This window comes from Streptosporangium sp. G12 (assembly GCF_052983175.1).
This window is the reverse complement of sequence record NZ_JBRIQO010000012.1, coordinates 225,614-274,572: the sequence shown is the minus strand read 5'-3', so window position 1 is coordinate 274,572 and position 48,959 is coordinate 225,614. Positions and strand designations below refer to the sequence as shown.

At 70.5% G+C, this 48,959-nt stretch carries 43 protein-coding genes and 2 pseudogenes; 24 read left to right on the top strand and 21 right to left on the bottom strand.

Going from position 1 to position 48,959, the window contains the following annotated elements:
• The coding region (locus ACVCAG_RS20305; protein WP_447190111.1) for an RNA-guided endonuclease InsQ/TnpB family protein at window positions 1-900 on the top strand (900 nt) is incomplete at its 5' end.
• A gap of 37 nt (window positions 901-937) precedes the next feature.
• On the opposite strand, the gene ACVCAG_RS20300 is transcribed toward ACVCAG_RS20305, so the two are convergent.
• The 3 genes from ACVCAG_RS20300 to ACVCAG_RS20290 form a co-directional block, all read right to left on the bottom strand.
• Window positions 938-3,976, bottom strand: a complete 3,039-nt coding sequence (locus ACVCAG_RS20300) for an SNF2-related protein (protein WP_440084864.1) — start codon at window positions 3,974-3,976, stop codon at window positions 938-940.
• Window positions 3,977-4,395: 419 nt separating this feature from the next.
• Window positions 4,396-5,205: an ABC transporter permease gene (locus ACVCAG_RS20295; protein WP_440084859.1), complete on the bottom strand. Its 810-nt coding sequence runs from the start codon at window positions 5,203-5,205 to the stop codon at window positions 4,396-4,398.
• The gene (locus ACVCAG_RS20290; RefSeq protein ID WP_440084858.1) at window positions 5,202-6,188 is read right to left on the bottom strand and encodes an ATP-binding cassette domain-containing protein; all 987 of its coding nucleotides are present in this window, start codon (window positions 6,186-6,188) and stop codon (window positions 5,202-5,204) included. The genes ACVCAG_RS20295 and ACVCAG_RS20290 overlap by 4 nt, the downstream gene beginning before the upstream one ends.
• Window positions 6,189-6,430: 242 nt before the next feature.
• Here ACVCAG_RS20290 and ACVCAG_RS20285 point away from each other — a divergent pair, with 242 nt between their 5' ends.
• Window positions 6,431-7,039 carry a PH domain-containing protein gene (locus ACVCAG_RS20285; protein ID WP_440084857.1) on the top strand — a complete coding sequence of 203 codons (609 nt, stop codon included), beginning with the start codon at window positions 6,431-6,433 and terminating at the stop codon, window positions 7,037-7,039.
• Window positions 7,036-8,964: a PH domain-containing protein gene (locus tag ACVCAG_RS20280; RefSeq protein ID WP_440084856.1), complete on the top strand. Its 1,929-nt coding sequence runs from the start codon at window positions 7,036-7,038 to the stop codon at window positions 8,962-8,964. Before ACVCAG_RS20285 ends, ACVCAG_RS20280 begins: the two co-directional genes overlap by 4 nt.
• A gap of 57 nt (window positions 8,965-9,021) precedes the next feature.
• Here ACVCAG_RS20280 and sepH read toward each other — a convergent pair whose 3' ends face one another.
• From sepH to ACVCAG_RS20265, 3 genes are all read right to left on the bottom strand, one after another.
• Window positions 9,022-10,968, bottom strand: a complete 1,947-nt coding sequence (gene sepH / locus ACVCAG_RS20275; RefSeq protein ID WP_440084855.1) for a septation protein SepH — start codon at window positions 10,966-10,968, stop codon at window positions 9,022-9,024.
• Window positions 10,969-11,565: 597 nt separating this feature from the next.
• Entirely contained in the window at window positions 11,566-12,879 is a 1,314-nt protein-coding gene (locus ACVCAG_RS20270; protein WP_440084854.1) for a D-arabinono-1,4-lactone oxidase, read from the bottom strand.
• A gap of 138 nt (window positions 12,880-13,017) precedes the next feature.
• On the bottom strand, window positions 13,018-14,208 hold the full coding sequence (locus ACVCAG_RS20265; RefSeq protein ID WP_447190110.1) for an MFS transporter: 1,191 nt from the start codon (window positions 14,206-14,208) through the stop codon (window positions 13,018-13,020).
• 126 nt (window positions 14,209-14,334) lie between these two features.
• On the opposite strand from ACVCAG_RS20265, the gene ACVCAG_RS20260 reads away from it, so the two are divergent.
• On the top strand, window positions 14,335-15,735 hold the full coding sequence (locus ACVCAG_RS20260; RefSeq protein ID WP_440084852.1) for a lytic murein transglycosylase: 1,401 nt from the start codon (window positions 14,335-14,337) through the stop codon (window positions 15,733-15,735).
• Window positions 15,736-15,860: 125 nt separating this feature from the next.
• Here ACVCAG_RS20260 and ACVCAG_RS20255 read toward each other — a convergent pair whose 3' ends face one another.
• On the bottom strand, window positions 15,861-16,838 hold the full coding sequence (locus tag ACVCAG_RS20255) for a ferrochelatase (RefSeq protein ID WP_440084851.1): 978 nt from the start codon (window positions 16,836-16,838) through the stop codon (window positions 15,861-15,863).
• Between the two features lie 93 nt (window positions 16,839-16,931).
• On the opposite strand from ACVCAG_RS20255, the gene ACVCAG_RS20250 reads away from it, so the two are divergent.
• Both ACVCAG_RS20250 and ACVCAG_RS20245 read left to right on the top strand, forming a co-directional pair.
• Window positions 16,932-18,953: a prolyl oligopeptidase family serine peptidase gene (locus ACVCAG_RS20250; protein ID WP_447190109.1), complete on the top strand. Its 2,022-nt coding sequence runs from the start codon at window positions 16,932-16,934 to the stop codon at window positions 18,951-18,953.
• A gap of 214 nt (window positions 18,954-19,167) precedes the next feature.
• On the top strand, window positions 19,168-19,902 hold the full coding sequence (locus ACVCAG_RS20245) for an inositol monophosphatase family protein (RefSeq protein ID WP_440084863.1): 735 nt from the start codon (window positions 19,168-19,170) through the stop codon (window positions 19,900-19,902).
• A gap of 144 nt (window positions 19,903-20,046) precedes the next feature.
• On the opposite strand, the gene ACVCAG_RS20240 is transcribed toward ACVCAG_RS20245, so the two are convergent.
• Complete coding sequence (locus ACVCAG_RS20240; RefSeq protein ID WP_362681299.1) at window positions 20,047-20,211, bottom strand: hypothetical protein; 165 nt, start codon at window positions 20,209-20,211, stop codon at window positions 20,047-20,049.
• Between the two features lie 222 nt (window positions 20,212-20,433).
• Here ACVCAG_RS20240 and ACVCAG_RS20235 point away from each other — a divergent pair, with 222 nt between their 5' ends.
• The 5 genes from ACVCAG_RS20235 to ACVCAG_RS20215 all read left to right on the top strand — a co-directional run bounded on the left by ACVCAG_RS20235 (window position 20,434) and on the right by ACVCAG_RS20215 (window position 25,607).
• Complete coding sequence (locus tag ACVCAG_RS20235) at window positions 20,434-21,087, top strand: response regulator (RefSeq protein WP_440084849.1); 654 nt, start codon at window positions 20,434-20,436, stop codon at window positions 21,085-21,087.
• An 80-nt stretch (window positions 21,088-21,167) separates the two neighbouring features.
• The gene (locus ACVCAG_RS20230) at window positions 21,168-22,493 is read left to right on the top strand and encodes an ATP-binding protein (protein WP_440084862.1); all 1,326 of its coding nucleotides are present in this window, start codon (window positions 21,168-21,170) and stop codon (window positions 22,491-22,493) included.
• 272 nt (window positions 22,494-22,765) lie between these two features.
• Window positions 22,766-23,065, top strand: coding sequence for a DUF4193 domain-containing protein (locus ACVCAG_RS20225; protein WP_030914836.1), 300 nt, complete (start codon window positions 22,766-22,768; stop codon window positions 23,063-23,065).
• An 81-nt stretch (window positions 23,066-23,146) separates the two neighbouring features.
• Entirely contained in the window at window positions 23,147-24,103 is a 957-nt protein-coding gene (locus ACVCAG_RS20220; RefSeq protein ID WP_440084848.1) for a hypothetical protein, read from the top strand.
• A 55-nt stretch (window positions 24,104-24,158) separates the two neighbouring features.
• Window positions 24,159-25,607, top strand: coding sequence for a trehalose-6-phosphate synthase (locus ACVCAG_RS20215; protein ID WP_440084847.1), 1,449 nt, complete (start codon window positions 24,159-24,161; stop codon window positions 25,605-25,607).
• A gap of 108 nt (window positions 25,608-25,715) precedes the next feature.
• Here ACVCAG_RS20215 and ACVCAG_RS20210 read toward each other — a convergent pair whose 3' ends face one another.
• The gene (locus tag ACVCAG_RS20210; protein WP_362681287.1) at window positions 25,716-26,012 is read right to left on the bottom strand and encodes a DUF4235 domain-containing protein; all 297 of its coding nucleotides are present in this window, start codon (window positions 26,010-26,012) and stop codon (window positions 25,716-25,718) included.
• An 82-nt stretch (window positions 26,013-26,094) separates the two neighbouring features.
• Between ACVCAG_RS20210 and valS the strand changes: the two genes are divergently transcribed.
• The 7 genes from valS to ACVCAG_RS20175 all read left to right on the top strand — a co-directional run bounded on the left by valS (window position 26,095) and on the right by ACVCAG_RS20175 (window position 33,268).
• Window positions 26,095-28,662 (top strand): valine--tRNA ligase, encoded by a 2,568-nt coding sequence (gene valS, locus ACVCAG_RS20205; protein ID WP_440084846.1) that lies wholly within the window; start codon window positions 26,095-26,097, stop codon window positions 28,660-28,662.
• A 398-nt stretch (window positions 28,663-29,060) separates the two neighbouring features.
• A complete protein-coding gene (locus ACVCAG_RS20200) occupies window positions 29,061-30,302 on the top strand; it encodes an AI-2E family transporter (RefSeq protein WP_440084845.1) in 1,242 nt (413 codons plus the stop codon).
• A gap of 11 nt (window positions 30,303-30,313) precedes the next feature.
• Window positions 30,314-30,868, top strand: coding sequence for a hotdog domain-containing protein (locus ACVCAG_RS20195; RefSeq protein ID WP_440064331.1), 555 nt, complete (start codon window positions 30,314-30,316; stop codon window positions 30,866-30,868).
• Window positions 30,865-31,308 (top strand): dUTP diphosphatase, encoded by a 444-nt coding sequence (gene dut / locus ACVCAG_RS20190; RefSeq protein ID WP_440084844.1) that lies wholly within the window; start codon window positions 30,865-30,867, stop codon window positions 31,306-31,308. The genes ACVCAG_RS20195 and dut overlap by 4 nt, the downstream gene beginning before the upstream one ends.
• Window positions 31,309-31,446: 138 nt before the next feature.
• Window positions 31,447-32,130 carry a DUF3710 domain-containing protein gene (locus ACVCAG_RS20185; protein WP_440084843.1) on the top strand — a complete coding sequence of 228 codons (684 nt, stop codon included), beginning with the start codon at window positions 31,447-31,449 and terminating at the stop codon, window positions 32,128-32,130.
• A 49-nt stretch (window positions 32,131-32,179) separates the two neighbouring features.
• Complete coding sequence (locus ACVCAG_RS20180; protein ID WP_344744598.1) at window positions 32,180-32,572, top strand: OB-fold nucleic acid binding domain-containing protein; 393 nt, start codon at window positions 32,180-32,182, stop codon at window positions 32,570-32,572.
• Window positions 32,573-32,605: 33 nt separating this feature from the next.
• Window positions 32,606-33,268 (top strand): DUF3159 domain-containing protein, encoded by a 663-nt coding sequence (locus ACVCAG_RS20175; protein ID WP_440084861.1) that lies wholly within the window; start codon window positions 32,606-32,608, stop codon window positions 33,266-33,268.
• 132 nt (window positions 33,269-33,400) lie between these two features.
• On the opposite strand, the gene ACVCAG_RS20170 is transcribed toward ACVCAG_RS20175, so the two are convergent.
• Both ACVCAG_RS20170 and ACVCAG_RS20165 read right to left on the bottom strand, forming a co-directional pair.
• Window positions 33,401-34,072, bottom strand: coding sequence for a potassium channel family protein (locus ACVCAG_RS20170; RefSeq protein WP_329084000.1), 672 nt, complete (start codon window positions 34,070-34,072; stop codon window positions 33,401-33,403).
• On the bottom strand, window positions 34,072-34,737 hold the full coding sequence (locus ACVCAG_RS20165; RefSeq protein ID WP_440084842.1) for an NAD-binding protein: 666 nt from the start codon (window positions 34,735-34,737) through the stop codon (window positions 34,072-34,074). The genes ACVCAG_RS20170 and ACVCAG_RS20165 overlap by 1 nt, the downstream gene beginning before the upstream one ends.
• A 116-nt stretch (window positions 34,738-34,853) precedes the next feature.
• On the opposite strand from ACVCAG_RS20165, the gene ACVCAG_RS20160 reads away from it, so the two are divergent.
• Window positions 34,854-36,896, top strand: a complete 2,043-nt coding sequence (locus ACVCAG_RS20160; protein WP_440084841.1) for an amino acid permease — start codon at window positions 34,854-34,856, stop codon at window positions 36,894-36,896.
• A gap of 67 nt (window positions 36,897-36,963) precedes the next feature.
• A complete protein-coding gene (locus ACVCAG_RS20155) occupies window positions 36,964-38,211 on the top strand; it encodes a TRAM domain-containing protein (RefSeq protein ID WP_440084840.1) in 1,248 nt (415 codons plus the stop codon).
• A gap of 146 nt (window positions 38,212-38,357) precedes the next feature.
• Here ACVCAG_RS20155 and ACVCAG_RS20150 read toward each other — a convergent pair whose 3' ends face one another.
• The 4 genes and pseudogenes from ACVCAG_RS20150 to ACVCAG_RS20135 all read right to left on the bottom strand — a co-directional run bounded on the left by ACVCAG_RS20150 (window position 38,358) and on the right by ACVCAG_RS20135 (window position 40,284).
• Complete coding sequence (locus ACVCAG_RS20150) at window positions 38,358-38,480, bottom strand: hypothetical protein (RefSeq protein WP_440084839.1); 123 nt, start codon at window positions 38,478-38,480, stop codon at window positions 38,358-38,360.
• 532 nt (window positions 38,481-39,012) lie between these two features.
• Window positions 39,013-39,294 (bottom strand): annotated as a pseudogene (locus ACVCAG_RS20145) (transposase); the annotation flags it as partial.
• A 99-nt stretch (window positions 39,295-39,393) separates the two neighbouring features.
• Window positions 39,394-39,630, bottom strand: coding sequence for a DNA-directed RNA polymerase subunit alpha C-terminal domain-containing protein (locus tag ACVCAG_RS20140; protein ID WP_440084838.1), 237 nt, complete (start codon window positions 39,628-39,630; stop codon window positions 39,394-39,396).
• Between the two features lie 99 nt (window positions 39,631-39,729).
• Window positions 39,730-40,284: a hypothetical protein gene (locus ACVCAG_RS20135; protein ID WP_440084837.1), complete on the bottom strand. Its 555-nt coding sequence runs from the start codon at window positions 40,282-40,284 to the stop codon at window positions 39,730-39,732.
• A gap of 350 nt (window positions 40,285-40,634) precedes the next feature.
• Here ACVCAG_RS20135 and ACVCAG_RS20130 point away from each other — a divergent pair, with 350 nt between their 5' ends.
• The 3 genes and pseudogenes from ACVCAG_RS20130 to ACVCAG_RS20120 all read left to right on the top strand — a co-directional run.
• Entirely contained in the window at window positions 40,635-40,880 is a 246-nt protein-coding gene (locus ACVCAG_RS20130) for a hypothetical protein (RefSeq protein ID WP_440084836.1), read from the top strand.
• A 91-nt stretch (window positions 40,881-40,971) separates the two neighbouring features.
• Window positions 40,972-41,328, top strand: a complete 357-nt coding sequence (locus tag ACVCAG_RS20125; RefSeq protein WP_440084835.1) for a PRC-barrel domain-containing protein — start codon at window positions 40,972-40,974, stop codon at window positions 41,326-41,328.
• A 1,474-nt stretch (window positions 41,329-42,802) separates the two neighbouring features.
• Window positions 42,803-43,009: pseudogene (locus ACVCAG_RS20120) on the top strand (transposase); the annotation flags it as partial.
• An 11-nt stretch (window positions 43,010-43,020) separates the two neighbouring features.
• On the opposite strand, the gene ACVCAG_RS20115 reads toward ACVCAG_RS20120, so the two are convergent.
• The 6 genes from ACVCAG_RS20115 to ACVCAG_RS20090 form a co-directional block, all read right to left on the bottom strand.
• Entirely contained in the window at window positions 43,021-43,257 is a 237-nt protein-coding gene (locus tag ACVCAG_RS20115; protein WP_440084865.1) for a hypothetical protein, read from the bottom strand.
• A 433-nt stretch (window positions 43,258-43,690) separates the two neighbouring features.
• Complete coding sequence (locus tag ACVCAG_RS20110) at window positions 43,691-44,215, bottom strand: hypothetical protein (RefSeq protein ID WP_440084834.1); 525 nt, start codon at window positions 44,213-44,215, stop codon at window positions 43,691-43,693.
• A 115-nt stretch (window positions 44,216-44,330) separates the two neighbouring features.
• Window positions 44,331-44,822, bottom strand: a complete 492-nt coding sequence (locus ACVCAG_RS20105; RefSeq protein ID WP_440084833.1) for a hypothetical protein — start codon at window positions 44,820-44,822, stop codon at window positions 44,331-44,333.
• Window positions 44,823-44,903: 81 nt separating this feature from the next.
• The gene (locus ACVCAG_RS20100) at window positions 44,904-45,701 is read right to left on the bottom strand and encodes a TIGR03943 family putative permease subunit (RefSeq protein WP_440084832.1); all 798 of its coding nucleotides are present in this window, start codon (window positions 45,699-45,701) and stop codon (window positions 44,904-44,906) included.
• A gap of 97 nt (window positions 45,702-45,798) precedes the next feature.
• A complete protein-coding gene (locus ACVCAG_RS20095) occupies window positions 45,799-46,830 on the bottom strand; it encodes a permease (RefSeq protein ID WP_440084831.1) in 1,032 nt (343 codons plus the stop codon).
• Between the two features lie 439 nt (window positions 46,831-47,269).
• Window positions 47,270-48,544 carry an MFS transporter gene (locus ACVCAG_RS20090; RefSeq protein WP_440084830.1) on the bottom strand — a complete coding sequence of 425 codons (1,275 nt, stop codon included), beginning with the start codon at window positions 48,542-48,544 and terminating at the stop codon, window positions 47,270-47,272.
• Between the two features lie 116 nt (window positions 48,545-48,660).
• On the opposite strand from ACVCAG_RS20090, the gene ACVCAG_RS20085 reads away from it, so the two are divergent.
• Window positions 48,661-48,822, top strand: coding sequence for a hypothetical protein (locus ACVCAG_RS20085; protein WP_440084829.1), 162 nt, complete (start codon window positions 48,661-48,663; stop codon window positions 48,820-48,822).
• The last annotated feature ends 137 nt before the right edge of the window (window positions 48,823-48,959 follow it).

Here is a 48,959-nt window from a genome sequence, read left to right as displayed (position 1 = left end):
GCCGCACTGGAGCACCGCCGCACCGCCTACCGCAGGGCGGGCGTGAGCATCACCTACGGCGTCCAGTCGGCCGACCTGAAGCACATCCGCGCCGCCGACGCCGACGGTCAGGGCCGGTGGTCGTTCTCCTCCCAGCAGGTCACCCTGCGCCGCCTGGACACGGCGTTCGCCGCGTTCTTCGCCCGCGTCAAAGCAGGCCGCACGCCGGGCTTTCCCCGCTTCAAGGGCAAAGGGTGGTTCGACACGGTGCAGTGGCCCAAGGACGGCGACGGCTGCCGGTGGGACTCCCAGCCCGAACACCCCACCGCGACGTTCGTCCGCCTCCAGGGCATCGGGCACGTTCGTGTCCACCAGCACCGCCCCGTGCGCGGCACGGTGAAGACGATCAGCGTGAAACGTGAAGGTTCGCGCTGGTATGTGATCCTCGCCTGCGACGACGTACCCGCCCAGACCCTGCCCGCCACGGGCGCCACCGTCGGGATCGACATGGGAGTGGCGTCGCTGGTCACCACCTCCGACGGCGACCACCTCGACAACCCGCGCCACCTCTCCGCGTCCGCAGACCGCCTCGCCGCCGCTCAGCGGGGCTCTGCGCGGCGCCGTAAAGCCGTGGCGCGGGTCGCGGCCCTGCACGGCAAGATCCTGGACGCGGGTTGGGGGGTGTTCCTGCGAATCCTCGCGGACAAGGCTGAAAGCGCCGGTCGAGAGCTGATCGCAGTGAACCCCCGAAACACCTCCCGCACGTGCGCCGCCTGCGGCCACGTCGCGAAGGAGAACCGCGGCACCCAAGCCGGGTTCCACTGTCAGCGGTGCGCTCATACGGCGCACGCCGACGTGAATGCGGCGATCAACATCTTGAGGGCAGGGCTTGCCCTTCGCGACGTCGCGCAAGCGGCCTAGCGAGAAGCCGCTCCCTTCAGGGAGCGGAGGAGTCACGTCAGCTCACCGCCCCGGGACCGAGCCGGAACAGCTCGCGCAGCTGGTCGGTGGACAGGTCGGTGATCCAGTCCTCGCCGGTGCCGACCACGCTCTGGGCGAGGGCCTTCTTGCGTTCGATCATCTCGTCGATCCGCTCCTCCAGCGTGTCAAGGCAGATGAACTTTCTGACCTGGACGTTTCTGGTCTGGCCGATCCGGAAGGCCCGGTCGGTCGCCTGGTCTTCGACGGCGGGGTTCCACCAGCGGTCCACGTGGACGACGTGGGTGGCGGCGGTCAGGTTCAGGCCGGTGCCGGCCGCCTTGAGCGACAGCAGGAACAGCATCGGCTCGTCGTCGTTCTGGAAGCGCTCCACCAGCGCGTCGCGTTTGCCCTTGGGCAGCCCGCCGTGCAGCCACAGCACCGGCCGGTCCAGGTGGGCGGCCAGATAGGGCTGCAGCAGGGCGCCGAACGCGGCGTACTGGGTGAAGACCAGGGCCTTGTCGCCCTCCTCGACGATCTCCTCGGCCAGCTCCTCCAGCCGGGCCAGCTTGCCCGACCGGCCCGCCAGCCGTGAGCCGTCCTTCAGCAGCTGGGCCGGGTGGTTGCAGACCTGTTTGAGCTTCGTCATGGTCGCCAGCACGTTGCCACGCCGCTCGATGCCGGTGGAGGCGTCGATCTTTCCCAGCATCTCCCCGGTCACGGCCCTGTACAGCTCCGCCTGCTCCGGGGTGAGCGTGCACCAGACCTTCATCTCCTGCTTGTCCGGCAGGTCGGAGATGATCGAGCGGTCGGTCTTGAGCCGCCGCAGCACGAACGGGCCGGTGGCCCGCTTCAGCGCCGCGGTGGCGTCGGGGTCGCGCCGGGTCTCGATCGGCTCCTGGTAGCGGGTCCTGAACCGTCTGGCCGGGCCGAGCAGTCCGGGGTTGCAGAACTCCATGATCGACCAGAGCTCCGCCAGGTGGTTCTCCACCGGCGTGCCCGTCAGCGCCAGCCGGGTGCGGGCGGGAATGGACCGCACCGCCCTGGACTGCTGCGCCGAGCTGTTCTTGATCGCCTGCGCCTCGTCGCAGACCACCCGCTCCCACCCGAGTCCCGCGAGCGCCCCCAGGTCCCGCAGCGCGGTGCCGTACGTGGTGACGACCAGGTCGGCCTCCCGCACGGCGGCGGCCAGCTCCTCGTCGCGCCTGCGCGTGCCGCCGTGGTGGACGTGGACGCGGAGCGACGGGGCGAACCTGGACGCCTCCTTCTGCCAGTTGCCGATCAGCGACATCGGGCAGACCAGCAGCGTCGGGGCGGGCGTACCGGTCTCGCGCTCGGCCAGCAGGAGCGAGAGGGTCGAGATGGTCTTCCCGAGGCCCATGTCGTCGGCCAGGATGCCCCCCAGGCCGAGCCCGGACAGGAAGCTCAGCCAGGACAGGCCGCGCTCCTGGTAGGGGCGGAGGGATCCGCGCAGCGCCCGGGGCGTGGCGACCGGGGTGAGACGGCGGTCGGCCTCGCCGGAGAGAAGGTCGCCCAGCAGGCCGTCCGCGTCGACCGCGATCAGCCGCAGCCTCTCGTCGCCGCCCTCCACGACCTCGCGGATCACCTCGCTGACGGTCCTCTCTCCGCCGCCGCGCTGCTCGATCACCTTCAGGGCGGCCTTGACCTGCTGGTCGTCCAGCTCGACCCACCGGTCCTTGACCCGCACCAGGGGGATGCGGAGCCCGGCCAGCCCGGCCAGCTCCTCCGCGCCGATCGTGTGGTCGCCGACGGCGACGTCCAGCCGGAAGCTCACCCTCCCGCCGAGGCCGGACCCCCCGCCCCCGCCCCCGCCGTCGCCGGTGAGCGTTCGGGTGGTCAGCTTCAGGCCCAGCCCCTGCCGTCCGGCCCAGGCCGGCAGCCGTACGCCGTATCCCGCCGCTCTGAGCATGGGCGCGCCGTTGCGGAGGAACGAGAACGCCCACGCCGTCTCGACCGTCAGGGCGACCGGGTCGGGGGCGCGCAACGCGACGTAGAGGTCGGGATGAAGGCGTACGGCCCGGCCGAGGTCGGCGCGGATCAGCTCCTCGGGCCGCTCGGGCAGCCACGGCGCCCGCTCGCCGGCCCGGATCCGCTCGGCCGACAGATACCGGGCGGGCCCGCGGTCCGCACGCCCCCGGCCGGTCCCGCCCTCCTCGCCGCTCCCGCCGCCTTCGCGTTCCCGGTCTCCCGGGTGCTTCCCGCCGCTTTCGCCTTCCCGGTCTCCCGGGTGCTCCTCGCCGTTTTCGCATCCCCCGCCGGGGGCGGTGTCCAGGTCATCCGCCGGGGCGAGGCCGAACTCGACCCTCCAGGAGTCGCCGTCGTCGGCGGGTTCGATGAGCCGGAAGCAGACCCTGACCGGCCCGTCCAGCTCGTGTGCCGACGTGAGCCAGCCGGTCAGGGCCTCGCCGAGCTCCGTGACCTCGTCCTGTCGCGCACCGGGAAGCGAGGCGTCCTCGCCGGTCAGCGCGTACAGCCAGCGGTCGGGCAGGGCGGTCTTGAGGCCGGGACGGTTGCCGAGGATCAGGCGGTCGGGCAGCGACAGCCGCGCCGCGCCGTCGACCAGGCCGTCCAGCACCTCGCCCAGCACCTCCCTGGCCGGTCTCTCGCGCACCGCCGCCCTGCACACCGGCGGCATCGCGCCGGCGAGACCGGGCAGCGCGGCCAGGTCGGCGCCGGTCAGCACCGGGCGCCAGCGGGCCGCGTGGACGTCGCCCTCGAAGGCGAGCTGGGGCAGGATCCGGCCGCGCCGGACCAGGCCGCGAGCGTGCTCGGCGACCACCGCGAGGTAGCGCAGCGAGAGGGCGGGCTCCCAGGCGAGATCCTCGGCGCCGCCCGCGCTCCCGGCGGTGAGACCGGCGGGGACGCTGCCGAGGTCCGACAGCGAGCCGAGCAGGCCGAGCGCGCCGGTCGGCCGGAACAGCAGGGCGGGGACCCGCCAGGCGGAGATCCTCGGACTCCGGGCCCGGCTCGCCAGGCCGGACTCGGGAGAGGGCAGCGGGCCCGAGGCCGAACCGGGAAGCAGGACGACCAGCTCCCCCTCGACGGCCGTGGTGTTCATCAGGGTCACAGCGCTCCCGGCGCTCCCGGCGCTCGTGACGCCCGGGATACGCGCGACGGCGGGGACGGCCGTGGCTCCAGAGGTGCCCGTGACGGCCCCCTGGAGGCCCGTCCCGCCCCCGCGGCCCCCGCCCGCGCCCCGGGGGAGGGCCCCACCTGAAACTTCGCTTAGGGGCTCATTCGCGGCTTCTTTTGATAAATCCCCCGAAACGCCACCAAGGGCGGCGGCCAGCGCGGTCGTGGACGCCGCGAAGGGGTGCGGGCGCAGGGCGGCACGGGAGACGGAGGTGGGGGTCTGGGCGGTGTCCTCCGCCCAGACCCCCACGAACCCGTTCACCCACACGCCATGGACCACGAGCACGTGACCACCCCTGGTTCTTCGTCAGCGGGCGTCACCCCCGAGCCCGGCCTGCCGACAGACTAGACGTGGCTGCGGAATGCGCGGATCGCCAGCGGGGCGAAGACCACGGCGAAACCCGCGGCCCAGAGCAGCGAGAAGAAGGTGGCCTGGCCGACGTCGCCGCCGATGAGCAGGCCGCGGATGGCGTCCGCCAGATGCGTGACGGGGTTGATGTCCGACCAGGTCTTCAGCCAGGACGGGAAGGTGGCGGAGGGCACCAGCGCGCTGCTGGTGAAGGTGAGCGGCATCATCGTGGAGAAGGAGATCATCTGCACCTTCTCCGGGCTGGAGGCCTTCAGGCCGATCAGCACCGACATCCAGGACATCGCCAGGGCGACCACGACCAGCAGTGCCAGCGCACCCAGCAGGCCGAAGACGCTGGTGGTCACCCGGAAGCCCAGCACCATGCCGAAACCGATCAGCAGGGCGAACGCCCACACCTGCTTGACGGTGTCGGCGATGATGCGCCCCGACAGGGGCGCGGTGCGGGCGATGGGCAGGCTGCGCAGCCGGTCGAAGACGCCCTTGGTGATGTCGGTGTTGAGGCCGATCGCGGTGGACAGCGTGTAGAACAGGGCGTTCTGCACGAGCAGGCCGGGCAGGGCGAACTGCAGGTAGTCGCCGGTGGATCCGGAGATGGCGCCACCGAAGACGTAGGTGAACAGCAGCAGGAACATGATGGGCTGGATGCTCAGATCCAGCAGCTCCCACGGGTTGTGCTTGATCTGGACGAGGCTGCGCCAGGCCAGTGTCATGGTCTGCTGCAGCGTGGCCAGGGGAGTGACGCGCTTGGCGGCCACCTGCGGGATGGTCGTCGTCAGCGTGGTCATGCGAAGATCTCTTCTTTCTGAGGGGTGCCCTCGTCCTTGGGGTCGCTCTCGTCGTCCGGCAGGCGGCCGGTGAGGGACAGGAAGACCTCGTCCAGGCTGGACTTGCGCAGCGCGAGCTCCGAGGCGATGACGCCCTGGTCGTCGAGGAGGCGCACGATCGCGGGGACGACGGCGGGGTCGTGGACGGGGGCGGTGGCCCTGCCCCCGTCGAGGTCGGGCGCCTCGCCCAGCACGTCGGCCATGATCTTGCCCACCAGGTCGAGGTGCTCGGCCTGCAGGGGGCGCACCTCCAGGACCTGGGCGCCGGTGGTCGCCTTGAGCTGGTCGGAGGTGCCGGAGGCGATGACCTTGCCGTGGTCGAAGACGACGATGTCGTCGGCGAGCTGGTCGGCCTCCTCCAGATACTGGGTGGTGAGCAGCACCGTGACGCCGTCGGCCATCAGTCCGCGCACCACGCTCCACAGGTCGGTGCGGCTGCGCGGGTCGAGCCCGGTGGTGGGCTCGTCGAGGAAGAGCACCTGGGGGCGGCCGACCAGGCTGGCGGCCAGGTCGAGGCGGCGGCGCATGCCGCCGGAGTAGGTCTTGGTGGCACGCCCGCCGGCGTCGGACAGGTCGAAGCGCTTCAGCAGCTCGCTCGCGCGTGCCCGGGAGTCGGCACGGGTCATGCCCAGCAGGCGGCCGATCATCATCAGATTCTCGACGCCGGTGAGCATCTCGTCGACGGCGGCGTACTGGCCCGTCAGGCCGATCAGCGAGCGCACCTGGTGTGCCTGGCGCGTCACGTCGTAGCCGCCGACGCTGGCGGTTCCGGCGTCGGGACGCAGCAAGGTCGCCAGGATGCGCACCGCGGTGGTCTTGCCCGCCCCGTTGGGGCCCAGCACGCCCAGCAGCCGCCCCTGTGGCACGACAAGATCCACCCCGTCCAGCGCGCGGGTCTCCCCGTAGCGCTTCACCAGGCCCTCGGCCTGGATCGCATAGGTCATCGCTCGCACCTCTCAGTAATCATCGGACCTCCAGCATGCACTGCGGCACCGACACTTTTTGAGCCTCAGCTGGGGCGGAGACGGGGAAACCTTGGTTGATCGCCGAAATGCGGCCGGCGGGGGGCGTCCTGCCGAGGCGCCCGTTTCCGGCCCGCCGCGCCGCTCTCCCCGAGGCCCGGAGGAGTTCCTTCCGTGACGCCGCCGGAACGCCCCGCCGGGACAAGAGCGTTTAGGCTGACAGCGTGAGCGACCGAGCCGATGAGCACAGTGCCGCCTCCGAGGAGGCCCAGGCGGCCGGTCTGCCGGGTGAGCGCCGCGCCGGCGCTCCCGGGCGCACCGGCGTCTCCCTGCGCGCCCCCGCCAACCCGGTCTCCCGCAAGGCCATCCTGCTGTGGCTGCTGGAGGGGCTGTTCTGGTCCGTTCTCCTGGCCGGGGGCTCCTTCTTCCTGGCCGGATGGATCGACGAGGACCCGTGGTCCTGGCTGCCCGGGTGGGTGCTCGACAACATCCGGTGGCTGCCGTGGCTGGTGGTGGTGCTCCTGGTCCCCGGCACGCTCATCGAGCCGTTCTGGCGGTACGCCGTGCACCGGTGGGAGCTCAGCGGAGACGTCGTCTACGCCCGTTCCGGGTGGCTCAGCAGGGAATGGGTGTTCGTCCCCGTCAGCAGGATCCAGACGGTCGACAAGGCGCAGGGCTGGTTCGAGCGCCTGCTGGGCCTGGCCACGGTCGAGATCCGCACCGCCTCCCACGCGGGCTCGTCCACCATCAAGGGTCTTGAGTACGAGGTCGCCGCCGGACTGGCCGAGAGCCTCGCCCGCCGCGCGGAAGAGCTCAGGGACGACGCGACATGACCGAATCCTCCGACTCCGGCCGCCCGCCGGCCGGATCCGACCCGCAGGCCGGGCCGGACGCTCCCGCGGCGGCCGCGTGGGCCGCCCCCGACGGCGGCGCCCCGGGTTCCCCCGGTGGCGGGCCGGGCCACCCGCCCGTCCAGGGTGGCGACGGGCCGGGCCTCCCCCATGTGCCCGGCGGTGACGACGGGCCGGGCCTCCCGCGCGTGCCCGGCGGTGACGTGGCCGGTGCGGGAGCCGTGCCGGAAGGGGTCCCGGTCCCGCCGGGCGCGGAGGGTACGGGAGGCGTGCCGGCGGAGAGGACGCCGACGGAGAGGCCCCTGCGGCTCAGCCCGAAGGTGCTGCTGACCGATCCGATCAGGATGCTGCCCTCGCTCCTCCTGCCGCTGGCCGGTGTCCTGTTCCTCGGCGGTTTCTCCCTCGGGTCGTTCGGGTGGGCGGCGATGGCCGTCGTCGGCTCCGTCGTGTTCGCGGCCGTGCGCTGGGCCACCTTCACCTACCAGATCGTCGGCGACAGGCTGGAGCTCACCCGGTCACTGATCAGCAGATCGGTGCGGACGATCCCGCTGGAGCGGATCCGCGGCGTCGACGTCAGCGCCCCGCCGCTGCACCGCCTGCTCGGCATCGCCGTCCTGCGGATCGACACCGGCGCGGGCGGAGACGAGAAGCAGGAGGGCGAGCTCGACGGGGTCACCGTCGAGGAGGGGGAGCGGCTCAAGGCCGTGCTGCTCTGGCACGCGCGCGCCCGGACGGCGAGACGTGTCCAGGCGCGCGGGGCGGCTTCGGCGGCCGGGGCCGCCTACGGTCCCACCGAGCTCACCGCCGGCGTGCCCGGGACGTCCGACGTGCCCGCCGGGTCGCGGAAGGGAGCCGCCGGATCCTCCGCTCGCCACGAGGTGGGCGACACGACCCCCGACCGGGTGTTCTTCGTGATGCCGCGGAAGTGGCTCGCGTACGGCCCCCTCTCCGGCGCCTACCTGCTGACCCCGTTCGCGCTGGTGGCCGGTGCCGTGGGCCTGGCGTTCCAGTGGGGCAGCGAGTTCAGGATCGACAGGCGGGTCGTGGTGAGTCTGGGGGAGTGGATCTGGCAGCACCCGCCCCTGCTCGTCGTGGCCGCGGTGCTGCTGGTCCTGGCCATGCCGGTGATCGCTGTGATCATGTACGCGGTGTTCAACTGGGACTTCACCCTCCGCGCGAGCGAGGGATACCTGATCGCCGGGCGCGGTCTGGTCACGCGCAGGAGCGTGTCGCTGGAGCGGCGCAGGGTGCGGGGGTTCGAGTTCGTCGAGGGACCGGCCGAGCGCCGGGCGGGGCTCGGCCGCGCGTGGGCGATCGTGACCGGTCTCGGCGACTCGGAGACCCGGGGCCAGCTGATGCCCGTGGCCCCGAGGGACGTCGTGCTCGACGTGGTGGGCGAGGCGGTCGGCCCGATCGCCACCGGGCTGCGGCCGCACCCGCCGGCGGCGCGCAGGCGCAGGCTGTTCCGGGCGATCTTCCCGTGGGCGGTGATCGCCGCCTGCACGGTGCCGGCCGCCCTGCTGTGGTCGGGGCTCTGGTGGGCGCTCGCGGCGCCCGCCCTGCTCCTCGCGCTGCTGGGCGTACCGCTCGGCCTCGACCGGTACCGGTCCCTCGGTCACACGTACGACGGGAGCCGCCTGTCGGTCCGGTCGGGGTCGCTGCGGCGCTCCCAGGCGGTGGTGGAGGAGCGGGCCGTGGTCGGCTGGACCCTGAGCCAGACCTGGTTCCAGCGCCGCGCCGGCCTGCTGACCGTGACCGCGGGCGTGGGGGCGGGCACCGGCGGCTACGCGGCCCTCGACGTCGGCGAGGCCGAGGGGCCCGCCTTCGCCGCCGAGGTGACTCCCGCCTGGCTCACCCCGTTCCTCATCCCGGACGCAGCCGCTCCGGACGCCGCCGCGGGCGGCTGACATACGACGAGGCGGGGACGACCGGTGGCCCGGTCACCCCCGCCTCGCGCGGTGCGGTCAGTCCTGGCGGCGAGCGCCGAACATGATCTCGTCCCAGGTGGGCACGGACGCGCGCCGTCCCCGGGACTTCTTGGCAGGCCGCGCCGGAGCCGGTGCCGGCTTCGGCGGCTCCGCGGGCTTCTCCGCCGCGGGCTTGTCGACCTTGGTCTCCTGCATTGCCCCCGTGTCCCCCTGTGTCTCTTGCCTGCCCGGCTCGGCCTTGGCCCGCTCGTCCACGCTGACGCGCGCCGCCGGTACAGCTATCGAACCCTCCTGGGCCGATCCGGTCTCCGGCGCGGGTTCGGAGGCGGGGGTCTCCTTCGCCGCGACGGTCTTCTCCGCTTTCGCGGAAGCCTGCTCGACGGTCTTTCCGGCAGCGGGGGATCGCTGGTCGGCGGGGCCGGACGGGACGGCGGCCGGAGCGGGTTCGGCCGGCTCGGGCGTGGCCGCCGCGGGGGGCGGCGAGGGCTTCGCGACCTCGGCGACCTCGGGAGTCTTCACGACCTCCGGGGTCTTCGCCACCTCCGGTGCCCGCACGACCTCCGGCGCCTTCGCCGCCGCGGGCTCGGCCACGGTCTCCGGCCCGGCGACCGCTTCCCCGGGAGGAGCGGCCGGTCCGTGCTCGGGAGACGGCTCCCGCGGGATGACCTGCTCCCCCGCGACTTCCCCCGCGGCGGCGGATCCGTGCGCGGCGGGCGCCGGTTCCGGCGCGGTCACCGCGGGAGGTTCGGCCGCCGTCGCGGCGGGCTGCGGCGCTGGGACGGGCCGCGGCGCGACGGGCGCCGGAGGCTCCGGCTCCGGGGCGGTGAGCGGCTCGTACGCGGCCGGTGTGACCGGCTCGTACGCGGCCGGCTCGTACGTGACGGGCTCGTGGGCCGCCGGTGTGACCGGCTCGTACGGGGGCGGGTACGGGGCGAGGGGCTCGGGCAGCACCGGCTCGGGGGGCCTGACCCGCGTGACGGGATCGGCACCCTGGGCCGCGGGGGAGGCGGGCTCGGGGGCCCTTTCCTGCTGGTGTCCGGCCGGGTCGGGAGCGCGCAGCGGCGGCACCGACACCCTCGGCGCCTCGTATCCGGCGGGAAGCGGGGGCATGGGCGGCTGCTGGTAGGCGGCCGGGGACGCCGAGGGCGCCGAGGGCGTCGAGGGCGTCGAGGGCGTCGAGGGCACGGCCGGCGCGGAAGGCGTCGAGGACGCGGGGGGCACCGAGGGCGCCGAGGGCTCGACCTGGGCGTAGGCGGGCCGGGGCTGGACCGGGGCCTCGTGCCGCAGGACCGAGGGGAAGGCCACCGGTGGCTGGTTCAGCGGCTCGGGTGCCAGCGGCGGCACCGGCGCGAGCTTGGCCACGCGCGGAACGAACGGCGTGACCGTGGTGTCCTCGAACGGCTCGACGTCCTCGCCGCTGGACAGCCGCAGCGCCTCGTCGTCGTGGGGCGTGATGTGGCGCCGGCGCGGGTCGAAGAGCCACTCGGCGTTGCGCGTGTGACCGTTCCACACGAAACCGAGCTTGATGCGCCACATGTTGTCGTCCCGCTTGGCGGAGTCCCACTCGATCTCGTCGGCGGGGACGCCACGGCGGGTCAGCCGCTCGGCGACCAGGTCGCCGAGGGTGGGACCGGGAGCGGAGTCGCCGGGCAGGCGTACGGCGCAGCGCTGCGCCTGCTGTGCCATGTACTCACGTTCCTGGAGCACGGGGCCCTCGAACCACCGCACGCGCTCGACCGGGATTCCCGCCGTGTTGGCGATCTCCTCCGCGGTCTCGCCGGCACGGATCCGGGCCTGGATCTCCTTGGGGCGCAACGGACTCTCCACTTCGATCTCGTACTGGCCGAGACGGGAGAAGTTGCCGCGGACGGCAGCACGGAGCCGGTCGTCGACGGGCAGCGTGAACCGGGTTCCCCGGCCGGCTGTCGCCAGCACGAGATAGGTCCCGTCCTCACTCACCGCGACGAGTCGGAGCTCCTGCATGCGAGTCCCTTCGTCGTCGTGCTCAATCTTCCCCCGGACCCTTGAGTCTCTCGCGTGTGCCGGTTGCCTGCCAGCACCGTACCCGGCATGTCCGAACATCGCCTTCCTGGATGGGGCTCGCAGCGATGTGACGCCGGTCACATTTGCTCCATTCATCTAATTACAGGGCACCGGTCTGGAGCAGCAACTTCGGGGTCCTGAAGGGATTCTCACGGATAACACCGGGAACCGCTGCGGACTTCCACCAAGAGCCGGGAGATGGCGGTGAGGCCGGTCCGCCGGTCCAGGGCGGGTATGCCGCGATTGCGGCGATGTGCGGGGGCCGGTCGTCGCGGTCCGTGACGACGGGACGCGGCGGCGGCTGACATGGACGGCGGGAGAAGGTCATCTCCAGTGGACTCCCTCGGGGTCGAGTGGCACGGGCGTCTGCGAATCTGCCCCTCGTGCGCGCCAGGGAACGACGGGACACGCGGACGCGTCGCTCTTCGAGCGAGCCTTTGCGTCACCCTTTACCGAAAGCTGGCGAGAAGCGGCCGATTCGGGGGAACGGGGCGCGGCCCGGGGATCGTGGGACGGGGAGGCGGAGGACGCCGTCCCTCAGCCCAGGACGGTGTCGAGGTGGTCGTTGGCGAAGGCGCGGCCCGGGTCAAGAACATCCCGTACCGCTAGGAAGTCAGCGAAACGGGGATAGACCTGTGCCAGGTAGGCCGCGTCGCGGGTGTGCAGCTTGCCCCAGTGCGGCCGGCCGCCGAGCCTCGTCATGATCTCCTCGACGCCCTCGAAGTAGGCCGGGTTCGGTGTCGGCCGGTAGACGTGGCAGGCGAGATAGGCCGAGTCCCTGCCGTAGGCGGTGGACAGCCAGGCGTCCGAGGCCGGGGTGACCCGCACCTCGATCGGGAAGCTGATCTTCCAGTCCCGCCGTCCCAGCAGGTCGCGGACCTCACGGAGGGCCTGGGAGAGGTGCTCGCGCGGGATGGCGTACTCCATCTCCAAAAAGCGCACCTCCCGCACGCTCGTGAAGACCCGGTGCGAGGCGTCGGTGTGGGCCGAGGCCGACAGCGTCGTGGCCGAGAGCGCGTTGAGCCGGGGGATGGCGCCCGGATAGCGTCCGCCGACCCCGCACAGCGCGCCGAACAGGGTGTTCTCCATGAAGTGGTTGTCGAGCCAGTACCTCAGCGCGGCCGGGGGCCGGGCCGGGCCGGGGCTGCGGTTGTTGCGCTTGGTCAGGCAGGTGTCGGTGTGCGGCAACCAGAAGAAGTCGAGGTGCTCGTTGCCGGCGACGAGCGCGTCGAGGGAGCCGAGGATCGCGGTCAGCGTCATCGGCTCCCGGACGCTGCGCAGCAGGAAGGCGGGTTCCACCCGGAAGGTCACCGCGGTCACCACGCCGAGCGCGCCCAGGCTCACCCTGGCGGCGTCGAACAGGTCCCGCTCGGCCACCCCGCGGATCTTCCCGTCGCCGTCGTCGCGGACCGTGACGATCTCCCCGTCGGCGAGCACCATCTCCAGCGCCAGCACCTGGTCGGCCATCCCGCCGACGTCCCTGCCGGTGCCGTGGGTGCCGGTCTGGATGGCCCCGGCCACGGTCTGGGCGTCGATGTCGCCCATGTTGGCCAGGGCCAGGCCCATCCGGTGCAGCTCCCGGTTGAGCGCGCCGACCGTCGTCCCGGCCTCGGCCGTCACCCAGCCGTCGCCGCTCTCGCGGATCCCGGTCAGCGCGCCGGGACGCAGCAGGAGGCCGTCGGTGAGCGCCACCGGGGTGAACGAGTGGCCGGTGCCGGTCATGCGTACCCGGCGGCCCGCCGCGGCGGCGTCCCGCACGGCCCGCGCGACCTCCTCGGCGGAGGCGGGCGCGCGGACCTCCGCGGGGGTGGCGGACTGGTTCCGGGCCCAGTTGCGGAAGGTCTCGCCCATGGTCACTCCTGCCCCTCGGGCGACACCCGGCCGTCCGGGGACGCCGACGCCCCGCTCGGGGGTCCCGCCCGGGATCAGGTGGGTCGCCGCCGGTTCACGTTCGTGTGGTTCGCCAGCGAATATGAACGATACTCACGATCACTGCTGGGCGACAGGGGTTCGCAGCCAGGCGGAGCCGCCGACGCCGATCGTCACGGCCAGCAGGGCGCAGGCGAAGGAGAACCCGTAGGCGTTGGAGGCGCCGAACGCGTCGGTGAGCCTGCCCCCCACCCCCGCGCCGATCGCCACGCCGAACCCGACCGAGGTCGAGATCCACGCCATGCCCTCGGTGAGCAGGCGGGCCGGGACCAGCCGCTCGGTCAGGCTGTAGCTGGTGATGACGGTCGGGGAGATGGCCAGCCCCGCCAGGAACAGCGCGCCCGCCATGACCCTGATGTCGCCGATGAGCATGATCGGGGTCAGGCCCACCGCGAACATCGCGAGAGAGCGGACGAACCTGCTGCTCAGCGGGATGTTCCACTGCCGCGCGCCGTACCAGAGGCCGGAGACCAGGCTCCCGCCGGCGAACGAGGCGAGCAGCAGCCCGGCCGCGGCCTTGGAGCCCTGCTCCTCGGCGAACGCGACCGTGATCAGGTCGACCGATCCGAACACCGCTCCCATCGCCAGGAAGACGCACGACATCAGGGCGACGCCGGGAATGGTGATCGGGGTGCCCGAGCCGGTCTCCCTGGGGCGGACGGGCGGCTCCGTACCGCGCTGCAGGGCGAAGGCGATGGTGCCCACGATCGTGCAGGTCAGAGCCACGATCAGGCCCGCGTACGGGTTGATCACGGTGGCCAGGGCGGTGACCAGCGCCGGGCCCGCGACGAAGATGACCTCGTCGGCCACCGACTCGAAGGAGAACGCCGTGTGCAGCCTCGCCGACCCGGCCAGCAGGTGCGACCAGCGGGCCCTCACGAGCGAGCCGAGCGAGAGCGCGGTCGCGCCGACCACGACGCCGGTGGCGAAGAGCGTCCAGCGGGGGGCGCCGTACTCGGCGCAGAGCATCAGGCCGGTCAGCGTGGCGCCGTGCGCCAGCGTGAGCGGGATGACTATTCTGGCCTGGCCGAACCTGTCCACCAGGCGTCCCGACAGCGGGGCCGCGACGGCGAAGGAGACGCTGACGGTGGCCGCGACCGCCCCGGCCGTCGCGTAGGAGCCGGTGAGTTCTTTGACGAGCACCATGATGCCGATGCCGAGCATCGACATCGGCATCCGCCCGAAGAACCCCGCGACGACGAAACCCTTGACGCCGGGCGTGCTGAAGAGCCCCCGATACGGCCCGACCACGGATGATCCCCTTGCTGTTCTGCGCGCGTGGAAACAGGCCGACGATTTCGCACAGAGCCACCGATCGACAAGTGATTTTCCGGGCAACGGCTCACGACACGGTCCGTTGGAGCTAACGTGAGCGCGGTGTCACGTCTTCCCGGGTTGCGGTTGTTCGTCCCACTAGTAGTGGTCCTGACCGCCCTCCTCGCCCTCGGCGGCGTCGCGCTCGCGGTGATCAACGCCGGTCGCCCCTCCGCTCCCGCGGCCTCCGCGGCCTCCGGCGGGAGCGCCGTCGTGGAGTCCCGCATCCGGGACCTGTCGGCGATCGCGCCGGTGGCCGGCCCTCCCACGGTCCCGGCGGGCTCGGCGAACCCGAATCCGAACCCCGACCTGAATCCGGACGCTCCGGCCGGAGAGGACCCGGACCCGCGGAACCCGGACCCGGAGAACCCGGACCCGCGGGATTCGGGCTCGCGAGACCCCGCCTCCCCGGGACCGACCCCCGGGCCGGAAGCCGGGCAGACCCCCGTCCCCGAACCGGGGACGACGGGAGCCCCCGGACTCGCCTCCACCCCGCCCAGGCTGCTGGTCATCTCCCCCTCGACGCTGACCGAGCAGACCAAGGAGGACATCTCCCGGCTCAAGTACGTCCAGAAGATCGACTCCTTCGACGGCGGGGCGGTCAAGGTCTCCGGGGTCGGCCTCAACCTCATCGCGGTCGATCCGGCCCGCTTCCGCGCGTGGGCCCCCAGGGCCGTCGCCGAACAGCAGGGGATCTGGAACGCCCTCACCAGGGGGGAGTTCGTCGCCGACAGCGCGGCGGCACGCCGCCTCGGACTGGTCCTCGGCTCGGAGTACCAGGTGGACGGCGGCCCCCGGCTGCGGGCCGCGGCCTCCGCCGGGTTCGGCCTGCCCGGCGTGGACGGCGTCGTGGGGGAGGAGACCGGCCGCAGGCTGGGCCTGCTGCCGGGCGTGGCGCTGCTCGTGCACAGCTCGGAGAAGGCCGCGGGCGTCCTCAGGACACGGGTGGGCAGGCTGCTGGGCCCGGGTTCCCAGGTGGTCGCCGTCGGCGGCGCCCGTACGGTGAAACCCACCCTGAAGCCCACCACCGGCGCGACGACCGGGAGGGCGGGCGCCGGCCGGGTGCGGCGGGTCGCGGTCGGCAGGCCGGGCAGCTACCTGGAGCTCTACCGCAAGGCGGCCGGAGTCTGCCCGGGGCTCTCCTGGACGGTCCTGGCCGCGATCGGCCAGGTGGAGAGCTCACACGGGCGCAACAACGGCCCCTCCTCGGCGGGCGCGCAGGGACCGATGCAGTTCATGCCCGCCACCTGGAAGGCCTACGGGGTGGACGGCGACGGCGACGGCATCGCCGACATCTGGAACCCCTACGACGCGGTCCCCGGCGCGGCCAACTACCTGTGCGCCAACGGGGCGGGCCGGGGTGGCAAGAAGCTGGAGAAGGCCATCTGGTTCTACAACCACTCCTGGTCGTACGTCGCCAAGGTCATGGGCATCTCCCGCGGCTACGCCGCCGCCTACCCCTGAGGCGCCCGCGCCCGTCTCCGGGGCACCCGCGACCGGCCGGCCGCGCCCATGACCGCTCGCGGCCCCGTGACCGCCCAGAACCCCGCCACCGGGTTGAAAGCGCGTGACCACCTGTGGTCGCGCGGTCACCCTCGGCGGCGCGGCGGGGCCGGGCAGCAGGTGGCCGCGCACGCGACGGGCTCGGGCTCGGCGAGCAACTCCCCGACCATGGAGACGAACCGCGGGTGGGTGCCGGCCGTGGACGCCCTGACCAGCGGCAGGCCGATCTTCCTCGCCGTCTCCGCGGCCTCCACGTCGAGGTCGTAGACGACCTCCATGTGGTCGGAGACGAAGCCGATCGGCACCAGCACCACCGCCGGGGCGTCGACCTCCAGCAGGTGGTCGCAGACGTCGGGTTCCAGCCACGGGATGTGCGGGGCGCCGCTCCGGCTCTGCCAGACCAGGTCCCACGCCCTGCCGTCGCCGCCGTCGCCGCCGCTCACCTCGGCGGTGACCAGCGTCGCCGCCCGGCGCAGCTGCGCCTCGTACGCCCCGCCGCCGGGTCCGGCCGTCGCGGCCATCGAGGTCGGGATGCTGTGCGCGGTGAAGACCAGCCGCGCGGAGTCCCGGAGCCCGGCGGGCAGCCGGTCCAGGGCCTCGCGGGTGCGGTCGGCCATCGCCGCGACGAACCCGGGGTGGTCGAAGTAGTGCCGGAGCTTGACGACCTCCGGGGCACCCTCGACCGCGGCCCTGGCGAGCGCGATGTCGTCGATGTACTGGCGGCAGGCCGAGTACGAGCTGTAGGCGGCGGTGACGAAGGCCGCGGCCCTGCGCACGCCGTCGGACGCCATCCGGCGGAGCGTGTCCTCCAGGTAGGGATGCCAGTTGCGGTTGCCCCAGTAGACCGGAAGGCCGATGGTCGGCTCCACGGCCGCGATCAGGTCGCGGCACTGCTGGTTGATCGGGCTGGCCCCGCCGAAGCGCTGGTAGTGCGCCTCAACCTCCAGCAGCCGCTCACGCGGGATCCCCCTGCCCCGGACCACGTTCTCCAGGAACGGCATCACGTCGTCCGGCTTCTCCGGTCCCCCGAACGAGACGACGAGAAGCGCGTCGTAATTCCCCATGGCATTCATCAAACCGCATGCCGGGGTGTCCTCTTGCCTGGTCACCTCGAGTAGTTCGTTATCAACAAGGTTTGTGGATGCATGTTCGGATGCATGTTCGGAGACGATCGCCGAGGTAGGTTCGAAACCGTGACCCCATTTAACGACATCCGCGATTATGTCGGCGTGCCGCGGGTGGCATCCCTGCGGCTATCCCTCGATGGAACGCGCTTGGTCAGCGTGGTGCAGGCGCTCAATCCCGACGGAAAATCCTACGGGACCTCCCTGTGGGAGATCCCTCTCGACGGCCGCCGGCCGTACCGGCTGACCAGATCCGTCAAGGGCGAGGCGGGGGCCGCGTTCACGCAGGACGGCGACCTGCTCTTCGGCTCGCGCCGGCCCGACCCGACCGTCAAGGAGGCCGACGAGGAGGTCCCCGCGCTCTGGCTGCTGCCCGCGGCGGGAGGCGAGGCCCGGCAGGTCGCCTCCAGGCCGGGGGGCGTCACCGGATTCGTGACCGGCGGGAGGACCGTGGTCTTCGGCTCCGACGTGCTCCCCGGCGACGAGGCGGGCGAGGCCGAGCGGCGCAAGACCCGCAAGGACGCGGGGATCAGCGCGATCCTGCACGAGAGCTACCCGGTGCGCTACTGGGATCACGACCTCGGCCCCGGAGAGCCCCGGCTGTTCGCGGGCACCCTGGGCGACGGCGAGCGGCTGACCGAGGTCAGGGACCTCACCCCGCAGCCGGGCAAGGCGCTGTCCGGCCACAGCGCGTGCGACGTGACACCGGACGGCTCCACGGTCGTGACGACCTGGGGCGTGTCGATGCCGCGGGGCGAACTCCGCTTCGAACTGGTCGCCATCGACACGAACGACGGCGGCGCCCGGCGGATCCTGGCCGCCGCGGACGAGCACGACTTCGACGGGCCGGTCAAGATCTCCCCCGACGGGCGCCTGGTCGCGTGCGTCAGGAACAACCACGCCGACATCGACCGGATCCCCGAGAGCACCCTGTGGATCGTCGACCTGGCCACCGGAGAGGGCCACCCGGCGGGCGGCGCGCTCTGGCCGTCCGACATCGCCTGGGCGCCCGACTCCCGCTCGCTGTTCGTGGCCGCCGACGACCACGGCCGCCGCCCGATCTTCCGGGTCCCGGCCGACGGGTCCGCGCCGGAACGGCTCACCTCCGACGACGCCGCCTACTCCTCGCTCAACGTCGCGCCCGACGGTGCCGTCTACGCGCTGCGCAGCGCCGTGGACGCTCCCGCGGCCCCGGTCAGAGTGGCCCCGGACGGCGCGGTCGGGAAGCTCGCCTCCCCCGCCCCCGAGCCGGAACTGCCCGGCACGCTCACCGAGGTCACCGTGACCGCCGACGACGGCGCGGAGATCAGGGCCTGGCTGGTGCTGCCGGAGGGCGCCTCGGCGGAGAACCCCGCCCCGCTCCTGCTGTGGATCCACGGCGGCCCGCTGTCCAGCTGGAACGACTGGTCCTGGCGCTGGAACCCGTGGATCATGGCCCAGCACGGTTACGCCGTGCTGCTGCCGGATCCGTGCCTGTCCACCGGTTACGGGCCGGACATGATCCGGCGCGGCTGGGCCGACTGGGGCCCGCGCACCCACGCCGACCTGATGGCGATCACCGACGCCGCCCTGGAGCTGCCCCAGGTCGATCCCGCCAGGACCGCCGCCATGGGCGGCTCGTTCGGCGGATACATGGCCAACTGGGTCGCCGGGCACACCGGCAGGTTCAAGGCGATCGTCACCCACGCCTCGCTCTGGAACCTCGACCAGTTCGCCGGCACCACCGACGCGTCCATGTACTGGCAGCGCGAGTTCGGCTCCCCGGGAACCAGCCTGTACGCGAAGCTCTCCCCGCACCTGTCGCTGGAGAACATCTCCACCCCGATGCTGGTCGTCCACGGGGACAAGGACTACCGGGTGCCCATCGGGGAGGCGCTGCGCCTGTGGTGGGACCTGCAGCGCTCGGAGGTGGAGTCGAAGTTCCTGTACTTCCCCGACGAGAACCACTGGGTGCTCAAGCCGGGCAACGCGGTCGTCTGGTACGAGACCGTTCTGGCCTTCCTCGCCCAGCACGTCCTCGGGCGCGAGTGGAAGCGCCCGGAGTCGCTGTCGTGAGCCCGGCGCGGCGAGCGGGGGTCGCCGTGCGGCGGGAGCGGCCACCGAGGACCCGGGGACGGGCGGGACGGGCGGGGAATGCCGTACCCCCGGCTGGGCATATGGGGGCGGCGGGTGCCATCGTGGACCCGTTGGAACGAGTGAGGAGCGGATCGTGGACAGCGCCGTGACCTTCGGCCGGCTGGCGGAGGAGATCGCCAGGGAGGCCGGCGAGATGCTGCTGGCCAAGCGGCCGCCCCGTCCCGAGGTGCTGGCCACCAAGTCCAGCCCGACCGACGTGGTGACCGCCCTCGACCGGGCCTCGGAGGAGCTCATCCGAGACAGGATCAAGGCGGTCAGGCCCGACGACGCGATCCTCGGCGAGGAGGGCGGTCCCACCGGCGAGGGCAGGGTCCGCTGGGTCGTCGACCCGATCGACGGGACGGTCAACTTCCTGTACGGGGTACCGGAGTGGGCGGTCAGCATCGCGGTCGAGGTGGACGGCGAGGTGATCGCGGGAGTGGTCAACGTCGTGCCCCGCGGCGAGGTGTTCACCGCCGTCAGGGGCGGGGGCGCGTGGCTGGCGGGGGAGCGGCTGAGCTGCAACACCGGCGTACCGCTGGAGCGGGCACTGATCGCCACCGGGTTCGGCTACGAGAGCGGGCGGCGCGAGGTGCAGGCGGAGGTGCTCCGCCACGTGCTGCCCAGGGTGCGCGACATCCGCAGGGGCGGCTCGGCCGCCTCCGACCTGTGCGCGGTGGCGGCGGGGCGGGTGGACGGCTACTACGAGCGCGGCCCCCAGTACTGGGACTACGGGGCCGGCGGTCTCATCGCCGCCGAGGCGGGGGCCAGGGTCGGCGGGCTGGAGGGCAGGCCGGCCGGCCCCGGTTTCACCCTGTGCGCGGCACCCGGCCTGTTCGAGGAACTGCACGACCTGTTGCTCCCGCTCGACCCGGAACGCGACGCCTGACCCCTGGGAGGGAGCGCCGGCGGTCCCCGGCTCCGGCCCGTGAGGGCTCCCGGCTCCCGGTCGACGGGGCTCCCGGTCGATGGGGGCGAGGGGAGAAGGGCACGAAAAAGCCCCCCGGCCGGTGGGCCGGGGGGCTCCTTCCCATCAGCGCTGGATGGGGACGCCGTTGTCTGTGGCCAGACGGTGGAGATCCTCGATCTCGGCGGTGAAGGTGTCGGCGAGGTAGTCGTCGCCGGAGGTCCTGGCCTCCTGCAGATTCCTGCGTGCCTGGTCGAGGCGGTGTTCGATTGTGGTGGTGAACTCGCCCATCTCACCTTCTTTCTCACGGGCTCATGGGGACGGAAGGTACCGCGATAGAGACTGGAACCGGCTGTACCCAGGGTGAACCACGAGCTAAACCTGTGTGTTTCCGACATCACACGGAGTGCCCGCTCCTGTGAGGGCCTTACCGTGTGCTTACAGGTGGTGAGGGGAGAATGGGGAGCCGGGCCGGCGGTTGCTCAGGGAATGTGACGGGAGGTGCCATAAGCCGTGCGAGTGCTTGTGGTGGAGGATGAGCGGGTGCTCGCCGACGCGATCGCGACCGGGCTCCGGCGCGAGGCGATGGCCGTGGACGTGGCCTACGACGGCGCCGGGGCGCTGGAGCGGACGGGGTACATCGACTACGACGTCATCGTCCTGGACAGGGACCTGCCCAAGGTCCACGGCGATGAGGTCTGCCGCCGCCTCGTGGCCTCCCGCACCGCGTCCAGGATCCTCATGCTGACCGCCTCCGGCGACGTCGACGACAAGGTCGAGGGGCTGGGGCTGGGTGCCGACGACTACCTGGCCAAGCCCTTCGTGTTCATCGAGCTGGTCGCGCGGGTGCGGGCGCTGGGCCGCCGTTCCGCCCCGGCGCTGCCGCCGGTGCTGGAGCGGTCGGGGGTCCGCCTGGACCCGGGCAAGCGGCTGGTGACCAGGGACGACACGGAGATCGCGCTCACCAAGAAGGAGTTCGCGGTCCTGGAGGAGCTGATGCGCGCCGAGGGCGCGGTCGTCAGCCAGGAGGACCTGCTGGACAAGGCGTGGGACGAGAACATCGACCCGTTCACCAACGTGGTGCGCGTCACCATGATGACGCTGAGGAAGAAACTGGGCGAGCCTCAGGTGATCGAGACGGTGCCCGGGGTCGGGTACAAGTTGTGAGCACTCCGGCAGACGGGGGAGACGAACGCCCGACGTTCGTCCCGGTGGGCGAGAACCGCGAGACGGTGCCGACCCACCCGATGATCAGCCCCCACTCCGAGCGGGGCGCCTGGAAGAGCGAGCGGCTGGAGTCCGGGCCCGCCGAGAGGGAGGGGAGAGCGGCCGAGCGGCCCCCGCCGCCGACCGGCGCGCCCATGTGGGACGGGCCGCCCCCGGTGGACGCCGCCCCGGCCGCGCGGACCCCGCTGGACCGGCTGCGGGCGATCGTGGACCGGCTCAGCATCAGGTGGCGGCTGACCCTCACCTACGCCGTGCTGTTCTTCACGGCCGGTGCCCTGCTGATGGCCGTGATCTACCTGATGGTGGGCTGGGCGCTCTACGGGGCGTGGCCGCCCTTCCCGTACGACGAGCTGAGGCAGGTCGTGGGGCCGGACATAGCGGCCAACTTCAAGCAGGAGTGGTACTGGCAGCAGCACGTCGCGATCACCGGGGCGCAGCGGGAGATGCTGGCCCGCTCGCTGCTCGCCCTGCTGGGAGTCGGCATCCTGGCCGTCATCATCGGCTACATCGTCGCCGACCGGGCGCTCAAGCCCATCCAGCAGATGACCGCCACGGCCCGCAAGCTGTCGGGCTCCACGCTCGCCCACGAGCGGATCGACCTCAAGGGGCCCGACGACGAGCTGAAGGAACTGGCCGACACCTTCGACGCGATGCTGACCAGGCTCAATGTGGCTTTCGACACACAACGAAGATTCGTGGCCAACGCCTCGCACGAGCTCCGTACCCCCCTGACGATCAACCGGACGGTCCTGGAGATCGCCCTGGGTGATCCGGAGGCGTCGGGTGACCTGAAGGCGCTGGGCCGCACGCTCCTGGAGGTCAACGCCCGCAACGAGCGCCTGATCGAGGGCCTGTTGCTGCTGGCCCGCAGCGAGCGCGAGCTGAGCGTGCGCAAGCCGGTGGACATGAAGGACGTGGCCGAGACCGTCGTCGACCAGCTCGCCACGCGGGCCGAGGAGGCCGGGGTCACCGTGGTTCCCGAGCTCCGCAACGCCGAGACCGTCGGCGATCCGGTGCTGCTCGAGCGGTGTGTGGCCAACCTGGTGGAGAACGCGATAAAGCACAATCTTTCCGATTCCGGACGTCTGTGGGTCAGGACGGGAATGGTGGAGGGTGCCTTGGTTGTTCAGGTGGCCAACACGGGGCCGCATGTGCCCGCGTACGAGGTGAACAGCCTTTTCGAGCCGTTCCGGCGGCTCAACGCCGACCGGGTCGACTCGGACAAGGGGGCGGGGCTCGGGCTGTCCATCGTCCGCGCGGTCGTGCGCGCCCACGGGGGCAACGTGACCGCCATACCCAGGGACGGAGGAGGTCTGGTGGTCACCGTGCGACTTCAGTCACGTTGATCCGGCGGGGGGCGTCTCGTTCACGCCGTACATGTGGTTGGATGTGCCGTCGAACACGGTGGTGCATGCCGCCGATGCTGTGGTTTACGCCATATTTGGCTAACCGTGGCCATTGGCAGTACGTCCCTCACGTGTAGGGAGGTTCAGTGACCATTCCGGCGGGGTACCGAAGCAGGAATCTCTCTGGCGGATCGGGCACAAGTCGTGCCTCTCGAACGTTACACACGCGCGAGTGAGCGCAGACAGATAGATGAGGGGGATGGAGCAGACCGATGGCTACCGATTACGACAGCCCACGCAAGACCGACGACGACCTCAGCGAGGACAGTCTTCAGGAACTGCAGGCCCGCCGTACCGACAAGTCCTCGGGCAGCATCGACATCGACGAGACGGATCTCGCCGAGTCGCTCGAACTGCCGGGCGCGGACCTGTCAAATGAGGAGCTCTCGCTCCGGGTGATTCCTCGTCAGGCCGACGAGTTCACCTGCGCGCGCTGCTTCCTGGTGCACCACCGCAGTCAACTCGCCGTTGAGAAGAACGGCCAGCAGATCTGCCGGGAATGCGCGGCTTGAGATGATTCCGATGGCCTGTCCGAGGTGTGCTCTTCCAGGTATGGGTAGGGCCTCAGGACAGCCTTGAGGAGGTTCCGAGACATGACGTCAGAGAACAGGCGGACCGGTGCCGCGCCGGACGACTCCACGGCCGGGGAGTCGGACGGCGCGCCTGATCACAAAGTGGCCGCGGACGGTGGTTCCGATCACGAGGGGGCCGCGGCCGGCGGGTCCGTCCGGAAAGTGCCCGTGGACGACGGTCCCGATCACAGGGGGGCCGCGGACGGCGAATCCGAGCGGGAGGCGGCCGCGGGCGGCCGGTCCGACCAGGAGGTGGCCGAGCTCGTCGGCAGGCTCGCCGAGCCGGGCGACATGGACGGGGCCGAGCGGCGGCGGCTGCTCGGCCGTCTCACGAAATCACTGGCGCGAGGGGCGAAGAGGGCCAAGGAGTCGGGAGAGGGCCGGGGCCGCTGGCTGACCGACGTGTTCATGGCCGTGGCGCCCCGCATCCCCATCCGCGACCTGCACACCCTTTCCGAGCATCATCACGGTCTCACCTCCGAGGCGCTCGCCGACGACCTGGTACGCACCGCGACCAAGGCGACCATGGCGGTCGGGGCCATCGGCGGGGCCGTCGCCGCCGCCGAGTTCGCCGCTCCTCCCCTCCTGCTCTCCGCCCCCGCCCAGCTCGTGGCCGAGACCCTCGTCGTGGCCGCGATCGAGGTGAAGCTCATCGCCGAACTCCACGAGGTGTACGGGATCCAGGTGCCGGGCACCGGCTCCCAGCGGGCCATGGCCTTCGCGATGGCCTGGTCCAAGCAGCGCGGTGTCGACCCCATGGCACCCGGGACGATGACCGTCGCCCTGGGCACCGCGGCCAAGACCGCCCTGCGCAACAGGCTGATGCGCACCCTCGGGCGGCACCTCACCACCTTCGGCCCGTTCCTCACGGGCGCCGTGGCCGGAGGGTTCCTCAACCGCGCCGCCACGAAGAAGCTCGGTGAGGTCGTACGGGCCGATCTGAGGGTCCATCGTGCCCTCCCGCCTGGGAAGTCATAGAAACCTCTCAAACGGGTAGTTAATTCAGTAAGCCCCCGACTACCTGGAGGAATCTGTGCTGGGCCGCAGCGCATTTGTGATCGTCGCCAACCGTCTCCCCGTCGACCGAGTCGGTGAGGACATGTGGCGGCGCAGTCCCGGCGGCCTCGTCACCGCGATCGCCCCCGTCCTGCAGCGCAGGGAGGGGGCCTGGGTCGGCTGGCACGGCGCCCCCGACGAGAACCTCGAACCCTTCGAACACGACGGCATGCAGCTCGTCCCCGTCCCGCTGTCCGAATCCGAGGTCGAGCTCTACTACGAGGGCTTCTCCAACGCCACCCTCTGGCCGCTGTACCACGACGTGGTCGCCGCCCCCGTCTACTCGCGGGTCACCTGGGAGGCCTACCGCACCGTCAACGAGCGCTTCGCCGAGGCCGCGGCCGCGGAGGCCGCGGAGAACGCCGTCGTGTGGATCCAGGACTACCAGCTCCAGCTGGTCCCGGCCATGCTGCGCAAGCTCCGCCCCGATCTGCGCATCGGCTTCTTCCTGCACATTCCCTTCCCGCCGGTCGAACTGTTCTCCCAGCTGCCGTGGCGGCGCGAGATCGTCGAGGGCCTGCTCGGCGCGGACATGGTGGGGTTCCAGCGCCCCGGTGGCGCTTCCAACTTCATCCGGCTCTGCCGCCGCCTGCTCGGTCTCCAGCACCACAAGCACGAGATCTACGTGGAGGACCGGGTGGTGCGTGCCGGGGCGTTCCCCATCTCCGTGGACTTCGGCGAGCTCGACTCCCTGGTCAGGGAGCCGCACATCATCGCCAGGGCCAGGGAGATCCGCGCGGAGCTGGGCGACCCCGAGTGCCTGCTGCTCGGCGTCGACAGGCTCGACTACACCAAGGGCATCGGCCAGCGCCTGAAGGCGTTCGGCGAGCTGCTCTCCGAGGGGGCGATCAAGCCGGGTGAGGCGGCGTTCGTACAGATCGCCACCCCGAGCAGGGAACGCGTCGAGGAGTACATGCGGCTGCGCGACTCGATCGAGCTCCAGGTCGGCCGGATCAACGGCGAGCAGGGGGAGCTCGGGCAGCAGCCCGTGCAGTACATGCACCAGTCGTACGGCCGGGACGAGCTCGCCGCGCTCTACCTCGCGGCGGACGTGATGGTGGTGACGCCGCTGCGCGACGGGATGAACCTGGTCGCCAAGGAGTACATCGCCTGCCGCAACGACCTGCGCGGCGCCTTGGTGCTCAGCGAGTTCGCCGGGGCGGCCGACGAGCTGCGCCAGGCGTTCATGGTCAACCCCTACGACGTCGACGGCCTCAAGCGGGCGATGCTGACCGCGATGCGGGCCACCCCGCACGACCTGTCACGCCGGATGCGGTCACTGCGCCGGAGGGTCTCCACCTACGACGTGGATCGCTGGGCGCAGGAGTTCCTCACCTCGCTGGAGTCCTCGGGGTCCACGGCGTCCACGGGTTCCCAGCTGTCCCCGGAGGCCCTGGAGTCATCGGAGACCCCGGAACCCTCCTGACCTCTCGCCGGGAACACCGGGAACACCGGGAGACACCGGGAGACACCGGGTGACACCGGGTGACGCGGCGTCGCCGCGGGGGGCACGGCCCCCGCGGTGTGGTCGCCGTCAGGTGGTGACGTCCCTGGCCGCGTCCTTCACGGCCTTCCACGCGTCGTAGCGCTTCCTGGCGGTGCGGGCGACCACGATCTGCGTCACCTGCATGCCGACCCCCATCACCACGGCGTAGCCGATCGCCTCGCCGAGGCTGATCTCCAGGGACTCGTTGTCGACGGGCGGCTTCCTGCCGGTGGCCTTCTCCCAGGCGAACCCGATGGCCTTCTTCGCCCCCCACGCGGTGGCGAGGCCCAGGAGGCCGCCGATGGCCCTCCACGCCATGTCCTGCTTCTCGGTCTTGTCGGCCATGTGGTCCTCCCGTTTGCGGTTCGCCCCAAGAACACTAGTCTCCCCGAGCGCCGCATCGCGTGAAGCCATACCATAGGGAGGCATGACACAACAGCGACCGCGCTCTGCGCCCATGCCCGAGAAACCGACTCTCGATGGCCTGGAAACCGTATGGGCGGGCCGCTGGGAGACCGAGGGAACCTACCGTTTCGACAGGTCGCGCACGCGCGGGGAGATCTACTCGATCGACACCCCGCCGCCGACCGTCTCCGGCTCCCTCCACGTCGGCCACGTCTTCTCCTACACCCACACCGACACCATCGCCCGCTTCCAGCGCATGCGCGGGCGCGAGGTCTTCTACCCCATGGGCTGGGACGACAACGGCCTGCCCACCGAGCGCCGGGTGCAGAACCACTTCGGCGTGCGCTGCGACCCCTCCATCGCCTACGACCCCTCGTTCGAGCCCCCGGCCAGACCCGACCCCAAGCGGCAGATCCCGATCTCGCGCGGAAACTTCATCGAGCTGTGCGAGCGGCTCACCGTCGAGGACGAGAAGGTGTTCGAGGAGCTCTGGCGCCGCCTGGGCCTGTCGGTCGACTGGTCGCTGACGTACGCCACCATCGGCGACGCCGCCCGCACCGCCTCCCAGCGCGCCTTCCTGCGCAACCTGGCCAGGGGGGAGGCGTACGTGGCCCAGGCGCCCACGCTGTGGGACGTCACCTTCCGCACCGCCGTCGCCCAGGCCGAGCTGGAGGACCGCGAGTGGCCCGGAGCCTTCCACCGGCTGGGCTTCGGCCTGTCGGAGGAGCAGCGGGCCAGGGGGTTCGGCGACCGGGTCTGGATCGAGACGACCCGCCCCGAGCTGCTGCCCGCCTGCGTCGCGCTCGTCGCCCACCCGGACGACGAACGCTACCGGCCCCTGTTCGGCACCACGGTCAGGACGCCGCTGTTCGGCGTCGAGGTGCCGGTCCTCGCCCACCACCTGGCCGAGCCGGACAAGGGCACGGGCATCGCGATGATCTGCACCTTCGGCGACGTCACCGACGTCGTCTGGTGGCGCGAGCTCGACCTGCCCACCCGCGCCGTCATCGGCTGGGACGGCAGGCTGCTGCCGGACGCGCCCGAGGGTGTGCCGCGGGAGCCGTACGCGGAGCTGGCGGGCAGGACCGTGCACGGCGCCCGCGAGCGGATCGTGGAGCTGCTGCGCGCGTCGGGCGACATGGAGGGCGAGCCGCGCGCCGTGAGGCGCGCGGTGAAGTTCTACGAGAAGGGCGACCGGCCCCTGGAGATCGTCACCACCCGCCAGTGGTACATCCGCAACGGCGGGCGCGACCTCGCCCTGCGCGACGCGCTCCTGACGCGCGGCGCGGAGCTGTCCTGGCACCCGCCGCACATGCGGGTCCGCTACGACAGCTGGGTGCAGGGGCTGGCGGGCGACTGGCTGATCTCCCGGCAGCGGTTCTTCGGGGTGCCCATCCCGGTGTGGTACCCCCTGGACGACGAGGGCGAGCCCGACCGTTCCGCGCCGATCGCGCCGCCCGAGTCCGCGCTGCCGATCGACCCGTCCACCGACGTCCCGCCCGGCTACACCGAGGACCAGCGTGGCAAGGCGGGCGGTTTCATCGCGGACCCGGACGTCATGGACACCTGGGCCACCTCCTCGCTGACGCCGCAGATCGCCGGAGGCTGGGAGCGCGACCGGGACCTGTTCGAGCGGGTCTTCCCGATGGACCTGCGCCCGCAGGCCCACGAGATCATCCGGACCTGGCTGTTCTCCACCGTGGTCCGCGCCCACCTGGAGCAGGGCACCCTGCCCTGGAGCCACGTCGCGATCTCCGGGTGGATCCTCGACCCCGACCGCAAGAAGATGTCCAAGTCCCGGGGCAACGTGGTCACCCCGCTCGGCCTGCTGGAGCAGTACGGCTCCGACGCGGTCCGCTACTGGGCGGCCGGCGGCCGTCCGGGCACCGACACGGCGTTCGACACCGGTCAGATCAAGGTCGGCCGCCGGCTGGCCATCAAGATCCTGAACGCCTCCAGGTTCGTCCTGGGCCTGGGCGAGGGAGGCGGGGAGGTCACCGAGCCGATCGACCTGTCGATGCTGGCCCGGCTGTCGGAGGTGGTCCACGAGGCCACCGAGGCCTTCGAGGGCTACGACTACACCCGCGCGCTGGAGCGCACCGAGCGGTTCTTCTGGGAGTTCTGCGACGACTACCTGGAGCTGGTCAAGGCCAGGGCCTACGACGACGCCCCCGGCGAGGGCGGCGCGAGGGACGCGAGCGCGGCGGCGCGTTCGGCGCACGCGGCGTTGCGCGAGGCGCTCGACGTCATGCTCCGGCTGTTCGCCCCGTTCCTGCCCTTCGTCACCGAGGAGGTGTGGTCCTGGTGGCGTGAGGGCTCGGTGCACCGGGCCGCCTGGCCCCAGGCGCGCGGGAGGGCAGGCGATCCCGAGCTGCTGCCCGCGGTGGCCGCCGTCCTCGGCCGGGTCCGCAAGGCCAAGTCCGACGCCCGCCTCTCCATGCGCGCGGAGGTCGCCCGGCTGACCGTCACCGGCGCGCGGGTCGACCTCGTGCGCCGGGCGCAGGACGACCTGTGCGGCGCGGGCGTCATCGACGAGTTCGTGCTCCAGGAGGGCGAGGGGGACCTGCTGGTGGAGGTCACCCTCACCTGACCGGCGGGCGCGCACGTGAATCTGTCCTCCCCGTCGGGGAATCCTGCCGTACGGTCGAGGCAGGACAGGTGAGAGGAGGACAGGCATGCCGCCAGGATGTGGCAACTGCAGCTGCTACCTCGAAGACAGGGTGATCTCCCGCCCGCCGGATGAGCGCTGACCTCGGCCGGGTGAGCGCCCGCCCTTGACCGGGCGGGCGCTCACCCCGGTCGTCCGGGCGGCCGCCTTCGCCGGTGGGCGCGTTCCCGACGGGCGTCGCGCGGCCGGCCGCCGGGCAACAGCGGCGCAGGCCCGCGTATAGCCGCAGGTCCGGGCCGGCTGGAATCCCCCGGGCCCATCCGTGGGCGCGCTTCGAAACCCTCGCGCATTTCCCTTCCCGGCGTGACAGTCTGGAATACGTGATCTCCGATCGGGAACGCCTGACCAGCCTGGTGCCTCGCACGTTGCTGCGCATCGCGATGTGGAGCCTCTGCCTGATCATCATCGGCTGGGCGGTCTTCTACTTCGCGCAGTTCATCGCGACGTTGCGCATCGTGGTGCTGCCGGTGGCCATCGCGCTCCTGCTGACCGCGCTGCTGTTCCCGCTCACCAGGCGGTTCGGCGCGATGGGCATGCGGCCCATCTACGCGACCTGGCTCACGATGATCATCGCGCTCACCGTGCTCGGCGGCACCGGCTGGATCATCGGGGTGCGCGCCAACGACGAGTTCCCCGGCCTCGTCGACCAGGTGCGCCAGACGGCCAAGACCGTGGAGAACTGGCTCTACACCGGGCCACTGCACCTGCAGCCGACCCAGATCACCAGCTGGGTCGACGAGATCGGCAAGCAGATCACCACCCAGCGCAACCAGATCACCCAGACGGTCCTCACCGGCGCCACGGTGGCGCTGGAGGTGCTGGCCTCCATCGTGCTGCTGCTGTTCGTGACGTTCTTCCTGCTCAAGGACGGCGACCGGATCTGGTCGTGGTTCCTGAAGGGCTTCGGTGACGTCGCGCCCCGCGTCGACATGGCCGGCCGGGCCGCCTGGGTGACGCTCTCGCACTACGTGCAGGGCACGGTCGCGGTGGCCGCCGTGCACGGCGTGATCATGGGTATCGTGCTCGCGGGGATGGGCGTGCCGCTCTGGGCGCCGCTCGCGGTGATGATCTTTCTGGCCAGTTTCATCCCCATCGTCGGCATCTTCTTCGCCGGTGCCGTGGCCACCCTGGTCACCCTCGGCGCCAAGGGCCCGATCTACGCCCTGATCTTCCTCGGCATCCTGCTCGTGGAGCAGCAGCTGGAGAACCACGTGCTCCAGCCGCTGATCGTCGGCAGGGTGCTCCACTTCCACCCGTTGGCGATCATCCTGGTGCTGGCGGTGGGCGGCATCCTGGCGGGCATCGCCGGGGCCGCCGTGGCGGTGCCGGTGGCCGCCGTGATCTACCGGGCGCTGCCCGAGCTCATGGGCGGTTCCCATCTGGCGCTGCCACCGGCCCCGCCACATCCCGATCCCGGTGGCCCCGATCCCGGTGGCCCCGATCCCGGTGGCCCCGATTCCGGTGGCCCCGATTCCGGTGATCCGGGTGATCCCGGCGGCCCGGCACCGTCGGGTGCGGCGGGAAAACCGGTGAATGAGGAATCACCGCAGCCCAGGGGGTAACGTTCTGCCCCGTGACCCGTTCCGCCCTGACCACCCCCCCGCCGGACGCGACCCGCCCGAGGCCGCTTCCCGGCGCGCCCGCTCCCGGCACCCCGCTCGGCCCCCACTACAGCCGCTGCTTCGGCTGCGGCGCCGGGCACCCGAACGGCCTGCACCTGACCGCCCTCACCCCTGACGGGGTCACGGTGGTCGCCGAGTTCACCGTGGAGGAGACCCACCAGGGCGCGCCCGGCCTGGCGCACGGCGGCGTGCTCGCCGCGGCGATGGACGAGGTCATCGGCATGTCCGTGTGGCTCTTCCAGCGCCCCTACGTCACCGGCCGGCTGGAGACCGACTATCTCGCGCCGGTTCCGGTCGGCACCGTCCTGCATCTTCGCGCCTGGTGCAACGGCATGTCCGGCCGGAAGGCGTACCTTGAGGCTGAGGGCCGGATCGGTTCCCCGGACGGCCCGGTCGCCGTGCGGGCCGCGGCGCTCTTCATCGAGGTGGCCATGGAACATTTCGCCAAGCACGGCGACATCCAGACGATCGCCGACGAGCACCACGAGTACGAGGTGAACCCGTGACCCACACCGTCGAGGTGTTGATCCACCGGCTCGACGCCGACCTGCCGCCGCCCTCGTACGCCCACCCGGGCGACGCGGGCGCCGATCTTCACGCCGCCGAGGACGTCGAGCTCCTCCCCGGAGAGCGGGCCGTGGTCGGCACCGGGCTGGCGATCGCCCTGCCCGACGGGTACGCCGCGTTCGTCCACCCGCGCTCGGGCCTGGCCTCCAGGCACGGCGTGACGCTCGTCAACGCGCCCGGCACCGTCGACGCGGGATACCGGGGCGAGATCAGGGTGACGCTGATCAACACCGACGCCAAGAACGCCGTACGGCTGCGCAGGGGAGACCGCGTCGCGCAACTGGTGATCCAGAAGGTGGAGAAGGCGGTGTTCCACGAGGTGGACCGGTTGCCGGGATCGGCGCGAGGCGCCGGCGGGTTCGGGTCCACCGGCCGCTGACAGGAGCGAACCCGGTGAGGTGGGCGGAGTGGCCGGTGGTGATCGGGGACCGGAGCGCGCCTCCGGCCCGCGGGGCCGCCCGCCGCCGTGCCCGGCGGGGGACGAGTGACCAGTGAATCTTCAAGGAGCGTGAGGAAAGTGTTCGGACGTAACCGCCGTGAGAAGTCCCCGGCCGCCAAGGCCGCCAAGGCCGTGGTGGAGGAGGTCGAGCAGGTCCCTTCGCGGGAGTCGGGGCCGTGGGACGCCGACGAGCCCCATCCCGAGCGGGAGCGGGTCGACCTCGGAGGCATGCGCCTGCCGGTCGACGCCGGTTTCGAGGTGCAGCTCAACCTGGCCGGTGACCAGATCGTCGGCGCGGTGGTCCTGTTCGAGGGGAGCGCCCTGCAGGTGCACGCCTTCGCGGCGCCCAAGCGGAGCGGGATCTGGGACGAGGTCAGGGCCGAGCTGGCCGAGGGGGTCAAGAGCGCCGGGGGCACCGCCGAGGAGCGGGAGGGGGCGTTCGGCGTCGAGCTGGCCGCCAGGATCCCGGCGGAGGGGGGCGAGCAGCCGGTCCGCTACATCGGGGTCGACGGGCCACGCTGGTTCCTGCGCGCGGTGATCAGCGGGAAGGCCGCGGAGGACGCCGGGGTCGCCGCGACGCTGGAGGGTGTCGTCCGGGACATAGTCGTGGTACGTGGCGACGAGCCGATGGCCCCCAAGGAGGCGATCGAGCTCCGGCTGCCGCCCGAGGCCAGGCAGGCCGCGGAGCAGCAGGCCGCCGGGGGCGACGTGTCCGACCTCAACCCGTTCGACCGCGGGCCGGAGATCGCCGAGATCCGCTGACGGGCCCGATCGCGTACGCTGGTTCGACTCGTGTGTGAAGGAGAGGTCCGTGGGTTCTCAGGAGCCGCATAAACAGAGCGGTTTGCGGGGATTCTTCCGCCGGTTGACCGCCGGTCAGGCCGAATTGGAGGCTGACGAGCTCCAGCAGGACCTCGACCGCCACGGCGCCACGCCCATCGTCTCGTGCGGCATGCGCCGCCGCTTCTGCGTGACCGGCACGCTGCGGACGGTGACACTGCGCCCCCGCGGGGGCGCTCCGGCGCTGGAGGCCGAGCTTTACGATGGTTCCGATGTGATCGACCTGATATGGCTGGGCCGAAGGAAGATCGCGGGCATCGAGCCGGGACGCCTGGTGCTGGCGGAAGGACTCGTCAGCGTGCAGGATGGCCGCAAAGTCATGTTCAATCCGAGATACGAGCTACGCCCCGCGGGCGGTGCGTGAGTGATTGACGATCACGAGACGGTGAGCGAGAAGATGACCACCACCGGCGAGACCGCCGCGCACGACACGGTCGAGGCCGCGATCCGCAGCCAGCTTGCCAAGGCCTTCGGCGGAGTGCGGGGCGTCATCGAGGCCGCCGTGCCCACCATCGCCTTCACCGGCATGTGGGTCGCCACCTCCAACCTGAAGCAGTCCCTGATCGTCAGCATCTCGGCCGCGGTGCTGCTGCTCGTCGTGCGGCTGCTGCAACGCTCGACGCCGCAGTTCGTGGTCAACAGCCTGATCGGCATCGGCATCGGCGCGTTCTTCGCCTCCCGCACCGGCGAGGCGAAGGACGTCTTCCTGCCGGGCATCCTCTACAACGCCGGCTACTCCGTGGTGATGCTGCTGTCGATCGTCACCCGATGGCCGGTGGTGGGCTTCCTCATCGGCTCCGTCACCGGCGACCCGACCGCGTGGCGCGCGGATCCGGCCGTGGTGAAGCTCTGCACCAGGCTCACCTGGCTGCTGATGATCCCGTGCGTGGTCCGGGTGGCGGCGCAGCTCCCCGTCTTCCTGATCGGCGGGAACGACGCGGTCGCCGAGCTGGGCATCCTCAAGATCGCGATGGGCTGGCCGCTCCAGGTCGCGGCATTCGCCGCCATGGTGTGGCTCCTGGCCCGGGGCAGGACCCCGGCGCGGCCCGCGGTCTCCTGACCGCGGGGCCCGGTCCCGGGTCCGCCGCCCTCCGCGCCGTCGCGGAGGGCTTCCCCGTTCACCGCCGGTCCGGCTCTTTCCGCCTGCTCCAGGTCCAGGCCGGGAGCGGCGTGCGGTGCGGGGGATCCCGGCTCAGCGGGGCGTGCGGTGCGGGGACAGGAGCTCGGCCAGCTCCTCCTCGACCTCCTGGCTGGCCACGAACATCAGCTCGTCACCGGCCTCCAGCGGGTCGTCGGCGGTGGGCACCAGCACCCGGCCCTCGCGCAGGATCGCGACCAGGGCGGTGTCGTTGGGCCACGGCACCGAGCCGGCGCGCTGGCCGACGACCGGCGCGTCCTCGGGCAGGGTGAGCTCGACCAGGTTGGCCTGCCCCTGGCGGAAGGTCATCAGCCGCACCAGGTCGCCGACGCTGACCGCCTCCTCGACCAGCGCGCTCAGCAGGCGTGGGGTCGAGACGGCCACGTCGACGCCCCACGACTCGTTGAACAGCCACTCGTTCTTGGGGTGGTTGATCCTGGCGACCACGCGCGGCACGCCGTACTCCGTCTTGGCGAGCAGCGACACCACGAGGTTGACCTTGTCGTCGCCGCTGGCGGCGACGACCACGTGGCACTCGGCCAGGCCCGCCTCGTCCAGCGAGGAGATCTCGCAGGCGTCGGCGAGCAGCCACTCGGCCCGCGGCACGGTATCGATCTTGATGGCCTTGGGGTCGATGTCGACGAGCAGGACCTCGTGGCCGTTCTCCAGGAGTTCGGCGGCGATCGACCGGCCGACCGCTCCCGCGCCGGCGATGGTGACGCGCATCAGTGCTCCTCCTCCGGCGCCCCGGACAGCACCTTGTTGATGCGGTCCATGTCGGTCTCGACCGCCATGACGTGCAGCACGTCGCCCTCCTGCACCACCGAGTCGTTCTTGGGCAGCAGGGTGTCGCCGATCCGGTTGATGAACGCCAGGCGGGTGCCCGCCGCCGCCTCCAGATCCCTCGTCGGGGTGCCGATCCAGCTGGGGTGGTAGGCCACCTCCGCCAGCACCACGCACCCGCTGGGGTCGCGCCAGAGCGGCTCGGCGCCCTCGGGCAGGACGCGGCGCAGGATCTGGTCGGCGGTCCAGCGGACCGTGGCCACGGTGGGGATGCCCAGCCGCTGGTAGACCTCGGCGCGCCGGGAGTCGTAGATCCTCGCCACGACGTTGTCCACGCCGAACGTCTCGCGGGCGACCCTGGCGGAGATGATGTTCGAGTTGTCGCCGCTGCTCACCGCCACGTAGGCGCCCGCGGCCTCGATGCCGGCCTCCTCCAGGACGTCCCGGTCGAACCCGATCCCGGTCACCCTGCGACCCCTGAACCCCGCCCGCAGGCGACGGAACGCCTGCGGGTCACGGTCGATGATCGCGACCGAGTGGCCGCTGTCCTCGAGGATGTGCGCCAGGGTCGAACCGACCCGGCCACACCCCATGATCACGATATGCATGCTCCCCCGCCGGTCGCTGTGAGGCGGATCTTGATCCCGATGTATTCAGCCAGTATGGACCGCCCCAGGAGTGCCGCGTGAGTGGGGCCGAGTAATAACGGCTAGCATCTGCAGACGTGTCGAAGGTGACGGACCTTGTCAAACGCCTTTTCATCGGGCGGGCGCTGCGCAGCACGCAGCTGCACGAGCAGCTGCTCCCCAAGCGCATCGCGCTGCCCGTTTTCGCGAGTGACGCCCTCTCCTCCGTGGCCTACGCCCCGCAGGAGATCCTGGTCATCCTCTCTCTCGCCGGAATCTCCTTCTACCACTTCAGCCCCTGGGTCGCCGTCGCCGTCGTGGTGGTGATGCTCACCGTCGTGGCGTCGTACCGGCAGAACGTGCACGCCTACCCCAGCGGGGGCGGCGACTACGAGGTCGCCACCGTCAATCTCGGCCCGAACGCGGGCCTGACCGTCGCCAGCGCCCTGATGGTCGACTACGTGCTGACCGTCGCGGTCTCGGTCGCCAACGGCGTCGACTACGTGGGCGCCACCATCCCGTACGTCGCCCAGCACAAGCCGCTGGTCGCGATCGTCATCGTCGTGCTGCTGACGATCGTCAACCTGCGAGGCATCCGGGAGTCTGGCGCGGCCTTCGCGATCCCCACCTACGCCTTCATGTTCGCCGTCCTCGGCCTGGTCGCGTGGGGCGGTTTCCGGGTGCTCGTCCTCGGCGACGAGCTGCACGCGCCCACCTCCGGGTACGAGATCATCGCCGAGCAGTCGAACCTGACCTCCTTCGCGGCGGCCTTCCTGATCCTGCGCGCGTTCTCCTCCGGCTGCGCCGCCCTCACCGGTGTCGAGGCGATCAGCAACGGCGTGCCCGCCTTCCGCAAGCCCAAGAGCAAGAACGCCGCGAGCACCCTGCTGATGATGGGCCTGGTCTCGGTGACCATGTTCGTCGGCATCATCACCCTGGGGCTGGCCTCGGGCGTCAAGGTCGCCGAGCCCTCCGTCGCCTATCGTGACGTCCTCATCGACGGCAGGCCCGCCGGGCCCGGCTACTACCAGCAGCCGATCATCGCCCAGGTGGCGGACGCGGTCTTCGGCAACGGCTCGCTGCCCTTCTTCGTCATCGCCGCCGTCACCGCGCTGATCCTGTTCCTGGCCGCCAACACCGCCTTCAACGGCTTCCCGGTGCTCGGCTCGATCCTGGCCCAGGACCGCTACCTGCCCCGCCAGCTGCACACCCGGGGAGACCGGCTCGCCTTCTCCAACGGCATCGTGATCCTCGCCGCCGGGGCCTGCCTGCTGCTGTGGGGCTTCGACGCCGACGTCAGCCGCCTGCTCAACCTCTACATCGTGGGCGTCTTCGTGTCGTTCACGCTGAGCCAGATCGGCATGGTCAGGCACTGGACGCGGCACCTGAGGACCGAGGGCGACCTGAGGGTCCGCCACCAGATGCACCGCTCGCGGACCATCAACTTCTTCGGCGGCGTCATGACCGGCGTGGTGCTGGTGGTGGTGCTGGTCACCAAGTTCACCCACGGGGCGTGGATCGTCTGCGTGGCCATGCCGGTGCTGTTCCTGATGATGAAGGGCATCCACCGCCACTACGAGAACGTGGCCGCCGAGCTCGCCGTCGCCGAGGAGTCCCAGGTGGACGAGTCGATGCTGCCCGCGCGCAACCACGCCATCGTCCTGGTCTCCAAGATTCACAAGCCGACCCTGCGCGCCCTCGCCTACGCCCGCGCCACCCGCCCCTCCAAGCTGGAGGCGATCACCGTGGGGGTGGAGGGCCCCGAGGCCAGGGCGCTGCAGGAGGAGTGGGAACGGCGCGGCATCCCGGTACCGCTGAAGATGCTCGACTCGCCCTACCGCGAGATCACCCGGCCGATCCTGGAGTACGTCAAGTCGCTGCGCCGCCGCTCGCCCCGCGACGTGGTGAGCGTCTACATTCCCGAGTACGTCGTCGGCCACTGGTGGGAGCACATCCTGCACAACCAGAGCGCGCTGCGGCTGAAGGGCCGCCTGCTGTTCCAGCCGGGTGTGATGGTCATCAGCGTGCCCTGGCAGCTGCACTCCTCCGACCGGCTCAAGGGCCGCCCCGAGCCCTTCGCGCCGGGCGCCGTACGCCGTCCGCGCCAGGAGGCGGCACGGGACGAGGACGTCAAGGCATAACCTTTCTATGCGCTCCTGACGCGAGGAGGCTAGACCGACGACGGATTTTCCCTTGGGGGCAACGACCATGGCCATCGAACTGACCGTAGGACCGGTTGCGCACGGTGGCTGGTGCGTCGCCCGCCACGACGGCCGGGTCGTCTTCGTACGGCACGCGCTGCCCGGCGAGCGGGTCACCGCCGAGATCACCGAGGAGACCTCCCGGTTCCTGCGGGCCGACGCGGTCGAGATCCTGGAACCCTCCGCCGACCGGGTGACCCCGCCGTGCCCGTTCGCGGGCCCCGGCCGCTGCGGCGGCTGCGACTGGCAGCACGCCTCCCTCGACGCCCAGCGCCGTCTGAAGGCCGACGTGGTGGCCGAGCAGCTCAAGCGCCTGGCCTCGATCGACTGGAAGGGCACCGTCGAGGAGGTCCCCGGAGCCCCGGACGGGCTCGGCTGGCGCACCCGCGTCCAGTTCGCCGTCGACCGCGAGGGCGGCCTGGGCCTGCGCCGCCACCGCTCCCACGACGTCGAGCCGGTGGACGCCTGCCTGATCGCCCACCCCGAGGTGGAGAACGTCGGCGCCGAGGTCATGAACTGGCGCAACGCCTCCTCGGTCGAGGTCATCGCCTCCACCACCGGCGACCAGGCGGTCGTGGTCGCGCCCAAGCCCCGGCGCACGGTGGCCGTGCCCGACCTCGACACGAGCGTGGCCGTCTTCGTCGACGAGGGCAAGGGCCGCAGCCGCGTCGTCCACGGCCGCAACCATCTCGTCGAGCGCGTCGCCGAGCGCGACTTCCAGGTCACCGGCAGCGGTTTCTGGCAGGTGCACCCCGGCGCCGCCGCCACCCTGCTCGACGCCGTCATGGAGTTCGCCGCCCCGCAGCCGGGGGAGTGGGCCCTCGACCTCTACTGCGGCGTCGGCCTGTTCGCCGCCGGGCTGGCCGAGGCGGTCGGTCCCGAGGGGGCCGTGTTCGGCGTCGAGTCCGAGTCCGTGGCGGTCCGCGACGCCGAGCGCAACCTCCGCGACCTGCCCCAGGCCCGCTTCGCCAGGGGACGGGTGGAGAACGCCCTCGACCGCTTCGGCATCGAGCGCGCGGACCTGGTCGTCGTCGACCCGCCCAGGGCCGGGCTGGGCCGCGACGTCGTCGACCGCGTGACCACCCTTCAGGCGACCCGGATCGTGTACGTCTCCTGCGACCCGGCCACCCTCGCCCGCGACCTGGCCTGGTTCGCCGAGCGGGGCTACCGCCTCGCCGATCTGCGGGCTTTCGACGCCTTCCCGATGACGCACCACGTGGAGTGCGTGGCCCACCTGGTCAGCGAGACGGTCTAGGTGTTGACCTGGGGAAACGCAACGCATGGTGTTTCATCAAACTCCAGGGTTCCCCCCGTTAAACCAAGATCATGACGCATGAGTGACGCATGATCATGGAAGCGCCCCGTGACCGATCCGGTCGCGGGGCATGGTCATGTCGAGTGCTACTCGGGAGGGGTGGGCCACCTCTCGGGCGGCGACACGAACGTGCCGCGCGCCTGGACGGTGAAGACCCAGCCCTCCTCCTGCAGGAGCCTGACGGCCGCCTTGACGGTCTCCCGAGCCACTCCATGCGTAGACCCGGCGAAGGTCTGGAGTTCGATTACGTCGACCCCGTGCTGGCGAACCGTGAGGAGCGCACCTTGAGGTCGGAGGCAGCGTACGACCTCATGTCCGCTGTGTATGAGCTCGCTGCGGTGCTTGGCGCGGTGGGGCTGTCAGAGAGGCCGTGCGTGGGTCCGTCGGAGGTTGTGGGTGGATCGGATGGACAGCGCCTTAGTACGACAACGACAGGTTGTTATGGGCGTCTTCGCTTATGGTGACTGGCCCAAGCCCGTGCTTGACTGAGCCGACGCCAGGCCACCCAGGCAAGGACATGACCGATCGGGTGCGCGAGGGGCGCGGCAACGCGGTTGAACAGCCGACGGACCTCCTGGACCGTCCCGGCATCAAAGCACCCTCAAAGCCGCCGGCAGACCCCCCTTTTGTAGACCGTCACGCACGATCACTAAAAACGCCGCCGCGGTCATCGCCAACGTGATGTGCCGATACCAGGCCTGATACGAGCGCACCTGGCAGTGATCGAGGCCGACCTCGTTCTTGGCCATAGACCTCATCAGCGGTCACCCAGCCGAACGGCACACCCGCCGTCACGGCCCTTTCGATCATCATGCGGGCCGGTGCCGGTTTGGTGGCGAAAGCCACCTCGTCGCCGATACCGGCGGCCCGGCACCGGAGCCGGTCCTCGGTCCACTCCTTGGGCGGGTACAACTCCCGGTCGATCAATGCCCGTCCCCGGTCGCAGGCGTAGGCGAGGAACACGCCGATCTGGCGGTTGTCGAACCGGCCGAGGAACGCCGTGAATCCCGCTGACCATCCGGCTACCGTCTCCGACGGCATGACGGGATCATCCATTACAGGACCTGAGATCTCAACCTGTCGTTGTCGTATTTTGCGTCCCACCGAGGTTCTGCGAGGACATCACTTGCACGCGAGGGACAAGCCGATAGCGGCGAGCCTCTGCTTAACCTCCTCGACGTACATGGGGCTGTTGCGCTCAATCGCCAGCAGGTCCTGCTCGCTGTGAGCGACCAGTTCGCCGTAAGTGTCGATGCCCGCACGCTTGATGCAGGCGTAAGCACGCACCGTGAGGCCGAGCTCCTCGATGGGCAACGCCAGGTCTCTGCCCAGGAACGAGTCGTCCTGCGGTGACACCATGCTTCCTCCTTGCGCTCCAGGCGGCGGCCCGGGGCTGATCGAAGACGAATGCCCGCCCAGGCTTCAGTCTGGGGCGCGGCATTCTGCGTCTCGGCTCGACTACGGCAGCAGCTTCTGAGCGGTGAGCCACTTCTCCCACTCGGCGACGACCTCATTGGCCAGGTCGACAGCGTCATATGTCTGACCGTTGGAGGTGACGAACCACCGGTGCTCGCCGGTGGATCCGGAGCGCGCTGGCTTCGGTTCTGATCTGGTTGGAGCACCGCCGGCGTACACCTTGATCTCAATCGTCTCAAGGGTGACGTAGGCATCCTGACGGGTGAAAGCAGTCGTCTCATCGCCGGTTTTGGCGGTCGTCAGCGTCAGGTGCTCGACCCCATTGCAGAGGTCGGCAGCTAGCTGCAGCAGAGGGGTGCCAGCGAGCTTGCCGAAGATCGATTCGACTGTGCTGCGGATGCTGGTGGTGAGCACCGTCGGGTCAGAGCCGTCGTTCTTGATCCAATCCTTCAGGTGGTAGGCGTCCTGGAAGAAGTGGTAGAGCCGGTCGCGTGCCTCGGCGGAGCCCATGAAGCCGGGGCCGACGGCTTCGAGCAGTCGCTGGTGGCTGCGGAGCATGCGTTGGTACTGGTCGCGCCAGCCTTCGGAAAACGTCATCGGTTTCCTCTCGGGGAGTCGGGTTTCACGGTCCGGCCCCACCCTCGCGGGGGCCGGACCTCAGGTACCACCGTGCGTATCGGATGTATCACGCATAGCTCTGGTTGTTACGTATAACGGACCGGCATAACGAACGCTGACGACCGAGCCGATTACCCCCGCCCCCGGGAGCCCTCCCCGTACGCTGGCCCTGCCCCTCCCCTGGGGATGCTGCAGCTGATCCACATGAAGAAGCCCCGTCGCTCTCCTCCGGAGCGGCGGGGCTTCTCGCGTTGCGGCCCGGCATGTATGGCGTGCGAACGGGGACGTTGCAGGTAGAAGGGCCGGTCACGCATCGAGGGAGATCCAGCATGACGGATCAAGGCGACTCGGATTTGTCCGCTGATCAGGCGGCCGTCTTCCAGGCCGTGTCGCAATTGGAAAGCAACTCCAACGGGCCTGGTCACGTTCAGGAGATCGCAACGGAGGCGAAGCTGGCAGAGGACCGTACGCGGCAGGTGCTTGACGAGCTGGCCACCATCGGGCTCGTCGCCGCGACCGCTGACCCCTGGCAGCCAGAGGCCGGCGCGCGCTATCAGGTGCAGTCCATGGACTGAGCCCCCTTCGGGACTCTCATCGCGGTTCGCCTCCATCGCATCGGGCAAGGCGCTAGATGACGGATGCAATGGCTGAACAGGAGAAACACCAATGACGATCGAGAACCCATGGACCTATCGCGCGGACATTCACGGGGACCAGTCGCTGGACATCATCGGTTTTGACGTGGAAACCTTCGACGGCAAGATCGGCAAGGTGGACGAGGCCAACAACGCGGTCGGGGACAGCTACGTCGTTGTCGACACCGGGCCGTGGATCTTCGGCAAGAAGGTCATCCTTCCAGCCGGCACGGTGAACGAAATCGACTCGGAGAAACGTAAAATCTACGTGGGACGCACCAAGGAAGAGATCAAAAACGCGCCGCCGTTCGATGAGAGCAAGTACAAGGACACCAGCTACCGGGATGAGGTAGGGGGTTACTACGCCCATTTCCCCGGAACCATGTAGATCCGAATGGCGAGGTTCAGGCTCCAGCCGTCGGAGCCGAACCCCAATGATCAAAGATCACCTCAAGAAGCCCTCACCCGGAAAGGTGGGGGCTTCTCGCGTTGTGCGTCTATTGGCCGGGATCCAAGGCGGCCCCCGCAGCGCGGAGCAGCGGCTCCAGCGCCTCGCGGTGCGGGTCCAGCAGCTCCCGGCCGCGCCGGAGCACCCAGTCGGGCACGGGGTCGTCGTCGGGCGGGGCAGGTCGGGTGAGGGCGAGGTCATGGGGTCATGCTCGCCCGGCCCGCTGATCGATCGCAGGTGAACACGACGACGCCTCCCCCTGAAGGACAGGCTCCGCGCCGAACCTGAGCCTCGTTCGGCCGATCCCTCCAAATGCCAGAGTCGGCTCCGTCCCGAGTATCCGATCATTGCGAAGGAGCATAGGGAGCCAGGTCAGGCAAAGTGGGATGACGCAGACTTTTAACGTTTAGGGCTGGAGAACTTTCTATCCTCATGTCATGGAGTGAAAAGAGCACGACGGGGCCGGTTAAGCTAAATGACCTTCCGGAATTATTGTTAGTGCGTCTCACCACATATCCGAGATCAGGCCGGATGGAAGCTCTTTAGCAAGATGGCAACCTACCGTCCTGGCCCCTGCTTGTTCAAAACACGCACCTCGACTCACCCAAAGGTGGTCGCGTCTTCGTGCGAGTCCGGATGAAGGAGGAGACGAACATGCGTCACACTCGGCACCCCATCATCCTCGGAACGGCGTTCTTCGCCACCGTGACGCTTTGGCCGGCCGGTACTCAAGCTTCGACCAGTCCAAGCCCCGTCACCCAAGCGATCATATCGGCAGATCCAACTCCATATCAGAAGGGCTACGAAAAAGGGCGCACGGAAGGGTACGCACGCGGAGAGTCGCGGGCTATAAACCATTGCGTTCGTGATTATTCAGCAGCTTGGCCAGAGGTCGGCGAGGCGGCTTACGCGGTCGGCTACAACGAGGGCTTTCAGTTGGCGTACGGCAGAGGATTCGACGACGGCTTCGCGAAACACTGCAAGCCCGCATAATAAGAGGACAACGATTTAACCTCGCCATCCCGAAGGTCAAGCTGGCGTGGATCACAGGGGCCTCCTCGATGGCCGCCACATTCCTCACAGCGAACCCGAGTCACTCGTCGATGGGCAGGTCCTCGATGGCGGCGCGACGCTCGTCCTCCGACGGCAACGTGTACCGGCGGGCGGTCTCGTCACTCCTCTTCAGGAAAGTCACTCAGCACAGGGAGGCGCGTGACGGCGGCCTCCATCTGGGCGTGAAGCCGCTCTCGGTTGTGCTCGATGCCGTCGGGGCCTGCGTGCCAGAGGATCCGGTGAACGTCGGGCGCGGGGTCCCAGATCCGGGGCGAGGTGTACCGCTGACGTACACCAGCGACAGCGGCCGGCGGCCACTGGGTGTAGAGCACCAGGGCCTGTTTTCGCATTCGGTCTTCAGATGCTCCGGGACCTTCATGATCATTGGATGCGTGGAGATCTCAATGACGAGCAATGGGCGGTGCTGGAGCCGCTGGAGCCGCTGCTGCCGACTACGGCCGGGCGGGGACGCCCGGCCGTAGTGCCGCGCCGGATGCTGATCGATGGCATCCGATGGCGGATCCGGACCGGGGCGCCGTGGCGGGATCTGCCCGAGCAACATGGGTCATGGCAGACGGTCTACGGCTTCTTCCGCCGCCGGCAACGCGCCGGAGTACGGGCCGCCCTCAACCCGGCCGACGACAGCGATGCCTGGTACGGGTCGGTATCCCTGCTCCCGACGGCGATTACGAGGTCGACCTCGCCAACCCGGACCGACGCGAGCATGAGGTCACCGTTCACACCCATCAGGGCAAGATCGCTCAGCATGTCGGTGGCCGGCCGGCCTTCAACGCACTCGCCGACCAGCCGGCTCACCCACACACTCTTTGAGAACACGCCCTGACCGGCTGCGGATATGTGTCCGCTCAGGGATGTGTGACGTTGCAGGCTGCCTTGGCTCTGGGCGGTGGGGCAGCGGGTCACCACGTCAACTCGGTTCAAGCCGGCGACCGGGACGGATGAGACTGGGGCGAGCCCTCACTTCAGCGGGCTCTGATCGCCTGTCCTCTTCACATCCGATCAGCTCACCGCCACGACGAGAAACGAGAGCTTTCTCACCGCCAACGGCCGTTCCGCTGTTTCTCGATCCCGTCACCGCCGCCCGCAGTTGCGCTTCCACGCCGACGAGCTCTACGGCGGGCTGCTCTCGCTGGTCACCCGCGTTCCTCTCTTCGGGAAAACGGGGAGGAGTCTGCGCCCAGGGGGTCGGCGATGTCCCCGTCCTCCCGGTCGGAGGGTTCGGGAGCGGTCAGCTCAGCCTGAACGAGCTCGCCCGTTTGTAGCAGCCGTAGTGGCCGAGGTGCCCGTACTTGTCGATCCACCGCTTGCCGGCGCAGTCCCGTACGAGGTCTATGTCGGTGTGGAAGAACACGTCGCAGTGCGTGCCGTTGCCCAGCCTGGTGTTCACCGAGCTGACCCGGTCGCCCCAGCCCATGTGGTCCAGCCTCTTGAACTCGTAGTCCGCCTTGCCGGACGTACTCCTGCTGCAGTCGCGGGGGACGGAGATGGTCACGGTGTCGCCGCGGGAGTTGTAGTTGATCCAGTCGTAGAGCACGGCCACGGCGTAGCCGGCCGCGTTGGCGACCCGGATCGCCCGCGACAGGCTGCTGTAGCAACCCAGCCCTTTTCCGTACCTGTCGGCCACGCAGTGGCTGGCCGCCGCGGTGCCGGAGGATACCGAAGCCGGCGTGGCCGCCAGCGCCGTGCCGGATGCGGGCATGATGCCGGCGCCCACGGCGAGCAGGCAGGTGAGCCGAACGGCGAGCTTCCTCATGCGGATCCCTTCGTGGAACATCCAGCGCCGTCTCTGTTGTGAAGGCGATTTCATCGTTTCCCTGTTTCGGATACCGGGAGTTGTTCCTGTGGCGGGGTCCACAGTTTCGGATCGCTCACACCGTCCACAAGGAGATCCTGTTGTCAGCCTGTTCGACGGGCGCCCCCGTACAGGCGTACACGCCGCCTGACAGGTGATCCGGCGGCGAGCGGGACGCGACCTGGCGGCCGCCGGCGAAGGTGCGTCGTAGGTCGTGGGGAGTCAGCGGGGGTAGGGCGGCGGCCGGTCGGCGGACGTTGAGGGCGTCGGCGACCGCGTCCGGGGTGAGGTGCCGCGGTTGTGCGGTGCCCCGGCGGTTCACCGGGACGAACAGCGGTCCGCGGATCTGTTCGGTGGCCGAGATCCAGCGCCCCTTCTTGAGCGCATCCGCGTGCTGCATCACGCGGGTGTCGTCGAGCTCTGTCGGTGCAGCACCTGGTGCCCCGACGCCGGCCAGGTGGAGCGACTGTTCGTCCTGTCCCGGTTGGAGCGTGCCTGGTCCGATCACCTCGCCGGGACCGCAGCGGCCGCGGCGAAGCTCGCGGCCGCACGTCAGGTCCTCGCCCAAGGGCGACCTGATCGAGTCGTACCGTCTGGTGACCGACAGCGCTCGGGAAGGTGAGCCTGAGCCTGTGAGTGCTCCCCGGTGCTACTCGTATTGCTCGTCGGGGGCGTCGATCCTGGTGAGGCTCTTGCCGGTCATCTGGGGGTAGATGACGCCGTTGGGCATTGTGCCGAAGGTCTGCGGGATCCAGGTGCCGGTGACCTCGACCCAGGTGTCGGCGGGCGGTGCCTGCAGGCCCCTCACGGCGACCTTCAGGGGGAAGGCGTCGGCGGCGCAGCAGGCGATCTGCATGCGGGTGACGTACCACTGCCCCTTCTTCTTGGAGGGGGTGACGAAGCCGGTCAGTTTGACCTCGCGGCCGGTGAGGGATTTCTTGTCGTCGTCCCAGGCGCGGCCGATGAAGTCGCCGACGGTCATCTCCACGGGACCGGTGGCGGCCAGCGGGGTGAAGGAGCTCAGGGTCTGGTCGCGGGGCGGTGGGGTGTCGTCGCGGGAGGCGGCGAACGAACCCAGCGCGGGCGGTGCGATCAGGAAGATCGCGAACACCGGCAGGCACAGCAGCCACGCGACCCGGGGGCCGCCGTGCGCGTGGTCGTGGCCGCCTTCGCCGGGCCGGTCGTGATCATGTGAGCGGTGGTCGGCGGGTGAGTGGTCGTGGCCGCCCGAGTGGTCACCTGGGTCGTCGTGGGCCGGGTTCTCCTTCGTCCGGGACGCCTGGAGCAGCCCGATGACCCCCAAAATCACCAGCACCACCCCGGCGCCGATCAGGAACGGCCGGAAGCCGGGTTTGACGTAGTTGAGGTAGGTCGTGGAGAACGCCGAGATCCGCAGCACGGCGCCGCCCAGCAGGGTCAGGAGGAGGTTCTGGGTAACACGGTTCATCGGGGGGCGCGAATTCCTTCCATCGTGCCGGGGCCCGAGGCCGAGCCGTCGGCGTGCCCGGGGGCGCGGAGCGAGGGGGGCGGTGGAGAGGGCGGCGTCATAGCAGCAGCCAGCCGAACGCGACGCTCACCACGACGGCGAGGGTGAAGGTCACCGGGACGAACCTGAGGGCGAAGGACTTGCCGAACGTGCCGGCCTGCAGCGCGATCAGCTTCAGGTCGACCATCGGCCCGACCACCAGGAAGGCGAGCTTGGCGGTGGGGGAGAAGGCGGTCATCGAGGCGGCCACGAACGCGTCGGCCTCCGAGCAGATCGACAGCAGCACCGCCAGCAGCGCCATGACCAGGACGGCGAGCCAGGGCACCTCGGCGATCGCGGTCAGCCACTCGCGGGGGACCGCGACGTTCAGCGTGGCGGCGGCCAGTCCGCCGACGATGAGGAACCCGCCCGCGTGCAGCAGGTCGTGCCGCATCGCCTCGCCGAACTGCACCCATTTCGGGCCGTCGCCGTGTGGCCGGGAGGGGATCCGCAGCCAGTCGGTGCGGCCGAACCTCAGCCAGAGCCAGCCGACCAGCACCGCCACGGTCAGGGAGGCGCCGAAGCGGGCCAGTACCATCAGCGGCTGCCCGGGGAAGGCGACGGCGGTCGCGACCAGCACGATCGGGTTGATCGCGGGGGAGGCGAGCAGGAACGCCAGCGCGGCGGCCGGGGCCACCCCCCTGGCCATCAGACCCGACGCCACCGGGACGGACGCGCACTCACAGCCCGGCAGCACCGCTCCGGCCATCCCGGCGACCGGTACGGCGGCGGCCGGGTGCCTCGGCAGCGCCTTGGTCCAGAACGACGCCGGGACGAACGCCGTGATCGCCGCCGACAGCGCCACCCCGAAGACCAGGAACGGCAGCGCCTGCACGCAGATCGCCACGAAGATCGTGGCCCAGGTCTGCAACGCGGGCGCCGTCAGGTGCGGCGCGAGGGTGAGACGCCCCACCACCAGCAGGATGATGACGAGCGCGAACCCCCACGGCAAAGCATGACTCGCGGAACCTTCACGTCCCCACGAATCAGGGGGAACCGGGCTCTCGTCATCGATCCGCGTGTCCCGCGGGCCGGTTCGAGGCTCAGCCATGCGCTTCATCGTGCCAGATCACGGTGGTGTTCCTTTCGGTACCTTTATCGGTAATCAGGTCCTGTTTCATGAATTTCCTGATGGTGGAGTGATCATTGAGACGATCACCGGGACGTAAGGTCCGGCATGCCGTTTCCAAGTCCTGTGGCCGGCGGGCCGACACCGCGGACGCCGTCCGGCCGGGGTGGCTCGACCGGGTCCGATGCTGACTGTCCGCGAACGCACGCGAGATCCCTTCCTGGTGCTTGGTTCCGCTGCTCCGCTTCGTGAACGGACAGTGCGGCACGATTCGGCATGTTCGCCCCGCCTGCTCGGCTCGTGTCCGAGCGTCTTTGCCGGCGCTTTCGGTCGAACTGCTGTGGAAGGCGCCGAAAGGCCCGCACCACGTATGGCGTGCACGGCTTCGGCGCATGTTGCGCTCCGCGGGCGTGGACGACGGTCAGCGGCCGGTTTGCGCTGATCGCGCCACATCTTCGCCTCCCCCCTCGCCGGGGGCGAACGGCCGGATGCGGATGCCCGCGACCAGCCAGGCCCCACCGGCGACCGCCATGACCAGGCCGAGAACGACGAAGACCACGCTCACGCCCAGCCGGTCGATGAGCATGCCGGTGACGGCGGACGAGACGCCGAGGCTGAAGGTCGCGGTGGCACTCCACAAGGAGGTGACCCGCCCGCGGGTCTCGTTCGGCGTCGTGGTCAGCAAAGTGGTCATGGCCGCCGGGCCGTACACCACTTCGGCGGCCGAGACCAGTCCCCACAGCGCCAGCGCGGGCAGCACGCCCGACGGCAGGCCGAGCAGCATGGTCAGCACGCCCTCGACCAGGCACGACCATCCGATGACCCGGTGGCGCCCACGCGGCCCCATGGCGCGGATCCGGGATGCGGCCGCCACCAGGACCACACCACCCACGGCTCCCTGCACCGCGTAGAACCATCCGGTGCCGCCCTCGCCGAGGTCGTGCACACGCAGCGCCAGGTAGGTCATCGCGGTGATCGCACCGCCCAACCCGAGACAGAACAGCGCCTCCAGCCCCAGCAGCGCGGCGATGACGCGGTTGTGGGCGGCCACCGCGACCCCCTCACGCAGGGAGCGCCACCAGCCGTGCGCGGGAGCACCCGCCGACCGGTCGCCGGAGCGGACCGTCGCGGTGAGCGCGGCCGACAGCAAGAAGGACACCGCGTTGACGGCGAAAGCCCACCGCCAGCCCACCACCGTGACGACGAGGCCTCCGGTGACGCCGCCCAGCGCCTGGAAGACCAGGCCGTTGACCTGAACGGCCGCCGCGTACAGGGGATACTCCTGCGGCCGGGCCAGGCTGGGCATCCAGGCGCCGCGGGCGGCCTGGAAGACGAAGCCGGCGGCGGCGGAGGCGAAGGTCAGCGGGTAGACGAGCCAGAGCCGTCCCGGGTCGTCGGCGAGCAGGAACGCGGCGGCGAGCACCGCCATGAGCACGTCGGTCACCAGCATCACCGTGCGCCGGTCGGCCCGGTCGGCCAGTACGCCGCCCCAGACCCCCGCCAGCACGCCCGGCAGGTAGCGCACGGCCAGGGTGAGCCCGGCGGCCAGGCCGGCCCCGCTGTACTCGTAGACCATCGCGAACACCGCGACGGCGGAGAACCATCCGCCGCACACGCTGACGAGGTTGCCGAACCAGAGCATGCGCAGGTCGCGGTTGCGCACGAGCAGCTCGCGCAAAGTGCGCGCAGGTTCCACCGGTGACCCCCGACGATCGAGTGATGATGATTTTCATTGCTAAGTCACCAAAGATCAAGTATTGACTTTGGTTTTCGTTTTCATTACTCCTTGTAGGGACATCACGGACAACAGGGGTGAACAGCGGGCAGCTGAAACGCGGCCGGATCGTCGACACCGACCCCTGCGAAGAGCTCCTCGTCCGCTGCGAGGCCTACGAACGTCTCGTGCGCTCCCAGGCGGACACCGCGGTGCCGCCGAGCGGAGCGTCCGAGGCTCCTGTCCCCTCGATCCGATGAAAGGAGGTGATTCGGCATGACCGTCAAGAAGCTGAAGGTGAAGGCGCGCAACGCGTCCGTTCACTCGTCCAACCACGCCACGGTGGCGCTCGCCAAGGTGGCCTGGCGCTAGTCGCGAGATGAGACCCCGGGTGCGG

Coding starts and splice junctions, on each gene's coding strand:
- ACVCAG_RS20300 (WP_440084864.1), bottom strand. CDS start 3,976: ATGAACACCACGGCCGTCGAGGGGGAGCTGGTCGTCCTGCTTCCCGGT.
- ACVCAG_RS20295 (WP_440084859.1), bottom strand. CDS start 5,205: ATGACCACGCTGACGACGACCATCCCGCAGGTGGCCGCCAAGCGCGTC.
- ACVCAG_RS20290 (WP_440084858.1), bottom strand. CDS start 6,188: ATGACCTATGCGATCCAGGCCGAGGGCCTGGTGAAGCGCTACGGGGAG.
- ACVCAG_RS20280 (WP_440084856.1), top strand. CDS start 7,036: ATGACCGAATCCTCCGACTCCGGCCGCCCGCCGGCCGGATCCGACCCG.
- sepH (WP_440084855.1), bottom strand. CDS start 10,968: ATGCAGGAGCTCCGACTCGTCGCGGTGAGTGAGGACGGGACCTATCTC.
- ACVCAG_RS20270 (WP_440084854.1), bottom strand. CDS start 12,879: ATGGGCGAGACCTTCCGCAACTGGGCCCGGAACCAGTCCGCCACCCCC.
- ACVCAG_RS20255 (WP_440084851.1), bottom strand. CDS start 16,838: ATGGGGAATTACGACGCGCTTCTCGTCGTCTCGTTCGGGGGACCGGAG.
- ACVCAG_RS20250 (WP_447190109.1), top strand. CDS start 16,932: ATGTTCGGAGACGATCGCCGAGGTAGGTTCGAAACCGTGACCCCATTT.
- ACVCAG_RS20245 (WP_440084863.1), top strand. CDS start 19,168: ATGCTGCTGGCCAAGCGGCCGCCCCGTCCCGAGGTGCTGGCCACCAAG.
- ACVCAG_RS20240 (WP_362681299.1), bottom strand. CDS start 20,211: ATGGGCGAGTTCACCACCACAATCGAACACCGCCTCGACCAGGCACGC.
- ACVCAG_RS20230 (WP_440084862.1), top strand. CDS start 21,168: ATGATCAGCCCCCACTCCGAGCGGGGCGCCTGGAAGAGCGAGCGGCTG.
- ACVCAG_RS20225 (WP_030914836.1), top strand. CDS start 22,766: ATGGCTACCGATTACGACAGCCCACGCAAGACCGACGACGACCTCAGC.
- ACVCAG_RS20220 (WP_440084848.1), top strand. CDS start 23,147: ATGACGTCAGAGAACAGGCGGACCGGTGCCGCGCCGGACGACTCCACG.
- ACVCAG_RS20210 (WP_362681287.1), bottom strand. CDS start 26,012: ATGGCCGACAAGACCGAGAAGCAGGACATGGCGTGGAGGGCCATCGGC.
- valS (WP_440084846.1), top strand. CDS start 26,095: ATGACACAACAGCGACCGCGCTCTGCGCCCATGCCCGAGAAACCGACT.
- ACVCAG_RS20175 (WP_440084861.1), top strand. CDS start 32,606: ATGACCACCACCGGCGAGACCGCCGCGCACGACACGGTCGAGGCCGCG.
- ACVCAG_RS20170 (WP_329084000.1), bottom strand. CDS start 34,072: ATGCGCGTCACCATCGCCGGCGCGGGAGCGGTCGGCCGGTCGATCGCC.
- ACVCAG_RS20165 (WP_440084842.1), bottom strand. CDS start 34,737: ATGCATATCGTGATCATGGGGTGTGGCCGGGTCGGTTCGACCCTGGCG.
- ACVCAG_RS20155 (WP_440084840.1), top strand. CDS start 36,964: ATGGCCATCGAACTGACCGTAGGACCGGTTGCGCACGGTGGCTGGTGC.
- ACVCAG_RS20140 (WP_440084838.1), bottom strand. CDS start 39,630: ATGGTGTCACCGCAGGACGACTCGTTCCTGGGCAGAGACCTGGCGTTG.
- ACVCAG_RS20135 (WP_440084837.1), bottom strand. CDS start 40,284: ATGACGTTTTCCGAAGGCTGGCGCGACCAGTACCAACGCATGCTCCGC.
- ACVCAG_RS20130 (WP_440084836.1), top strand. CDS start 40,635: ATGACGGATCAAGGCGACTCGGATTTGTCCGCTGATCAGGCGGCCGTC.
- ACVCAG_RS20125 (WP_440084835.1), top strand. CDS start 40,972: ATGACGATCGAGAACCCATGGACCTATCGCGCGGACATTCACGGGGAC.
- ACVCAG_RS20110 (WP_440084834.1), bottom strand. CDS start 44,215: ATGAGGAAGCTCGCCGTTCGGCTCACCTGCCTGCTCGCCGTGGGCGCC.
- ACVCAG_RS20100 (WP_440084832.1), bottom strand. CDS start 45,701: ATGAACCGTGTTACCCAGAACCTCCTCCTGACCCTGCTGGGCGGCGCC.
- ACVCAG_RS20095 (WP_440084831.1), bottom strand. CDS start 46,830: ATGGCTGAGCCTCGAACCGGCCCGCGGGACACGCGGATCGATGACGAG.